60 protein-coding genes are annotated in these 56,244 nt (G+C 55.2%); 35 read left to right on the forward strand and 25 right to left on the reverse strand.

Going from position 1 to position 56,244, the window contains the following annotated elements:
- Window positions 1-271: 271 nt before the first annotated feature.
- The gene (locus C7964_RS16830; RefSeq protein ID WP_110280816.1) at window positions 272-523 is read left to right on the forward strand and encodes a hypothetical protein; all 252 of its coding nucleotides are present in this window, start codon (window positions 272-274) and stop codon (window positions 521-523) included.
- A gap of 124 nt (window positions 524-647) precedes the next feature.
- Window positions 648-905: a helix-turn-helix domain-containing protein gene (locus C7964_RS16835; RefSeq protein ID WP_017470289.1), complete on the forward strand. Its 258-nt coding sequence runs from the start codon at window positions 648-650 to the stop codon at window positions 903-905.
- A 533-nt stretch (window positions 906-1,438) separates the two neighbouring features.
- Here the strand turns inward: C7964_RS16835 and C7964_RS16845 are convergent.
- Window positions 1,439-2,104, reverse strand: coding sequence for an ArsR/SmtB family transcription factor (locus tag C7964_RS16845; protein ID WP_110280818.1), 666 nt, complete (start codon window positions 2,102-2,104; stop codon window positions 1,439-1,441).
- 87 nt (window positions 2,105-2,191) lie between these two features.
- Here C7964_RS16845 and C7964_RS16850 point away from each other — a divergent pair, with 87 nt between their 5' ends.
- The gene (locus C7964_RS16850) at window positions 2,192-3,061 is read left to right on the forward strand and encodes a sterol desaturase family protein (RefSeq protein WP_110280853.1); all 870 of its coding nucleotides are present in this window, start codon (window positions 2,192-2,194) and stop codon (window positions 3,059-3,061) included.
- Window positions 3,062-3,080: 19 nt separating this feature from the next.
- Here the strand turns inward: C7964_RS16850 and C7964_RS16855 are convergent, their stop codons facing one another.
- Window positions 3,081-3,497 (reverse strand): MerR family transcriptional regulator, encoded by a 417-nt coding sequence (locus tag C7964_RS16855; RefSeq protein ID WP_110280819.1) that lies wholly within the window; start codon window positions 3,495-3,497, stop codon window positions 3,081-3,083.
- Window positions 3,498-3,567: 70 nt separating this feature from the next.
- Here C7964_RS16855 and C7964_RS16860 point away from each other — a divergent pair, with 70 nt between their 5' ends.
- Genes C7964_RS16860 through C7964_RS16870 form a run of 3 tightly spaced genes read left to right on the forward strand, consistent with a single transcriptional unit; the run spans window position 3,568 to window position 5,524 of the window.
- On the forward strand, window positions 3,568-4,338 hold the full coding sequence (locus tag C7964_RS16860; protein ID WP_110280820.1) for a transglutaminase-like domain-containing protein: 771 nt from the start codon (window positions 3,568-3,570) through the stop codon (window positions 4,336-4,338).
- Window positions 4,338-4,976 carry a cation efflux transmembrane domain-containing protein gene (locus C7964_RS16865; RefSeq protein ID WP_110280821.1) on the forward strand — a complete coding sequence of 213 codons (639 nt, stop codon included), beginning with the start codon at window positions 4,338-4,340 and terminating at the stop codon, window positions 4,974-4,976. Before C7964_RS16860 ends, C7964_RS16865 begins: the two co-directional genes overlap by 1 nt.
- A complete protein-coding gene (locus C7964_RS16870; RefSeq protein ID WP_110280822.1) occupies window positions 4,976-5,524 on the forward strand; it encodes a methyltransferase family protein in 549 nt (182 codons plus the stop codon). Before C7964_RS16865 ends, C7964_RS16870 begins: the two co-directional genes overlap by 1 nt.
- A 107-nt stretch (window positions 5,525-5,631) precedes the next feature.
- Here C7964_RS16870 and C7964_RS16875 read toward each other — a convergent pair whose 3' ends face one another.
- A complete protein-coding gene (locus C7964_RS16875) occupies window positions 5,632-6,969 on the reverse strand; it encodes an MFS transporter (RefSeq protein WP_110280823.1) in 1,338 nt (445 codons plus the stop codon).
- A gap of 9 nt (window positions 6,970-6,978) precedes the next feature.
- Complete coding sequence (locus tag C7964_RS16880; protein WP_110280824.1) at window positions 6,979-7,251, reverse strand: metal-sensing transcriptional repressor; 273 nt, start codon at window positions 7,249-7,251, stop codon at window positions 6,979-6,981.
- A gap of 514 nt (window positions 7,252-7,765) precedes the next feature.
- Between C7964_RS16880 and C7964_RS16885 the strand changes: the two genes are divergently transcribed.
- On the forward strand, window positions 7,766-8,455 hold the full coding sequence (locus C7964_RS16885; RefSeq protein ID WP_181417232.1) for a HupE/UreJ family protein: 690 nt from the start codon (window positions 7,766-7,768) through the stop codon (window positions 8,453-8,455).
- Window positions 8,456-8,539: 84 nt separating this feature from the next.
- A complete protein-coding gene (locus C7964_RS16890; RefSeq protein WP_181417230.1) occupies window positions 8,540-9,304 on the forward strand; it encodes a hypothetical protein in 765 nt (254 codons plus the stop codon).
- Window positions 9,305-9,537: 233 nt separating this feature from the next.
- Here C7964_RS16890 and C7964_RS16895 read toward each other — a convergent pair whose 3' ends face one another.
- The 7 genes from C7964_RS16895 to C7964_RS16925 all read right to left on the reverse strand — a co-directional run bounded on the left by C7964_RS16895 (window position 9,538) and on the right by C7964_RS16925 (window position 14,446).
- Window positions 9,538-10,233 (reverse strand): hypothetical protein, encoded by a 696-nt coding sequence (locus C7964_RS16895; protein WP_286164023.1) that lies wholly within the window; start codon window positions 10,231-10,233, stop codon window positions 9,538-9,540.
- Window positions 10,234-10,358: 125 nt separating this feature from the next.
- Window positions 10,359-10,883 (reverse strand): L,D-transpeptidase, encoded by a 525-nt coding sequence (locus C7964_RS16900; RefSeq protein ID WP_502693576.1) that lies wholly within the window; start codon window positions 10,881-10,883, stop codon window positions 10,359-10,361.
- Window positions 10,884-11,023: 140 nt separating this feature from the next.
- Window positions 11,024-11,581 carry a methyltransferase family protein gene (locus tag C7964_RS16905; RefSeq protein ID WP_055296284.1) on the reverse strand — a complete coding sequence of 186 codons (558 nt, stop codon included), beginning with the start codon at window positions 11,579-11,581 and terminating at the stop codon, window positions 11,024-11,026.
- Window positions 11,578-12,495 carry a cation diffusion facilitator family transporter gene (locus C7964_RS16910; protein ID WP_055296285.1) on the reverse strand — a complete coding sequence of 306 codons (918 nt, stop codon included), beginning with the start codon at window positions 12,493-12,495 and terminating at the stop codon, window positions 11,578-11,580. Before C7964_RS16910 ends, C7964_RS16905 begins: the two co-directional genes overlap by 4 nt.
- Window positions 12,485-13,240 carry a transglutaminase-like domain-containing protein gene (locus C7964_RS16915; protein ID WP_055296286.1) on the reverse strand — a complete coding sequence of 252 codons (756 nt, stop codon included), beginning with the start codon at window positions 13,238-13,240 and terminating at the stop codon, window positions 12,485-12,487. The genes C7964_RS16910 and C7964_RS16915 overlap by 11 nt, the downstream gene beginning before the upstream one ends.
- Window positions 13,241-13,335: 95 nt before the next feature.
- Complete coding sequence (locus C7964_RS16920) at window positions 13,336-13,914, reverse strand: cation efflux transmembrane domain-containing protein (RefSeq protein WP_055296287.1); 579 nt, start codon at window positions 13,912-13,914, stop codon at window positions 13,336-13,338.
- A 103-nt stretch (window positions 13,915-14,017) separates the two neighbouring features.
- Window positions 14,018-14,446 (reverse strand): MerR family transcriptional regulator, encoded by a 429-nt coding sequence (locus C7964_RS16925; RefSeq protein ID WP_055296288.1) that lies wholly within the window; start codon window positions 14,444-14,446, stop codon window positions 14,018-14,020.
- Window positions 14,447-14,623: 177 nt separating this feature from the next.
- Here C7964_RS16925 and C7964_RS16930 point away from each other — a divergent pair, with 177 nt between their 5' ends.
- The 11 genes from C7964_RS16930 (at window position 14,624) to C7964_RS16980 (ending at window position 23,651) form a co-directional block, all read left to right on the forward strand.
- A complete protein-coding gene (locus tag C7964_RS16930; protein WP_172796272.1) occupies window positions 14,624-15,223 on the forward strand; it encodes an SCO family protein in 600 nt (199 codons plus the stop codon).
- A gap of 5 nt (window positions 15,224-15,228) precedes the next feature.
- Window positions 15,229-15,651 carry a disulfide bond formation protein B gene (locus C7964_RS16935; protein WP_055296289.1) on the forward strand — a complete coding sequence of 141 codons (423 nt, stop codon included), beginning with the start codon at window positions 15,229-15,231 and terminating at the stop codon, window positions 15,649-15,651.
- Complete coding sequence (locus C7964_RS16940; RefSeq protein ID WP_055296290.1) at window positions 15,648-16,307, forward strand: DsbA family protein; 660 nt, start codon at window positions 15,648-15,650, stop codon at window positions 16,305-16,307. The genes C7964_RS16935 and C7964_RS16940 overlap by 4 nt, the downstream gene beginning before the upstream one ends.
- 20 nt (window positions 16,308-16,327) lie before the next feature.
- On the forward strand, window positions 16,328-16,792 hold the full coding sequence (locus C7964_RS16945) for a copper chaperone PCu(A)C (protein ID WP_055296291.1): 465 nt from the start codon (window positions 16,328-16,330) through the stop codon (window positions 16,790-16,792).
- A complete protein-coding gene (locus tag C7964_RS16950; protein ID WP_055296292.1) occupies window positions 16,792-17,418 on the forward strand; it encodes an SCO family protein in 627 nt (208 codons plus the stop codon). The genes C7964_RS16945 and C7964_RS16950 overlap by 1 nt, the downstream gene beginning before the upstream one ends.
- Complete coding sequence (locus C7964_RS16955) at window positions 17,415-18,788, forward strand: M23 family metallopeptidase (RefSeq protein ID WP_055296293.1); 1,374 nt, start codon at window positions 17,415-17,417, stop codon at window positions 18,786-18,788. Before C7964_RS16950 ends, C7964_RS16955 begins: the two co-directional genes overlap by 4 nt.
- A gap of 3 nt (window positions 18,789-18,791) precedes the next feature.
- The gene (locus tag C7964_RS16960; protein ID WP_055296294.1) at window positions 18,792-19,247 is read left to right on the forward strand and encodes a DUF411 domain-containing protein; all 456 of its coding nucleotides are present in this window, start codon (window positions 18,792-18,794) and stop codon (window positions 19,245-19,247) included.
- A gap of 12 nt (window positions 19,248-19,259) precedes the next feature.
- Window positions 19,260-20,042 carry a ZIP family metal transporter gene (locus C7964_RS16965; protein ID WP_055296295.1) on the forward strand — a complete coding sequence of 261 codons (783 nt, stop codon included), beginning with the start codon at window positions 19,260-19,262 and terminating at the stop codon, window positions 20,040-20,042.
- Window positions 20,043-20,046: 4 nt separating this feature from the next.
- The gene (gene lspA / locus C7964_RS16970; RefSeq protein ID WP_286131223.1) at window positions 20,047-20,550 is read left to right on the forward strand and encodes a signal peptidase II; all 504 of its coding nucleotides are present in this window, start codon (window positions 20,047-20,049) and stop codon (window positions 20,548-20,550) included.
- Between the two features lie 213 nt (window positions 20,551-20,763).
- Window positions 20,764-22,659 (forward strand): penicillin acylase family protein, encoded by a 1,896-nt coding sequence (locus tag C7964_RS16975; RefSeq protein ID WP_082436384.1) that lies wholly within the window; start codon window positions 20,764-20,766, stop codon window positions 22,657-22,659.
- Entirely contained in the window at window positions 22,656-23,651 is a 996-nt protein-coding gene (locus C7964_RS16980; protein ID WP_055296298.1) for a cytochrome c oxidase assembly protein, read from the forward strand. Before C7964_RS16975 ends, C7964_RS16980 begins: the two co-directional genes overlap by 4 nt.
- An 87-nt stretch (window positions 23,652-23,738) precedes the next feature.
- Here the strand turns inward: C7964_RS16980 and mntR are convergent, their stop codons facing one another.
- Window positions 23,739-24,200 (reverse strand): manganese-binding transcriptional regulator MntR, encoded by a 462-nt coding sequence (mntR, locus tag C7964_RS16985; RefSeq protein WP_055296299.1) that lies wholly within the window; start codon window positions 24,198-24,200, stop codon window positions 23,739-23,741.
- An 81-nt stretch (window positions 24,201-24,281) separates the two neighbouring features.
- Between mntR and C7964_RS16990 the strand changes: the two genes are divergently transcribed.
- Genes C7964_RS16990 through phnE form a run of 4 tightly spaced genes read left to right on the forward strand, consistent with a single transcriptional unit; the run spans window position 24,282 to window position 28,586 of the window.
- On the forward strand, window positions 24,282-26,174 hold the full coding sequence (locus tag C7964_RS16990; protein ID WP_286131222.1) for a cytochrome c peroxidase: 1,893 nt from the start codon (window positions 24,282-24,284) through the stop codon (window positions 26,172-26,174).
- Window positions 26,174-27,049, forward strand: a complete 876-nt coding sequence (locus C7964_RS16995) for a phosphate/phosphite/phosphonate ABC transporter substrate-binding protein (protein WP_055296300.1) — start codon at window positions 26,174-26,176, stop codon at window positions 27,047-27,049. Before C7964_RS16990 ends, C7964_RS16995 begins: the two co-directional genes overlap by 1 nt.
- Complete coding sequence (locus tag C7964_RS17000; RefSeq protein WP_055296301.1) at window positions 27,046-27,828, forward strand: phosphonate ABC transporter ATP-binding protein; 783 nt, start codon at window positions 27,046-27,048, stop codon at window positions 27,826-27,828. Before C7964_RS16995 ends, C7964_RS17000 begins: the two co-directional genes overlap by 4 nt.
- Complete coding sequence (gene phnE / locus C7964_RS17005) at window positions 27,828-28,586, forward strand: phosphonate ABC transporter, permease protein PhnE (RefSeq protein ID WP_055296302.1); 759 nt, start codon at window positions 27,828-27,830, stop codon at window positions 28,584-28,586. The genes C7964_RS17000 and phnE overlap by 1 nt, the downstream gene beginning before the upstream one ends.
- Window positions 28,587-28,650: 64 nt before the next feature.
- Here phnE and C7964_RS17010 read toward each other — a convergent pair whose 3' ends face one another.
- Together C7964_RS17010 and C7964_RS17015 are read right to left on the reverse strand one after the other, a co-directional pair.
- Window positions 28,651-29,193, reverse strand: coding sequence for a L,D-transpeptidase family protein (locus C7964_RS17010; protein ID WP_082436386.1), 543 nt, complete (start codon window positions 29,191-29,193; stop codon window positions 28,651-28,653).
- 33 nt (window positions 29,194-29,226) lie between these two features.
- On the reverse strand, window positions 29,227-31,587 hold the full coding sequence (locus C7964_RS17015) for a heavy metal translocating P-type ATPase (protein ID WP_083480490.1): 2,361 nt from the start codon (window positions 31,585-31,587) through the stop codon (window positions 29,227-29,229).
- A 165-nt stretch (window positions 31,588-31,752) separates the two neighbouring features.
- Here C7964_RS17015 and C7964_RS17020 point away from each other — a divergent pair, with 165 nt between their 5' ends.
- Entirely contained in the window at window positions 31,753-32,022 is a 270-nt protein-coding gene (locus tag C7964_RS17020) for a hypothetical protein (protein WP_055687648.1), read from the forward strand.
- Window positions 32,023-32,046: 24 nt separating this feature from the next.
- On the opposite strand, the gene C7964_RS17025 is transcribed toward C7964_RS17020, so the two are convergent.
- From C7964_RS17025 to C7964_RS17045, 5 genes are all read right to left on the reverse strand, one after another.
- Entirely contained in the window at window positions 32,047-32,727 is a 681-nt protein-coding gene (locus C7964_RS17025) for a L,D-transpeptidase (RefSeq protein ID WP_055687667.1), read from the reverse strand.
- 343 nt (window positions 32,728-33,070) lie between these two features.
- Window positions 33,071-34,228 (reverse strand): c-type cytochrome biogenesis protein CcmI, encoded by a 1,158-nt coding sequence (gene ccmI / locus C7964_RS17030; RefSeq protein ID WP_055296304.1) that lies wholly within the window; start codon window positions 34,226-34,228, stop codon window positions 33,071-33,073.
- A complete protein-coding gene (locus tag C7964_RS17035; protein WP_055296305.1) occupies window positions 34,225-34,695 on the reverse strand; it encodes a cytochrome c-type biogenesis protein in 471 nt (156 codons plus the stop codon). The genes ccmI and C7964_RS17035 overlap by 4 nt, the downstream gene beginning before the upstream one ends.
- Window positions 34,692-35,258 carry a DsbE family thiol:disulfide interchange protein gene (locus tag C7964_RS17040; protein WP_110280827.1) on the reverse strand — a complete coding sequence of 189 codons (567 nt, stop codon included), beginning with the start codon at window positions 35,256-35,258 and terminating at the stop codon, window positions 34,692-34,694. Before C7964_RS17040 ends, C7964_RS17035 begins: the two co-directional genes overlap by 4 nt.
- A gap of 2 nt (window positions 35,259-35,260) precedes the next feature.
- Window positions 35,261-37,273: a heme lyase CcmF/NrfE family subunit gene (locus C7964_RS17045; protein ID WP_110280828.1), complete on the reverse strand. Its 2,013-nt coding sequence runs from the start codon at window positions 37,271-37,273 to the stop codon at window positions 35,261-35,263.
- Window positions 37,274-37,475: 202 nt separating this feature from the next.
- Between C7964_RS17045 and C7964_RS17050 the strand changes: the two genes are divergently transcribed.
- From C7964_RS17050 to mrdA, 8 genes are all read left to right on the forward strand, one after another.
- Window positions 37,476-38,054 (forward strand): EF-hand domain-containing protein, encoded by a 579-nt coding sequence (locus C7964_RS17050; RefSeq protein ID WP_110280829.1) that lies wholly within the window; start codon window positions 37,476-37,478, stop codon window positions 38,052-38,054.
- Window positions 38,055-38,069: 15 nt separating this feature from the next.
- Window positions 38,070-38,537 (forward strand): rhodanese-like domain-containing protein, encoded by a 468-nt coding sequence (locus C7964_RS17055; protein ID WP_110280830.1) that lies wholly within the window; start codon window positions 38,070-38,072, stop codon window positions 38,535-38,537.
- Window positions 38,425-39,987: a multicopper oxidase domain-containing protein gene (locus C7964_RS17060; protein WP_286164024.1), complete on the forward strand. Its 1,563-nt coding sequence runs from the start codon at window positions 38,425-38,427 to the stop codon at window positions 39,985-39,987. Before C7964_RS17055 ends, C7964_RS17060 begins: the two co-directional genes overlap by 113 nt.
- A 70-nt stretch (window positions 39,988-40,057) precedes the next feature.
- The gene (locus C7964_RS17065) at window positions 40,058-40,462 is read left to right on the forward strand and encodes a DUF6010 family protein (protein ID WP_110280832.1); all 405 of its coding nucleotides are present in this window, start codon (window positions 40,058-40,060) and stop codon (window positions 40,460-40,462) included.
- On the forward strand, window positions 40,452-41,126 hold the full coding sequence (locus C7964_RS17070) for a TVP38/TMEM64 family protein (RefSeq protein ID WP_083484425.1): 675 nt from the start codon (window positions 40,452-40,454) through the stop codon (window positions 41,124-41,126). Before C7964_RS17065 ends, C7964_RS17070 begins: the two co-directional genes overlap by 11 nt.
- Window positions 41,127-41,215: 89 nt before the next feature.
- Window positions 41,216-41,779 (forward strand): ubiquinol-cytochrome c reductase iron-sulfur subunit, encoded by a 564-nt coding sequence (gene petA / locus C7964_RS17075; RefSeq protein WP_083484426.1) that lies wholly within the window; start codon window positions 41,216-41,218, stop codon window positions 41,777-41,779.
- 137 nt (window positions 41,780-41,916) lie between these two features.
- Window positions 41,917-44,274: a heavy metal translocating P-type ATPase gene (locus C7964_RS17080; RefSeq protein WP_110280833.1), complete on the forward strand. Its 2,358-nt coding sequence runs from the start codon at window positions 41,917-41,919 to the stop codon at window positions 44,272-44,274.
- Window positions 44,275-44,298: 24 nt separating this feature from the next.
- Window positions 44,299-46,236, forward strand: a complete 1,938-nt coding sequence (mrdA, locus tag C7964_RS17085; protein ID WP_110280834.1) for a penicillin-binding protein 2 — start codon at window positions 44,299-44,301, stop codon at window positions 46,234-46,236.
- A 51-nt stretch (window positions 46,237-46,287) separates the two neighbouring features.
- On the opposite strand, the gene lgt is transcribed toward mrdA, so the two are convergent.
- The 4 genes from lgt to C7964_RS17105 form a co-directional block, all read right to left on the reverse strand.
- On the reverse strand, window positions 46,288-47,202 hold the full coding sequence (lgt, locus tag C7964_RS17090; protein WP_110280835.1) for a prolipoprotein diacylglyceryl transferase: 915 nt from the start codon (window positions 47,200-47,202) through the stop codon (window positions 46,288-46,290).
- Window positions 47,203-47,265: 63 nt separating this feature from the next.
- Window positions 47,266-47,970, reverse strand: coding sequence for a DUF2182 domain-containing protein (locus C7964_RS17095; RefSeq protein WP_286164026.1), 705 nt, complete (start codon window positions 47,968-47,970; stop codon window positions 47,266-47,268).
- A gap of 45 nt (window positions 47,971-48,015) precedes the next feature.
- Complete coding sequence (locus C7964_RS17100; RefSeq protein WP_110280836.1) at window positions 48,016-48,507, reverse strand: disulfide bond formation protein B; 492 nt, start codon at window positions 48,505-48,507, stop codon at window positions 48,016-48,018.
- Window positions 48,508-48,614: 107 nt separating this feature from the next.
- A complete protein-coding gene (locus tag C7964_RS17105; RefSeq protein ID WP_110280837.1) occupies window positions 48,615-49,943 on the reverse strand; it encodes an APC family permease in 1,329 nt (442 codons plus the stop codon).
- Window positions 49,944-50,113: 170 nt separating this feature from the next.
- Between C7964_RS17105 and C7964_RS17110 the strand changes: the two genes are divergently transcribed.
- Together C7964_RS17110 and C7964_RS17115 are read left to right on the forward strand one after the other, a co-directional pair.
- Entirely contained in the window at window positions 50,114-50,899 is a 786-nt protein-coding gene (locus tag C7964_RS17110; protein ID WP_110280838.1) for a DsbA family protein, read from the forward strand.
- Between the two features lie 60 nt (window positions 50,900-50,959).
- Window positions 50,960-51,193, forward strand: coding sequence for an anti-sigma factor family protein (locus C7964_RS17115; RefSeq protein ID WP_056037180.1), 234 nt, complete (start codon window positions 50,960-50,962; stop codon window positions 51,191-51,193).
- An 18-nt stretch (window positions 51,194-51,211) separates the two neighbouring features.
- On the opposite strand, the gene C7964_RS17120 is transcribed toward C7964_RS17115, so the two are convergent.
- Entirely contained in the window at window positions 51,212-52,498 is a 1,287-nt protein-coding gene (locus C7964_RS17120) for a multicopper oxidase family protein (protein ID WP_110280840.1), read from the reverse strand.
- Between the two features lie 214 nt (window positions 52,499-52,712).
- Here C7964_RS17120 and C7964_RS17125 point away from each other — a divergent pair, with 214 nt between their 5' ends.
- Complete coding sequence (locus tag C7964_RS17125) at window positions 52,713-54,719, forward strand: protein-disulfide reductase DsbD family protein (protein ID WP_083484428.1); 2,007 nt, start codon at window positions 52,713-52,715, stop codon at window positions 54,717-54,719.
- 75 nt (window positions 54,720-54,794) lie between these two features.
- Here C7964_RS17125 and C7964_RS17130 read toward each other — a convergent pair whose 3' ends face one another.
- Window positions 54,795-56,204, reverse strand: coding sequence for a fused MFS/spermidine synthase (locus C7964_RS17130; protein WP_110280841.1), 1,410 nt, complete (start codon window positions 56,202-56,204; stop codon window positions 54,795-54,797).
- Between the last annotated feature and the right edge of the window lie 40 nt (window positions 56,205-56,244).

Below are 56,244 nucleotides of genomic sequence, written 5' to 3' on the forward strand. Positions count from 1 at the left end.
CCACGAGTTCGCGGAACCTGGCTTCCGTAACCACATTTGGTGCTTCGATGTCCCAGTTCATGGCCCGGCTCACGCTTTCTCCAATGGCGCGACCCCAGGCATTCCCACTTGAAGCCCAGAGTTACGATAGTATACTATCAACCGCAAGATGTAATATCGTGCTTTAGCTGTAGTTTGGTCACGCAAACACTAGTCACGGCCAGTGTCTGCGATCAAGGAGATAACAGGTTTGAGAAACCCAAGGTTGACAGGCCTGCTCCCATTGCAAGCTATGGTCCTTCTGATCTGCGTTCCCGGGCCGGTTTTGGCGGAATCCTGCTTCGCCCCGGCCCGTCCTTTCCTGCCAAGCGATTCGCAGGCCGCGCGGGACTATGTGGATATCATCCGCGGCGACTTCGAAGATTACATTCAGGATATCCAGAGCTACTTCCGTTGCCTCGACGGTGAACGGGCCCGTGCCTTCGAGGAAGCGAGGGAGGTCAGTGAGGACTACGGCCGATTTCTGCAATTGGTAGGGGATTGATGGCCAACCTCGGGAGCATCAGACTTGCAGCCCATGGAAACCAGACGCCGATAACACCCTCAAATATCTACTTTTTAGATAACAGATTTCATCCGCTAGCGACGTCACAAAAGGTATGTGACGCGTGGCGAAAACAATCAGAAGCAAGGGACAAGTGGCACTCTGTCAGGCGTTGGTTGACGCCCGTGTCAAAGCGGGCCTTGGTCAGAAAGACCTGGCAGACAGGCTCAGATGCCACCAGTCCCTTATTGCCCGCCTTGAGAGCGGCCAGCGCCGGGTCGACGTTGTCGAGCTGGTCGTCCTGGCGCGCGCCATCGGCTTTGACCCGTTCGAGGTTCTGGCGATCGTTGAAGCCGCCACGGAGCCCGACCACAGGATTTGAAGCCAATGAATTGTTGAGAACACGGGAACCCATTTTCTCGGTCTGATGATCAGTCCCTCATCGAGGACCAGGTAGCCAAAATCAACGAAGTCCGGCGCGCGGTCGTAGTGAACGCTCTGCAACCCCACGCCGCAATTTGCAGCGCCACAGTGCAGGAAGTTAGTAAACAGTGAACGATGATAGGGGTGAGGGCGTCGCGATCGCAAATTTGATCGGGAAGGACGAGCATAGTGTTGTTGGCTGGGTATATCGTTGGAATACGGGCGCGTTGGCGGTGATGTGGGATGTCAACGGCCCGCGGCGCGTCTCAAGCGTTCAGCCAGACCTCGGTGATGCGGAGAAGCGTGAAATTGACTTCGATGGCTTGAAGAGAATTCGGCTTCGCGGCAGCGGGTAGGGTTAGCCACAGCGATGTCGAAGCGGACATTGAAACCGTCTGCGGCGAATGGCTCGAAAGAGCCCAAACTTCACAATGCTGCGCTCTGTTCAAAGGTCCGCTAGCAAGAATGCGCACTAACAAACGCCTTACCGCTTCAGGTCACGCCAATTTGGACGTCCCGACCTTCGGCTCTCCATTCGGGCAATCCCCCTTCTAGGTGATGCGCTTGAAAACCTTGTTTGCGCAGGGCTGCGACCGCCTGATGTGCGTAGATGCAGTAGGGGCCGCGGCAATAGGCGACGATGTCAACATCTGTCGCAAGAGCGGGGAGTAGCTGGTCCAGATCTGATAGCGTTGTGTTGAGAGCGTTGGGAATATGGGCTGCAGCGTATTCGTCGGCAGGCCGCACGTCGAGCACGATGACCGACCCTTCGGCAAGGCGCTCGGCAAGCTCTGCGCGACTGACGGGTACTGGGGCATCTTCCCCGTTCCAAAGGTCGCGCAAAATCCGGTCGACTTGCGCCAAGTTACGCTCGGCGACGACACGCAGCAGGTCCATCAGCTCAAGTGTTTTCGCATCAGTCAGCCGATAGATCATGGCTTTTCCGTCGCGGCGGCTGGTGACCAACGCTGCGCGACGTAGTTGCTGCAAATGCTGTGAGCAGTTCGCGATAGTGAGCTCTGTTTTTTCTGCAAGCGCCTCTACGCCACTTTCCTGCTGTGCGAGTTGTTCGAGGAGCATAAGCCGCGCCGGTGCAGAAAGAGCGCGTGCGACGAGCACATATTCTTCAAGGAGGGCCATTTTTGCGCTGGTTGACATCTGATCATCCGTAAATCTATTATTCAAGTGATTGATTGAATGATAGCGATTCCAGCGCGGCTGACAACACTGAAGGCGAGCAAGGCCATGATCGAGGCAATTCTGAATGCAGAACCGACCCTGCGCCTTGCTGCCTTCCTTGGCATTCTGGTCATCATGGCGCTTTGGGAAGTCGCAGCACCACGCAGACGACGTGACATCCCGAGGGTCACACGTTGGACCAACAACATTGCCCTCGTTGTCCTTGATACCGCGATCCTGCGGTTGACCTTTCCCATTCTTGCGGTCGGTCTTGCCGTGATGGCCGAAGAACAAGGCTGGGGTCTTTTCAATATCGTTGATGTCCCAATCTGGGTGTCCATCGTCGCCTCAATGCTGCTACTCGATCTTGCGATCTACCTGCAGCACGTGATGTTCCACGCGGTGCCGGGGCTCTGGCGACTGCACCGCATGCACCACGCCGATCTCGACTTCGACGCGACGACTGGACTGCGGTTTCATCCAATCGAAATTCTGATTTCCATGGGGGTCAAACTGGCCGTGGTCGCGGCCCTTGGCCCACCCGCCGTTGCCGTCTTGTTGTTTGAGGTGCTGCTGAACGCCACAGCGCTCTTCAATCACGCGAACATTAACTTGCCGCGCCGTCTGGACCGCGTTCTTCGGCTGGTGGTCGTCACCCCTGACATGCACCGCGTCCATCATTCCGTCGATCCGCGCGAAACCAATTCCAACTACGGGTTCAACCTGCCGTGGTGGGACCGATTGCTCGGCACATATGTCGCCCAGCCCGCGAAAGGCCATGAAGGCATGCAGATCGGAATTGAACAGTTCCGCACACGTCGTGACCTGTGGCTTGATCGAATGTTGATACAGCCACTGCGCGGCCCCGCGTCGGGCCATGCGCTTGATGTGCCGTTAGTCTCACAGGCCGCGACCACATCCGATAAGGATCATTGAAGCTGGGAAGCCGGAGCGCTCAGTGTTCCCGATCACACAGACCATGGTCGGACAAGGACGCCAGAACGTAGCAATCTTCGGATACACCGCTGCCGTCACAGCCCTTCGATATCCGAACCAGTTCCTTTTCCAAGGCTTTCAGTTGTTTGATCTTTGCACGCACGCTCACCAACTGCGATGTCGCAATACTGTTCGCTGCCTCGCACGAGCGGTCCGGATGATCCTGCAATTCAATCAACGATAAGATTGCTTCGATAGAAAAGCCCAGATCACGGGCGTGGCGGATGAAGCTCAACCGCTCTAATCCATCCTTGTCGTATCGCCTTTGGTTACCTGCCGTGCGTTCAGCCTCAGCTAGTAGCCCCATTTCCTCATAATAGCGGATGGTCGGGACTTTGACCTTTGTTCGCTTGGAAAGCTCACCGATGGAAAACATGAAAAAACCTCTTGAACCTCTAGTCACTAGAGATCGTATATGACTTGGGACACAGACAAAAGGCTTTCCCATGTCCCACGATTATCTCTCCGAAACGCCACTTTTGGACTATCGCGTACCCGCAATTCAAGAGCTGATCGCACAGCGCGGCTGGACGCGATTATCATACGAAGATCGCATTGGTGCTGCCTATGAATTCGTGCGGAATGACATCCTCTTTGGCTACAACGCCGATGACGCACTACCTGCCTCTTGTGTGCTGGCAGATGGCTATGGGCAGTGCAATACCAAGGGGACCCTACTCATGGCACTCCTACGTGCCCTAGAGATACCTTGCCGGTTTCACGGATTCACAATCGACAAGGGATTACAGCGGGGAGTGGTGCCAGAACTGATCTATCCGCTTGTACCACGCAGCATCATCCATTCTTGGATCGAGGTGCAGCAGGACGGCACTTGGTTGGACCTCGAAGGCTTCATTTTGGACCAAGGGGTTCTTACGGCTCTTCAGGCGGCGTTTCCCGAACGCGACACACTTTGCGCCTATGGGGCCGGAACGGATTGCCTGCAGAAGCCTGATGTCGCATGGGCTGGCCAAAGCACCTACATCCAGAAAACCGGGATCAATCGCGATTTTGGCGTTTTTGATAACCCCGACGCATTCTATGCCACTCACCGTCAACTCACCGGACTACGCGGCCTAATCTATCGGCACATCATACGACATTGGATGAACCGGCGGGTCGGACAAATGCGCGAAGGCGTCATTCCTGTAATTCCTGGAGGGGAGACACACCTTGTTCCGGGGATAGCGCACCCTCACACGAAGGAGGCTGTATAATGTCGGGTTGTTGCGGACATGACGCCAAATTTGACGGCGTTTCAGACGACTACAAACGACGGCTTTGGATCGTCATTGCGCTCAACGCGACGATGTTCGTGGTCGAGATGACGGCGGGCCACTTGGCCAAATCACAAGCCTTGCAAGCCGATGCCCTCGATTTTGCAGGCGACGCGCTGACCTATGGCATTTCGCTTGCGGTGATTGGGGCCTCGATAACCGCGCGGACGAATGCCGCGCTGTTTAAGGGCCTCAGCCTCCTCTTGATGGGTCTCTGGGTTTTCGGATCGACCGTCTATCGCGTGTTCTATGTCGGCGTTCCCACAGCAGAAATTATGGGTGTTGTCGGCTTCCTCGCCCTGCTGACAAACTTGGCCAGTGTGTTTCTTTTGGTCCGCTACAAGGATGGCGATGCAAACGTGCGGTCGGTTTGGCTGTGTTCACGCAATGACGCTATCGGCAACGTGGCGGTGATGTTCGCCGCACTAGGTGTCTGGGGCACTGCCAGCGGTTGGCCCGATTTGATCGTTGCGGCGATTATGGCTGGGCTGTTCCTGTCATCTGCGTTCCAGATTGTCAGACAGGCACTCGCAGAAAAGAGAGAGATGATGAACCACGAACACGCGGACGCGGGATAATGCAGGTATTGTTGGTTATCTTAGGGCTGAGCATCGCAGGCGCGGCACTGGCGGCATTCATTTGGTCGATCGCCTATCCAACTCGGCGCATTTGGCCACCAAACCGCTACACTGCGGTCACGCCTATTCTGGTCTGGGTTCCAACCTTTGCGCTGTTCGGTAGTTTGTTTGTTCTTGGTATCTGGGGCTGGGGCTCTTTGGACTTGCCTAATTGGCTGCGCTTTGGAGTCGGGATACCGTTCATCTTAGCGGGCAACATTGTTGTTTGGTCAGAGGTTTCACACTTTGGCGTGCCCCAAACCGGAGGGGCTATAGGTTCACTGCGCACCGCAGGCATGTATCGATACTCGCGCAACCCTCAATACATGGCCGATATCGCCATTGTCAGCGGCTGGATGGTCCTTTCAGCGGCACCTTGGACTCTCGTAGTTGCTATCGCTGCTATCGTCGTTCTTGTTGCAGCCCCATTCGCAGAAGAACCATGGCTTGAGGAACAATACGGCCAAGCGTTCGATGCGTACCGCGCCCGTGTTAGGCGGTTCTTGTAAGTTCTTCCGCGCATGCAAGGCTGGGGTCGAAAAAGAGGGGCATCAATCGAGGTAGTTTAGGCATGCGTCAAAAAGGAGGGTTTTAAATAAATAAATCCTAGCAAAAATTACCGACCAGTTTCCCGTTGTGACATCCTTGGCCAATGCGGATGATAGTCGTCTATGACAATAGGGTGACTGTGGGTTCGTCCATCCTGCACATGCGGGTGACCACTTGGGAGATCTGCATGTGAGTGGCGCAATGACCCGCTATCCTTCTTTGGCCATAAGGCAACTCCACTGATCAATCCAACTCCCGCGAGCAATGCCAGGATTGCAAAGGCCATCGCGGGACCGGCAGCTGTGATCAGCCAGCCTGCAAGGGGATACGTGATCAGCCAGCAAGCATGTGACAAGGCGAACTGTGCGGCATAGACGGCAGGCCGATCCTCGGCATGGGCTGATCGCTTGAGCAATCGACCCGATGGGGTCAGCACAACAGAATAACCGATTCCGATAATGAACCACCCTGCAAGAAGCGGGACCCATTGAACCTGATATACCAGTGACATGAGGGACAGGCCCAGTAGCGCTGCAACCAGCACTGTCGCACCGACGATCATTACGGGGCGGTCGGGACGGTGATCTAACAATCGGGGCAACAGGAGTGCTGCCAGCATTGACCCACCGCCAAAGGCCCCCAGTGCTATTGCAACATGCGTTTCACCTAGGTCTAAATCTGAGCGGACCAGAACCACTGTATTCACCAGCACCATCGCGCCCGCCGCCGCTGCGGCAAGGTTGAGCGACAAAAGCCCCCGTAGGCGCGGTGTGGCGAGGTAAATCCGCATGCCCCGAGTAGTACGATCATAGATGCCGCGTGTAGCCGCAGGCTGCGGACTGGGCAGCAGAACAGACACCACAAGTAAGGCCGAGCCCACGAACCCGATCACTGTGCCAAAAAAAAGTGCCTGATAACTGACCAAGGTCAGTAGGATCGCAGCCAGCATCGGGCTGATGATGTTCTCAAGGTCGTAGGCCAGCCGCGACAGTGACAAGGCGCGGGTGTAACGCTCTTCTTCGGGCAGGATGTCCGGGATCGTGGCTTGAAACGTGGGCGTGAACGCGGCGGAGGCGGATTGCAGCACGAAGATCAGGATGTAGACCTGCCAAACCTCAGACACGAAAGGTAGGCAAAGTGCTACTGCTGCACGGATGAGATCAAGGCTGACCAGCATCTTTCGTCGCGGCCAGCGGTTGGCAAAGGCCCCCGCTATCGGCGCGATCCCCACATAGGCCACCATCTTGATCGTAAAAATAGCGCCCAGAATAAGACCCGCTCTTTCGCCAGACAGATCATAGGCCAACAGGCCGAGTGCGATGGTCGCAAGACCGGTGCCAAGCAGCGCGACGATCTGAGCCAGAAATAAATGGCGATACGTGCGGTCGGCGAGAACAGAGAGCATATTGATCCCTCAAAGGTATTTGGTAATGGCCTTAAAATCCGCCACGGTGGACGCGTTACCCGTTCCTGTAACTGCCTCGTCAAGACAATGATCTATGTGGTCTTGGATCAAGGTGCGTTTGGCTTGCAGAATGGCTTTCTCAACAGCGTGGAGTTGTTGAGCGATATCAGTGCAGGGTCTATTGCCTTCGATCATTGCGATGACGCTCTGAAGGTGGCCATTGGCACGTTTCAGCCGCTTTACGATATCAGGGTGGGTTGCATGAATGTGGTGTTCTGTCATAAGAAATTCGTAACCCCCCTAGGGGGATATGACAAGTGGGCATAGATCCATAGAAATAGGCGCAATGACACAGCGAATTGGACCGATATTTAGACTTATGCTAACCGTCATTCTGACGGTCGGACTGGTGCTGTCGTCCACCGCGCGTATTGCGTCCCATAATCCCGTCAGTCCCGTTGAAATGGCTTCTAAACAGCATTCAGAGACAGAAACGCACGGTCATGCTCACGATAAGGATGTGCAGGCACATCACGGGCATGCGCACGATGTGTTGGACCACGATCATTCTTCTGCCCTCCTGCCGCCGCGCAGAAGCGTCGCTGTTTTCGTGCCAACGCGTTCTGATTGGGTGACAGCCCACAGCAGTTTACCGGGACGCGGCGAATTTGATCTGGATCGACCTCCGCGAGGGTAGCAATGCGCCTTTGAGCGCTTTCCCCTCACACTTCAACAAAGCGGAAATTTGAAAATGATACACAATCGATCCAATAGGTCGGGGGTGATGTCGCATCATATGCGGCACACCTTGATCTTTATGACACTGGTCTTGCTGGGGGTCCTTGCGTCAGCGACCACAGCGGTGGCCCATGCCGTCACACTTGGCGATCAGGGCTATATCCAAGAAATCACCGGGGTGAACATCATCCCGTTCATCTACCTCGGTGCAAAACATATGGTCACGGGATATGACCACATCCTGTTTCTCATGGGTGTGATCTTCTTTCTCTACGGCATGAAAGAAATCGGCATCTACGTCACTTTGTTTGCTGTGGGCCACTCGACCACAATGCTCGCAGGCGTCTGGTTCAACTTTGGCATCAACAGCTACATAATTGACGCGATCATCGGGTTTTCAGTGGCGTACAAAGCGCTGGATAATCTGGGTGCATTCCAGAAATGGTTCGGCGTCCAGCCCAACACCAAAATGGCAACGCTGATCTTCGGGTTCCTGCATGGCTTTGGTCTGGCATCCAAGATCATCGACTATGATATTTCGCCAGACGGGCTTTTGCCGAACCTTATCGCCTTCAATGTTGGCGTTGAAATCGGCCAGCTTCTCGCGCTTGCAGCCATTTTGGTCGTGATGACCCGTTGGCGGGCAACCCCTTCGTTCGTGCGCCAAGCCTACGGTGCCAATGTTCTCATGATGGTCGCTGGCTTCACCCTGATGGGGTTTCAGATTGCTGGCTACATCGTCACTTAATACTCGGAGATACCAATGAACAAAAATTTTGACATCGGTAGGGCACCAGTCCCACCCCTTCGCGCTGAGCCACGCTCCAGCAAAATGCCATCACAAGACGGACATATCCGCGGTATTCCGTCCTCCTCGGGTGGTTTGATCCGTGCGACGATTGGATCAGCCATAGCGGCTGGCGCAATTTTGACCCTGTTTTGGCTTCCTGCCGAATACGGGATTGATGCGACGGGTTTGGGCCGTGTTATGGGCCTCACCCAAATGGGCGAGATCAAGCAACAGCTTTATGCCGAAGCGGCAGCAGATGACGCAGCTGCTGCGCAACCCTCACCCGTTATAATTGGATCGTCGACTACGACTGCAACAGACCAACAGGTCCTTGAACGACTTGCAGGCATCGAAGCTCAGATTGCGGCCATCGCGGCGGTGGTCGGCACGGTGCCTGCTTCGCCCCTGGTAGCTTCCCAACAAAATGTGACGTCTCCAGATGTCGTTGCTGTGGCCCCAGAGCCAGCCACACCAGTAGCAGCGGTTGATACAGGTTGGCGCGATGAGGTCAGCTACACGCTGGAGCCCACAGAAGGCGTGGAAGTTAAGCTGGTGATGGAAGAAGGTGCTGTCGCCGTGTTTGAGTGGACCGCCAATGGAGCAGTTGTGAACTATGATACCCATGCTGACGGGGGTGGGCAGGGCACAGTGTCTTACGAACAAGGCCGAGGTGTCGCAGACCAAACGGGCGAGCTTGTCGCTGCTTTTACGGGAAATCATGGGTGGTTTTGGCGCAATCGCACCGATGCTCCAGTATTGCTCACACTGCGGACACGCGGGGATTACAGTGAGATGAAGTTGCCTTGAAAGAACAATGGCCCCGGCAGCATCGTGGGGGCCATTCGAAATATTAGCGAAAACCAAACAAAAAAGATCGTTTTGAACGGTTCACCGAAAGCTGCAATTGGTGCATATGCAGCGAACTCACACTTCGTCCGACTCTTCGGACCTTGCCACCGACAGAGACGAACGGCCGGTATTTCAGTAACACAGCAGGCTCAAATCTCTGCTGTTTGATGGCAACGCTGCCTTTGTCAGCGCTAGTAGTTCACCTGTTCGAAGCCGTAGTTGCCCTCATAGTCACGCCAGTCGACGAAGACAGATCGGTGATAAATACCCGGGCAATTCTGGCCCCAACGTTCAAGTCCCAGATGGGCCTCGGGCAGGGCAGTTATGGAAGATCGGTGCCATGAAAAATCGCCTTGGGTCCCGTAGGTGCCGAGGACCACGGTCGCGCTTCGGTTGCAATCCCCATCGCGCCCGGACTCGTGCTGTCGTGCATACCGTACATCGAAGACGCGGATGGACCGCACGAAATTGAACTCTGGCCCGCTGATATCGATGTCCGCGCGGTCCTGAACAAGCCGCAGCGTGAAGTCTGTGGGAACGAGATTATCTACTGGCAAGGACTGAAACGGTCGACGGCTGTCGGTCCGGTACAAGGCTTCAAAGATGCGGCCAGCGTTGTTTGATAGCCGATCGCTCTCATAGGAGGCGCCCATGGGACAGCGCCAGATTTGCAGCGGCGGTTCCACTGGCCAGGGCGTGATCCGCCTGATAAATTCGGCGCGAGCCCGTGCGCACGGGACGGATGCAGGCCAGCCGCCAGACAGGCACAAGAGGATCGCGCAGTCGATCGGGTATGTCTGCGCGCGGGCGGGTGCCGGCAGCGAAAAGCTTGTCACAGTCAAAGCGACAGCGACCGAGGGGAGAAGCTTCTTGATTAGACGGTGCATGCTGCGAAACCTCCGGTAGAGGAGTTCAGCATACATACGATAATATACTATCGCAATACTAAGTATAACTACGCATAATGAAGTTTATGTTAAAAATAGAAGAATTAGCCAGCTTTCCTTGGCTTTCAGAAAATCCTGACCTGGGTTCCCACTTCTGCCAGAGCAAAAAGTTCAGCAATGTGCTCGTTGTAGAGTCCAATACAGCCGTTTGATGATTGCCGACCGATTTTGCGCGTGTCACCGGTTCCGTGCACCCGGTAATACTGCCACGACAGATAAAGTGCGTGTGTTCCAAGCGGGTTGTCAGGACCCGGCGGCCAATAGTCAGGCCATTCGGGGTTACGCTCTTTCATTGATGGAGTGGGCCGCCAACTCGGCCCCTCCACCTTCCTTATAACCTTTGTATATCCTCGGCGGGTCAACTCTTCCGAGGCAGGGACACTCGACGGGTAGAGTTTGTAGACACTTTCGTCTTCCGACCAATACTGGACTGCACGCGAGTCGATGTCGCACAAAATTGCACCGTGCTGAAGGTTATCGAAGTGGTCTTGCCAGGAATCCGCACTAAAGGACGAAATATTTCTGCGTACCGCCGAGGGCTCCTGCTCCTGAGCACGGAGAAGGGAAGGTGTTGCCAGAAGTCCGATCATAGTTGTCGAGACGAACTGGCGTCGTGTTTTCAGTGTCTTTGTCATATGCCTTGCCTCACTCTTTTGTTGGCTGACGGATACGACCTTTAGTAGCTAGAGGTTCAACTGAAAAACGATGACGTTCTCGTGAGGCAGCGAGTTTACAAGTATCGACGCGTTTCAGCGCAATAATCGCGATACTTGGAGCCGTATTGTTCATGCAGCCATGGCTCTTCCGCGAGCGGGGCAAGGGCCAGCGCGGCAACTCCAACGATGACGATAGGCCAAACCCAAGATGAGGCGAAGAAAAGACCAAAACCTATCAGGATGGACATGTCAGCAAGGTATTGCGGATGCCGCAAGAAACGGTAGAGACCCGAAGTGATCAACTCGTCTTTCGCACCGCTAGTGGCTTTCAGTCCAATGCTGAATGCTCCCCACCAGACAATCAGATTTCCGGTTGCGATCAAGAACGGCCCGACCGCCCAACGGAGCGCGTTGGTCATAGAAGCGGATTTCCAATCCAAAATGCCCAAACCGATCACCGCCCCAAACACGGCCAATGTGAGTCCCCATGCAATGTTTGGTATGACTGAATGCTCTCTGTTTGGAGGCCAGATGCGCTCGGACGGGCGGGCGATCGACCAAAGGAGCGCACCAATCAAAACCAGACCGGACAGCAGGCCAATGACCACTAGTATGCCTTGGGCACTCGTCATGGGCGGTGCCCGAATACCTGCGCCTCCTGATGCGCATTGTCGCTCGCTTCGAATTCAAGCGTGGAATGCTCGATTGAGAAACGTTCATGCAGCACCGATTTGACGTTTTCTTTAATCTTGTCGGCCTCACCCATCCTTTCGCGTTCGACGACTATATGGCAGTCCAATGCCGCAGCGTGCTCCTGCATTTGCCACAGGTGGACATGATGCACGTCCACAACGCCATCGACACTCTGGATCGCTCTGACTACGTCATTTCCATCAATATCTGGTGGGCTCCCAAGCATCAGGGTTCGAATTGGGCCCCCTATTTCGGTGAAGGACAAATACAGGATGTAGAGCGCGATGCCGATGGTGATGGCCGGATCAACCCAACGCATTTCATAGAGTATGATGAGCGTCCCGCCGACTATGACGGCCACTGAAGCCAACGCATCCGAAAGGTTGTGGAGAAAAAGCGCACGGATGTTCACGCTCCCCTTCTGCATCGAATAGGTCAGCATTGCGGTCAGCGTGTCGACCACAAGCGCGATTCCACCGAGAATGACGACGGTCCACCCCATGACTTCGGGTGGATCAATCATGCGCATGCCACCTTCGTAGATCAGATAGAAGCCGATCACGATGAGGGTGGTGTAGTTGATCAGGGCTGCGACGATTTCGACCCGGCCATATCCGAAGGTCATGCGCTCATCAGCCGGGCGGCGCGCGATCCTGCGCGCGGCAAAGGCAATGACAAGCGAAGCCATATCGGAAAAGTTGTGCAGCGCATCGGCGATCAGTGCCAGACTACCCGAGAATATGCCCCCGACGATCTGCGCAACGGTAAGAAGCCCGTTCGCCCAGATGGCGATGGCAACCCGCCGGTCCCCAGAATTCGGATCGATATGCGCGTGCCCGTGGTCATGTAGCATTGGCAGGCTCCGCGTGCGCGTGTGTCGCGCGTCGGTCAGTCTTCAGGCGGCCGCTGCGGAAACCACGTACGCGCGCATTCATCCAGTGGCGTATTATATGACGGTAAAGGGCGCCACGCAGCCATCCAAAGGATTGCTCATGGGACAAATAGAAGGCGTCCGGCGTATCGTACACGCCAAAATCTTGCACAATGCCGGTTTTCTGAATGTAGGTATCTTCTCCGTTCCAGGCGACGGGAGGCGCGCCAAGGCAATCCGTGCCCGCGCCATAACCGCAGAGACTTTCTGTGTCCGAGAATGACGTTTGCAGGACATCGAGGAAAGCGTCATCCAGGATGAAGCCTTCAAGGTTGATCCAGGCACCTTGAAATTCGATCTCGACCCATGAGTGGAGAATTTCCTGCGGAGCAAGCGGATACACCAGCTCAGGGACAACACCGCGCTGCAAGCCTTTGTGGATCGTAAACCCATGTAAACGACAGCGAATACCAACACCGCGTAGCAATGCCATCAAGAGCGTGCCTTTGGTATTGCACTGCCCGTAGCCGTCAGAAAGCACCTCGGATGCGGGGATATCGTCAGCTCGATTGTATCCGAACGCGATTTCATTCCGAACGAAATCATAGGCGGCTCCGATCCGATCGTATTCGGATAAGCCGCGCCAGCTGCGGTTCTCAATTAGATGCGCAAGAGGCGCGGCCTCAAAATCCAGTAGTTTGGTGGGTACAAGTAGGGGGTCGGTCATATGTAACGGGTCGCTCCTCGAATCGTCTTAGAACAAGACTAATTGCTATAGTCACTGTAGCTTCAATCCTTTCTTTTAGAAAAAATCTCCCGCAACTATTTGCCCGTATGAACTGCTTTGTGGTGTTCGCCGTGTGCGTCGCGCAGAATGTCGATACCTCCCCAGGCCGCGATCCCGGCGACAATCACGCCGACGACGAGGTCCGGCCAGTTGGTTCCCAGCCAGGCGACGAGGCCGCCAGCCACGACGATTCCGAGGTTCGCGGCGAAATCGTTGTAACTGAAGGTGTTGGCCGCGCGGATGTTGACATCCGGATCTTTGAGCTTAGCGAGCAGCCAGACGCAGACTGCGTTGATAGCCGCCGCGATCAGGGCCATGGCGATCATGATCGTCCCGAGCGGATCTGACCCGCCGATGTAGCGGCGCCATGCATCGTAAAGGATACCAGCGGCGAACAGGATCAGCAGCCCGCCGGAAACGTTCGCCGCCCCGCGTTTCCATTTGGCGGATCGGGACAAAGCGAAAAGGCTGATCGCGTAGACGAAGCTGTCGGAAAGGTTATCGAGCCCGTTGGCTATCAGGGCACTTGAGTCGCCGAAGGCGCCTGTTGCGAAAAAGGCCACGGCCAAACCGATATTGAGCGCCAGAACGATCAAAAGTGTCCGTCTCTCCATTGAATCTTGTCTAGCGGCCATGTTGTGGTTCCAGTTTGTGTTGTACGACACAATAACTTCCGCGGCTGATTTGCGTTCCAGCCGGGATGTTGGCTGACTTCCTTCAGGCCCCGATTTCCTCGTGCTCGGTCAAGCATTCAGAATGGTCCCGCAAGACTTCCAAAACACGGCAATCGGAGGATTTTCCACCGCTGCACTCATGCACCATCCGCTTGAGCTCTTTTTGAAGCGCTTCTAGCCTGGCCATTCTTTGCTCGACCTGAATGAGCTGGCGCCGCGCGATGGCGTCTGCCTCATGGCAGGGCCGGTTCGGATCATCGGAAAGATCCAAAAGCTCACGAATGGCATCCAGTGAAAAGCCGAGCTGACGGGCATGCCGGACAAACGACAAGCGGTCGAGTTGCGTTTCATCATAACGTCGCTGACCGCCTGCGGTTCTTCCGGGCTGTGGCATCAGACCAATTTCCTCGTAATAACGAATGGTCTGCACCTTTGTACCAGTCTTTTTGCCGAGTGTTCCGATCGTGAGCATATACAAGCCTCTTGAATGTGAAGCGACTGTAGGTTTACTGGGTGGGACTTGCAAGGAGCAGCCCTTACTCACAAGCGCGTGATTCAGCGACATACAAGGAAAAAGAGGATTGAACCTCTAGTTGCTGGAGGATGTAGACGCACACGAAATGAAAGAATCACGGGCGGGCAGATAGCATTGAAACTGACGGCATTTCAGAAAGCACTATGGGGTCTGACGGGCATTGCAACGCTGGCTTTTGCTTGGCTACTGTTTTGGTCAGACTTTAGGGCAGATTTATCTGGTGATGGTGAATCAGCATTTCGAGCCGCTTTCGAGCTGACCGACCATCGCGGTATGGTCCAAACAGAAGATGATTTCTCGGGGCGCTGGATGCTTGTGTTCTTCGGCTTTACAAATTGTCCTGACATTTGCCCAACTACGCTGTCTGAGGTAGCGGCCGTGATGGATGGTCTCGGGAACGAGGCGGGTAAGGTTCAGCCCATTTTTGTTACCATCGATCCCGAACGCGACACGCCCAGTGTCCTCGCAGAATACGTGCAACTGTTCGACGCGGGGATCATTGGCCTTACCGGCACTTCGCAACAAATCGCGGAGACATCCGAATCTTTCCCAATCTTCTTTGAACGTATCGAAGAAGCGTCTGCGCCGGGTGGCTACACGATGGGGCACACGTCGCATCTTTTCCTTTTTGACCCTGAAGCAGGTTTTGCGGATTCTTGGTCTTATGGGACCCCAGCAGAAGAAATCCTTGCCGATCTGAAAGCGAGGATCTAACAAGCATGCCTTACAAGACAGGAGAAACGGCGCTTGGCCTGGCGTGGTCCATTGCGTTAGTCGCATCGCTCGCCGTTTTGTTTATCGGAGAGGTGTTGGGGCAGACACCCTGTGTGCTCTGCTGGTTCCAGCGCGCTTTCATGTTCCCTCTCGCAATAATACTGGGCCTTGGTCTGTGGTGGCAAGACCGCAAAGTTGGTCGCTACGGCATCGCCCTAGCCCTTGGTGGCGCGGCGGTCGCCCTCTGGCATATGGGTCTTTATGTCGGCGTAATCCCTGAGCGGATTCAACCCTGCACCGCGACAGGCCCATCCTGCACAGATGACAATCAATTGATCTTCGGCATTCCGATCCCGCTTATGGCGCTCGCCGCCTTCACACTTATCGCCGCGCTGTCGGCCCTTTCCTTGAAGGAGACACAAGAATGAACAGACGCGGTCTGATCCTATCCGTTCTCGCGCTTGGCACTGCTGGGTTTGGCGGTGCGGCGTGGTACGCAACCCGCCCTGACGCGCTCGCAGAGTCCGTACCCGTTGCACCCGAATTGGCGGAGGCGTTGATGCGGCCCCACTCGCCGATCCTCGGACCAGAGAATGCGCCCGTGACGATTGTTGAGTTTTTCGACCCGGCCTGCGAAGCCTGCCGCGCGTTTCACCCGATCGTCAAAGACATCATGGCCGAACACGGCGACGCAGTCCGGGTCATCATCCGGTATACGCCGTTTCATGGGGAAGGGTCAGAAACGGCGATAAGGGTGCTGGAAGCCGCTCGGATGCAAGATGTTTATCTTCCAGTTTTTGAAGCGATTTTGGAAGCGCAGCCGCGTTGGGCGTCCCACGGCGGTATTCGACCTGAGCTTATCTTAGCGATTGCGGCCAGTGCCGGACTGGATGAAGAGGCAGCGCGTACCCAGATGATGGCCCCGCAAACCATCGGGATACTGAATCAAGACCGCGCAGACGTTGAAACGATGGGTGTACGCCAAACGCCGACGTTCTTCGTGAACGGAAAACCCCTCGATCCATTCGGAGAAGCAGAGTTGCGGCGCTTCGTGGCTGCCGAGGTTGCAGCCACGCAAAGCTAACAAAGAAAGAGCAAAACTCTATGAATGTAGTATTGAAAATTTTGGCTGCGACCGCCTTGTCCATCCTAGGGTTTGTGGGGGCCGCCATGGCCGAGGAGCAATCCGTGGTCGTTGAAGATGCTTGGTCCCGTGCGTCAATTGGCGTGAACCGGCCCGGTGCAGCCTATATGACGGTCCGCAATATTGGCGAAGATACAGTAATCTTGACTGGTCTGCGCACTGACCTTGCGAAGATGCCAGAAATCCACCTCACATCCACCAATGACCAGGGTGTGAGTTCTATGACACCAGCCGGTGATATCGAAATCGCTCCCGGCGAAGCAGCAGAACTTGAGCCCGGCGGGCTGCATGCCATGCTGATGCGGTTATCGCGACCAATGGTGGAAGGGGAAGCGTTCGCGCTGACGCTCATCTTTGCCGACGGCGATGAAATCACCGTCGATGTGCCAATTCTGCGTGTTGCCGCGCGTGGGCCCGAGAGCTGATGCAACGGCGCAGACTTCTAGGCTTGAGTACAGCGGCCGTGGCGCTCGCTGGCGGCACACTGTTTGCTGGTTGGTGGCAGGTAGACGGGCCAGGTGCGACCGAGGTCATTGGGCAACGTCCTCTGCCGCTTTCGCAGATGGAATTTGAGCTGACCAACCACAAGGGCGATGCAGTGGGTCCTGAGACCCTCATTGGGCGTCCCAGCATGGTGTTCTTCGGTTTTACATATTGCCCGGATGTTTGCCCGACGACCCTTTCGGATATCTCGGGTTGGCTCGACGATATGGGCAAGGAAGCCGCCGATATGAACGTAGTGTTTATCACCGTTGATCCAGAGCGCGACACGGTTGCGGCGATGGCAGACTATGTCAGCTATTTTCACCCTGCCGTGCGCGGGTGGACGGGTGCCGAAGATGAGATTACACGCGCGGCAGAAGGATTTCGGGCTACTTATACAAAAGTGCCGACCGATGACGGTGAATACACCATGAACCACACAGCAAGCGTTTTCCTGTTTGATGCCGGGGGACGCTTTGTAAGCACAATCGACTATCACGAGCCGCGGGAATTCGCGGTGCCGAAACTCCGGCGCGCGATGCAGGGCAATACTGAGGAAAAGACATGAAATTAAGGTACTGGGCAATGGGATTTGTCTTGGCAGGCAGCGTTTCGGGCCTGGCCGGCGCATTATCAGACGTTTGGGATGTGAGCCCCGTGCCGGAGGCGCTGGCGAAAGTCGGCGAATGGGCACCACGTGATCTGCAAGAACCGGCTGTACCGGTAGAGCGTTTACATACCATAGCATCATCCGACAGCTGGGTGCCGCCAGTTGTTCTGCAACCGTTGGTCCCCGATCTGGCATCGGCAGCCGACATTTTGCCAGAAGTTCATGCGCCAATGACGACGTGGTCGCGCAAGATCGCGTCCGGTGAGACCCTGGATACCCTTCTCAGAGAAGCTGGGCTGGATGCGCCCGTCCGAGCAGAAGTGGCTCTCGCTCTCGGGGCGGAGTACGACCTGCGGCGATTGCGTCCGGGTCATGAGTTGACCGTTGTGAAATCGTTCAGCGACACCTTGCAAAATGTGACACTCGGCGTTGATGACGGTGTGATCGTTGAAGCGATCTTTGGGGATCGTACGGTGACCCGCACCCTTAACCCCAATCCTGAGACACTTATGCTCGCGGGGGAAACTGCCATAGACAGTTCGCTCTTCACCGCCTTGGAAGAGGCCGCTATCCCCGCGCGCTTTGCTGTCGATCTGGCGCAGATGCTGGGAGGGACGGTCGATTTTCGCAGGGAATTAAAAGGCGGAGAAACGCTCCAAGTGTTGTGGCGTGAAGCGCGCGTTGGTGACGAACGGATTGGACAGCCCGAAATAACTTTTGCAGCTCTCAATGTCGGCGATGCGCTTTACGAGGTTGTTTGGCCCGAAGACGGAACAGGTCGCGCAACAATCTACGTCGACGGTGAAGTGTTACGTGTCTTTGCGCAACCCGTCGATGGAGCGCGGCTCAGTTCCGTGTTTGGGCAACGCCGCCACCCGGTTTACGGGAATGTCAGAATGCATACTGGCGTCGATTTTGCTGCGGCGAAGGGGACGCCCGTCAATGCAACAGCCCCCGGCCGAATAACCTTTGTTGGTTGGCGCGGCGGGTACGGACGGGTTGTCGAGATTGCGCATGGCACGGACACAAAAACACGATACGCCCATCTGAGCGCGGTTCCCGATGAGATGTCTGTGGGCCAACGGGTAATGGCCGGGGACATCATTGGCAATGTCGGTGCGACGGGCACTGCGACCGGACCTAATTTACATTATGAAGTGCTCGTTGATGGTCGTCCAACCGACCCTCTCTCTGATGACCGGCTGGCTGCCGCGACCGCCAATAACGCACAAGAGGCATTGGCGGCTGCCCGATTGGAAGAGGCCCGAAAGCGTTTTGAAGCGCATTTGGCGACTTTGTTTGCAACCGACCAAAACGAAAGGCTTTAGTCCATGAAATCCCACCTTCTCGCTATCACACTTGTGTTCAGCGCGCTTACCGCAGCTCCGGCGTTTGCAGTGGCGACCTCAATCGACGTCAAGAAAACCAATGGGTGTGGATGCTGTCGTAGCTGGATGAACCATCTGGAAGAGAACGGCTTTGCCCCAACCGGTGAGGATTTGAATGGAGGACTGCTTGTCCGCCTCAAGCTAGACAGTGGTGTGCCGCAACGCATGGCTTCCTGCCATACTGCCTTCGTCGACGGCTACGTGATCGAAGGCCATGTTCCGGCTGCTGACATTCGCCATCTCCTTGATGAGCGCCCTGATGCGATTGGTCTGGCGGTGCCGGGAATGCCATATGGCTCGCCGGGCATGGGTCCGGAAGACGACCGCGAGGCATATGATGTGTTTCTGATCAATGATGACGGATCGACTGAGGTCTTTTCGTCTTACACCAAAAACTAGATAGAATATAATTTGGAATTTCTTTCTCCTATCGCACTAGGGTTCTTTGGCAGCCTGGCCGCTGGCCTGATGACAGCTTTTGGAGCCTTTCCGATCCTTTTCGGTCGTGTCCCGTCGCAAGCGACCCGCGATCTATCTTTGGGATTTGCCGCCGGCGTGATGCTTGCGGCTTCGTTCTTCTCGCTGATCATCCCTGCCCTCGATGCAGCCGAACCAATGTTCGCGAACGAAGCAGCCCCCGCCGCTATCGTCTGCATCGCGATCTTGTTGGGGATGGGTGCTGTGGCATTGATGAACGAGAAGCTGCCACACGAACACTTCAAGACAGGACGAGAAGGACCTGAATCAGCATCACTGCGCCGCGTCTGGCTTTTCATCATCGCAATCACCATCCACAATTTCCCCGAGGGTTTGGCCGTCGGTGTGGGCTTTGGATCTGGCGGTGTTGAGGGTGGGATGCCGCTTGCCATTGGGATTGGACTTCAGAATGCCCCTGAGGGACTTGCCGTTGCTGTAGCACTCCTTGGTGAAGGGTATTCGAAATTCCGCGCATGGGGCATCGCGGCCCTGACCGGTTTGGTGGAACCCGTGGGCGGTTTACTGGGTGCTGGTATCATCACGCTGTCTGAGCCGCTTTTGCCTTGGGGCTTGGCCTTTGCGGCTGGCGCGATGCTTTACGTCATTAGCCACGAGATCATTCCCGAAACGCACCGCAGCGGTCACCAGAACAAGGCAACGCTAGGTCTGGCGATTGGCCTTGTGATTATGCTGTTTCTCGACGTTTGGCTGGGGTGACTGTATGAAACCGCCAAAAAGTCCAAAAATCATCGGTTTAATTGCGATGATCTCGGCCATCGTTATCGATCAAGCGACAAAGGCGTGGGTTGTTGCAAATGCAGACATGCTCAGTTCCGGACTTGCGGTTTTTCCAGGGTTCAACCTCGTCTTTGGGCGCAACGACGGTGTGTCGTTTGGATTGTTGGGAGGCGTGCCTTGGTGGAGCCTCGTAGTCTTGGCTCTCGTTATCTGCGCTTGGATGCTTGGCTTGATGATGCGTGCAGAACATCGAATTGAAGCCTTAGCATATGGGTTGGTCGTCGGCGGAGCGCTCGGAAATGTCGTGGATCGAGTGCGCTATGGCGCAGTGACAGACTTTCTCGACCTGTATGTCGGTTCAATGCATTGGCCGGCCTTTAACCTGGCCGATGCATTGCTAGTCAGTGGCTTTGTGATTTTGTTGCTGGCAAGTCACTTGCGCCGATACTTCGCTGCTGCCGAACAGAAGAAGGAACAGAACACATGATCATAGCTATAGCTGGTATTGGTGGCGCCATCTGGGGCGTCCTTTTGGCCAAGAAACGAGGTGGGAATCGCCTAGACATGGTACAGCATGCGGCGAGCTGCGCCATCGCGTCTGGGTTATTGGGTTTGTTTGCCTCAATCGCCCTTGCCCGTATTTTTGGCTAGCGCGTATGCGATCAGAAACACAAAGATGAGGGCAATATTCCGGTTTCTGATGCGGGCATTTCTGGCGGTCACCGCCATCGCTGGGTTGATGGCTGGGTCAGCAATTTATTTGTTGGTCGCGTCAATTCCGGATTACTCCGAAGAGTTCAGCGTCACCGGTCTCAGTGGTGAAGTCGAAATTCTCAGGGATACGTCCGCAGTTCCGCACATTTCCGGGACTTCTGAGGACGATATCTACTTTGCCCTGGGTTTCGTGCACGCCCAAGATAGGCTCGGCCAACTGCTTCGGAAGCGGCGCGCATCTGGAGGGCTCAGGACTCAATCGATGCAAGCGGCACTGCCCATGGAGGTTGAGGCAGCCCTGGTGGCCTATTCGAACGGTGTCAACGCCTGGATCAGCGAAATCTCCCAAGGCGGACGGGGACGAGGAGCACCGGAGTCGCTCCTTTCGCGGTCATCTATCGCTCCGTGGACGCCGTCCGACAGTCTTGCAATCGCAAAGAACTTTCTTATCGGTGTGCAAGAAAACTCGAGTGCACCTGTCTGGCGCGAAGAAGTGAGACGCCAGATCCCCACGGGCAGGCCCGACGTACCAGAACTGTATGGTGCCTCCGTCGGACCATATCTGCGGGCATGGGGGATTCCGGCAGCGCGCACAGTGTCAGGTCAACCTATCATTCTTGCCGATATTGCGGGGCCTCTGAGCCTGCCGTCGCAATGGTATCTTGCTGATCTCAGGCTCCCGAGCGGGCCAGTAATTGGCGCTACTCTTCCTGGTCTGCCAATGGTAATTGTTGGACGTTCCGACAGGCTTGTCTGGGGCGTTCAAAGTAGTGGTTTGGCCACCACCACGATCCTTGATGCCAATGAGTTTGGTACCTCTGGGGAGTTTCTGAGCGTCCTTGACCGTCTTATGAAGGCTGATGATGCAGTTCAGGCGATGCGCAGGTTGGACAAGTTTTCCATACCAACCTTCAGATTTGTGATCGCAGATCGTGAGATCTTGCTCGAATGGCCGACGACACAACGCCAGCCCGAGTCTCCCGAGGATTTCCAGAGGCTTCGCCGCGACAGGCTCGCCATGCGCCAGCCGATCTTCTCTCTGGATGGGGCAGTGGCCGCGCAATTGGATACCGTGAGCGAAGCGGCCCGTACCCTTCTGCCGTTAATGGCGCGGGAATTCTGGTTCAATGATCCTTCATTGTCTGGGATGTCTTCGGACACACGCGTGCTGCGCGAACAGGTCTTGGCCCGTCTGGCGCGCTGGAATGGCGATATGAATCGACTGTCACCCGAACCGCTGATCTATTGGACTTGGGTTCGCGCCTTGCAGCGCAGAGTTTTCGAAGACGAATTTCCGTCCATGGAGGTATTGTGGGCCACTCCCAATCCAAATCTGTTATATGCTGTTCTGAGCAATCGCGACGGCGCTGCGGCCTGGTGCGATATTTTGCCGTCCGAACGGCTCGAAACCTGTCAAGACGCGGTCGGACTGGCGCTGAATGACGCATTGAACTGGATCACGGAACGATACGGTGATGATCCGACCACCTGGTACTGGGGAGCGGAGCACACGCTCGTCATGGAGTGGTCCGCAATCCGTAACGTAGGCTTGGTGGGAAGCCTCGTCAGCCTCGCTGCGCCGATCTCTGGCGGACCCGACACCCAGAGGGCCTCTTTCTTTGACTCAAGCGCCAGTTGGCCGTTTGAAACCCGGCGCGGGTCAAATTTTCAAGCGGTGATGTCCTTGGCAAATGCGAACAGCTCACGTTACATCATTCCAGCAGGCCAGTCCGGGCATCCGCTGTCACGGTTCTATGACAACTTTCTTTTACTTTGGACGCAGGGCGAATACCTCACCATGACAACGGATATCGCGGTTGTCAGCGGTGCAGCCGCCGGTGTGACGCGCCTGATTCCATCTACGCCAGCCATTGCACAGTGATTGAGCGACTCCTTACCAGTGATCCATTTGGGCCAGCGGTTTCGCCGATATTTGTTCTTTTTCTTTTGACGACACTGGGCCTGTACCTCCGGGGTCTGTCACGACTGGCCCGATTGCGTCGGCCTGTTAGTAAGTTGCAATCAGGGTTCTTTGTGGCAGGTCTTGGCAGCATCGCGCTGGCAAGCAATGCGCCATTGGCTCCTCTTGGTCACAGTCTTTTTTCGGCTCATCAGGCCGAACATCTGCTGCTCAGACTGCTTGGTCCGCTCTTAGTTACCATGTCATATCCGTGGCGTCTGATACATGTTGCCCTACCCCGTCGCTGGCGTCGCAGATTAGGTTTGTACGGGAAAAAGCGTCTCATACGAAGTTTCGCACACCCCGCCGTTTCCACAGCAATGCTGATTGCCGGACTTTTTGTGTGGCAAATCCCACCTGCCTACGGGCTTGCTCAAAGAATTCCAGCCGTGGAAACGTTTGCTCACATTCTAATGATGGCGACGGGACTATGGTACTTTGCGATGTTGCTTGATCCGCGCGACCCGCCCGAGGGCCATGCACGTGGAGCGCGACTGATGTCAGGCTTCGTCCTAATTGTCTCAAACATCCTTCTCGGATCGCTCACAACGCTAAAAGCGACGGTGATTTATTCTGAATACCATAGTCTTGTTCGGAGCGGCACCTTGAGCCCGATGGCCGACGAAACAATCGGTGGATTTACGATCTGGGTGCCGTCATCGATGGTCATGATACTGTCTATCATTCTTGTGCTGAATGAATGGAATCGTGCAGAAGAACAGAGATGGGCCATGCGATTTACACACCGGTGTTCCAACTCCGCTGCTCTGGAATTCCCCGAAACCGCCGCTGAATTGCAGTTGAAGGTCGCGGACCCTAATCGGCAGGTGGGTCGATCGTTGGCTTTGGGTGCCTTGGCCATGTTCTGCCTCGTTATGGTGACAGCAATCAGCGTACTCTCTATGGCCCGCTGACCTCAGTATTGCCGGGCGGTACTGCGATTGCGACCTGGCGTGAGATCGGTTGCATGTCATGATCGGCGGGTTGACTCAAAATCCGCGTTACCCGCGTTCTTGGAGATGGCGTTCGAACGCCTGTAGAGTTGCTTCACTGACATGATGCTCGATGCCTTCTGCGTCTCGCTCGGCTGTCTCCTCGTCGATCCCGAGGCCGCGGAGAAACGCCACTACGACCCGGTGCCGCCGCTTGCAGGTCTCGGCCAGCACCCTCCCCTCTTCTGTAAGAAAAATCGCCCGATATGGTTCTCGGCGAACCAACCCAGCGGCCTTGAGCCGTGAGATATTCTTGGTGACGGTAGGTGGTTTGACCCCAAGGCGTCCAGCGATCTCGACTGGGCGTGCTTCTCCTCGCGTCTCAATGAGCTCGGCGATCAGCTCGACGTAGTCTTCTGCCATTTCGGTTTCATGGGCCTGACGCACTGTTGCAAAGCCCTCAGCCTGGATCTCAGGGGCTCGTTGGTCAGCGTCAAAGGTGTTACGACTAAGGGATTGCGATTTGGTCATGATCAGACTTTGAATTGAAACGAAAGCATTGACAACTAGTTTGCTTTGGGTAGATAAATTAGACACGGCTAACTTTTGGCGTTGGAGGCGATTTTTATCCGAGATTTTCTAAAGCTTCTATTCATCGCGTGGATCGGTGCGGTTGTCTTTCCGGGATCAGTTTCGGCCACACCGGCAAAAGAGGCATCATGGCTCCCCGAGGCAGCAGCCTATCGTCTGACGCTCTTCCTAGGAAATCTTGAACCATTGCCTTGGGGCCAAGTTTCAATCGCTTGGTCTGAGCCTTACCGCGGGTCGAAATATTCCGTGGGAGCGTTAGACTGGCTCGATGCCAAAAGCGAAATTAACGTGACACGGTTGCTAGAGGCAATTGATCAACAGGATCGACAGGCGCTTTTTACAGAGGCGACCCGCCTGATTGCATTCAGAATCGAGGAAGAACTGGATCGGTTACTTATCGCCGAAAACCCGACTGCCACTCGGCAGGCAGTGCAGACGGGCCGTGAACTCTATCGCGCATTTGCCGATGGTGTAACAGCCGCCGATCCCGAGGCGGCGCGAAACGTCGGGATCGCATGGTTGGATTTGAATAGCAGTGCCGGGTCATCGGGCGTGCTGGGTGCAGGCGCGATATCCTCTGACCGAGAGACCATGGGCGTCGCTGTCGCGGTTATCTCAGATTACCTTAAGCAGAACTACCTTGTGGACGACTTCGCGCCGCGCAGAAGGCTGAGCGCGCTACCGGAGACCGCAGTGCTCAACGGACGCACCATTGACGTACCACCGAGCCTGCCGCCCGGTTCCGACATTTTCGACCAGAGTCCACTTCCGCGGCTCGTTCTCAACTTTGAGGAACAAGGAATTGACGAGGCGGACCTTCCGCTTGTCGCCTATGGCGACATGCTGTTTGACAGCGCGCAGATCTTCGGCGGTCCGGCGCGCGATCTTGGCATTGCTTGCTCCGCCTGCCACAACCGCTCGGATGTGAACCAACGCCTGTTCATTCCAGGCGCCAGTCACCAGCCCGGCGCAATCGACGTGGATGGCGCGTTTTTCAATCCAATCTTCAACGATCGGCGCGACGACCCGATCGACATCCCAAGCCTTCGCGGCCTGCGCTTTACTGGACCCTATGGTCGCGACGGGCGCTTCGCGTCGTTGCGGGACTTCACTCGCAACGTGGTCGTCAATGAGTTTGGGGGCGTTGAACCGACGCCATTCATGCTGGACGCACTGGTCGCCTACATGCTCGAATTCGACTTCCTGCCGAACTCGATGCTGGCGCATGATGGCAGGTTGACCGACGCCGCCCCAGTCGCCGCCCGGCGCGGCGAAGCGATATTCAACCGTCCCTTAGCAGGGCTTGGTGAGCGTTCCTGCGCGAGTTGCCACGTGCCGCAAAGCAACTTCCTCGATCGGCAAGCGTATGACATCGGCTCGGCCACGTCGCCATACGCTGGCGCGCGCGCGGGCGCGTTCGACACGCCAACGCTTCTGGGCACGGTTTACACGGCCCCCTATTTCCATGACGGATCCCTGCCTAGCCTGAGCGCGGTCGTGGATTGGTTCGATGAGACGAAATCTCTTGGTCTGACAGGAACAGAACGCTCTGACCTCACGGCCTACCTTGAAACCATCGGCGCGGCGGATGAGCCCTACGAAGCCTTCGACGACGAGAACACCGCCTTCCGGCTGGCTTTCTCGGAACTGACGACCTTCGCGTCGACCCTTAATACGCTGTTGCCAAGGCGGGACGCCGAGCACATCCTGCTTTTGACCGACACCGTCGCAGCAGACCTCTCTGCAGACGCCAGCACAATGTCTAACCTTGCCGCCCGGCCCGAGGTTTACGCGCTGGCTGACCGTCTTGACGAGGTTGGAGCAGCCGTGCGCGCCGGGGAATGGGTAGCAGCAGAGACAAGCTGGGCGGCATTTCAGAGGCAAGCCGCAAGTCTCGACCAGAGTGCGTTCTGATGGTAACCCTTTTGAACCGCAGATCGGCGCTAATTCTTTCCGGTGCGAGTGTCCTGGCACTCTCCACCCCCCTCGTCGCTCAGGACCGGCGCTTGCGCCTTGCGTTCATTCCGCAGGAGAACCCCGAGAAACTGCTTGGGGACATCGCAGTGGTGACCGCTTGGCTGGCCGATGAAATCGGGGTGGCGGTCGAAGGATTTGTTACAATCGATCATGCCGCCGCCGTCGAGGCGCTGCGGAACGGCGACGCGGATATCTCCTTCATGGGGGCGCTTCCCTTTGTGCTTGCCGAAGCTCAAATCGGCGCGGTACCACTTCTGTCCGAGGTTTATCGCGGCGCGCCAAGCTACACAGGCCGCATCTTCGTGCGCCGCGATAGTGGTATTAAGACACTCTCTGACTTACGGGACCGTGACATCGCGTTCGCCGACCCGATCTCGGAGTCGGGATACCTCTATCCGCTTGCAGAGTTCGAGAGGGTGGGGCTGATAGAGGGCCCCGGCGCAGCCGAGGCCTTCTTTGGCCGCATCTTCTTTGCCGGCGGTTATCAGCAGGCGATGCAGGCCATGGCTGAGGGCCTGGTCGAGGCCGCGGGCGCGAGCCAATACGCCGACTTACTTCTTACACCCGATCAGCAGGCCGAGGTGACCTGGATTGCGGAAAGCGATAAGATCCCGAGCCATGTCGTTATCGCGCGTCCCGGGCTGGACGCGGATATTCAAGCAAGGTTCGTCGAAGCCATGTTGACACTCAATCAACCTGCGAACCGCGACATGCTGCGTTATCTCTACGGACCCGACGGCTATGTTGTTTCTGCCCCCGGCGTCTTCGACGGGGTGCGAGATATCGCGCGTCACTACGGATTGCTGCGATGACTGCTGCCGCGCAAATCGACGATGTAAGCTTCGCGCACTCTGGAGCCGACACTTCCGCTTTGGAGCATGTGTCGCTTTCACTTCCGGTGGGTGAGATAGTTGCGCTTTTTGGACCATCGGGTGCTGGAAAGACGACTTTACTGACGCTGCTGGACGGCAGGCTTCGGCATTGGTGCGGGCGCGTCTCCATCCTAGGTGCGTCACTCGATCCGGATCATCCACCGTTGCGCGCCTGTCGCGCGGACACTGGCTTTGTGTTTCAGGAATTTGCCCTGGTCGAGCGTTCGAACGTGCTGCGCAACGTGCTGAATGGCCGTCTTGGGCGCATGTCTCCGATTCGAGCTTTCTTTGGAACGCCCAGGGAACGTGACCTTCAAGTTGCAAAAACTGCGCTCGCCGATTGTGGCATTGCCGATCTTGAAGATCGTAGAGTCGACAGTCTGAGCGGCGGACAAAGACAGCGCGTTTCCATTGCACGTTGTCTCGCACAGGAACCACGATTGATCCTCGCGGACGAGCCAGTGAGCAGTCTTGATCCGACGCGTGCGGCCGAGGTCTTGACTCTGTTGACAGAGGCGGCGCTCGTGCGAGGCGCAACGGTTGTATTCTCATCGCATCAGCCGGATCTCGCGCGGCGCTTTGCGCAGCGAATTGTCGGCATGCGAGACGGGCGCGTCGCTTTCGATTTGCCGACATCCGAGTTGTCCGAAGCTGCAATGGCGGATCTCTACCGGGACGCCGCACAAATGCCTGCAATTAGTCTTAGGGTAGCCAGCTAATGCGGGCCCGTGGATTTGCCAGTTTCACGGCTGCAGTACTGTTTGCTGGCGCTGTTCTCTGGTCACTCGCCACGACAGATGTTGAGCTGAGGCGACTTGTGTCGTCTGGCCCGCGGATCGCGGATTTCCTTGGCCGCATGTTCCCGCCTGACCCTACGGTCATGGAAGAGATTGTGAGCGGTAGTGCCGAAACACTAAGAATAGCGATCCTGGGAACGCTTGGCGCAGTGCTTCTCTCCGTCCCGTTGGGGCTTTTGGCGTCCGAGACAATGTCCCCCCCTGCGGTCTACCGTCCGGTCCGGATTCTGCTGGCGCTCATTCGGGCAATCCCGCTGATCCTTGTGGCGATGTTGATGGTGGGCGCGGTCGGGCTCGGTCCCCTGCCCGGTATCATCGCTGTCGCCTTTCATGCCACAGGCATGCTTGCCAAATTTTATTCTGAAGCTATCGACGGCGTAGCGCGCGCGCCGATTGCCGCGCTGGAAAGTGCGGGCGCCGGGCCGCTTGCGCGGCTGAGGTACGCAATTTGGCCTCAGATGGCACCTGTCGTGGCGCGTGACACGATCTTCCGGTTTGAATTGAACCTGCGAGAATCCTTGATCCTTGGAGTTGTCGGTGCGGGCGGGATCGGGTTCTACATCCAGACGTATGTGCGTTCTTTCCAGTATGACAAGGCCGCGAGCGTCACCATAGCCGTGGTTGTCATGGTGGTGGCGATCGAAGCTTTCAACGGCGCTTTGCGTCGCCGTTTCTCTTGATCAAACTCATTGCCGTTGGTTCAAGATTTGCTACCAATCGTTCCTTGAAACGAATTGGTGAATATCATGCATAGATGTCGATGGGCGTTCCGTCCCTCACCATGGCGTAGATTTCTTCAATCTGGCTATCAGTCACTGCAATGCATCCAGCTGTCCAGTCCCGCACATCAGTCGGATCAATACCGGGCCTTGGACCGCCGTGAATGAAGATATCGCTACCGGGCGGTTTCCCTTGAGCAGCAGCAAAGGCCCTGTCTGCTTCATTTGGATATGAAATCCCAATCGAGAGGTGGAATAGACTTGCAGGGTTTCGGCGATCTATCAGATATGACCCCTCAGGCGTTCTTCCGTCGCCCTCAAATTGCTTGTGGCCAGTTGGCGCAAAGCCAAGACCAACTGGATAAGTGCGCAAGGGTTCCGACACACCATCAAGAACCAGCATGCGTTGCGATTTGTACAAGCGCAAACGGGCAACTTCCGGTCCGTTGTAAGTTTGGGGTTTGTTCGCACACCCAGACAGAACGGCGGCACTCAGGCCTCCAAGCACTGCCTTGCGTCGCGTAGTTGAAAGTGATCTCACTGCTCTTGCACCCTTTTTTAGTGCCATTTTCATCCAGACTACCGACTTGGTCTGATCCGATCAATGCCCCTTTAGCAAAGCGCCTTTTGCCAACTGCTCACCCACACCATCTCCGCCGGATAGATCGATCCGGGCTTCTCTTGCTTGGAGAAGACGCAGGGCATTGGCGACAACCAACAGTGACACACCTACATCGGCGGCAATCGCCCCCCACATCGTTGCCATTCCAAAGGCTGTCAAGCCCACGAAGACAGCTTTGGTGGCCAGCGAGATGCCGATGTTCTGCCGGATGATCGACATCGTCCTGCGCGAGTGACCGATCAGCCAAGGCACTTTACTGATATCGTCGGTCATCAATGCAATATCTGCCGTTTCAATGGCCGCATCTGAACCAACAGCCCCCATGGCAATGCCGTAATGTGCGCGCGCCATGGCAGGCGCATCATTAACCCCATCACCGATCATCGCGACCATGTCGTACTGTGATACCAACTCTTCGATGGCCGTTACCTTGTCTTGGGGTAAAAGCTCGGCACGCACCTCGTCGATGCCCACTTCGGCGGCCACAGCCAGGGCAGTCCTTTCGTTGTCACCGGTTAGCATGATTATCTTTTTCACGCCCTGCGCGTGCAACTGTGCGATAACACCTTTGGCGTCGGGGCGAATACGGTCACGCAGTTCAAGAAGACCGGTCACGCCAGTTTCATCACCAACTGCGACCAGTGTGTTGCCCGCCTCTTCTATTCGATCCCGAAGATCTAAGGGGAGAGTGCTGCCAAACCCCTTTTCCTCCGCGAACCGATCAGACCCCAGCCAGACAATTCGTCCACCAACGCGGCCTTCAAGCCCGCGCCCCGGCACGGTCCGGGTATCCTCGGCAGCTTTGACGGCGACCCCGTCACGTTCAGCCTTACCGATAATGGCGCGCGCAAGAGGATGTGAGGACCGCGCCTCTAAAGCACCCGCAAGGGTCAAAAGGTCAACTTCGGACGTGTCACCCAGTGGATAGACAGCCGCCACTTCCGGCTCTCCCATGGTGATTGTGCCCGTTTTGTCCATGGCAAGAGCCGTGGTGCGACCGGGGGCTTCGACATAGGCACCACCTTTGATCAGCACACCGGCCCTGGCAGATGCCGCAAGGGCAGCAACGATAGATACCGGGGTCGAAATAACCAGCGCGCAGGGGCAAGCGATGACAAGCAGGACCAGCGCGTTATAGAACCAGTAATTCCACGCACCACCCAAAAAGAGAGGCGGTAAGACAGCAATCGCAACCGCGAGTGCCATAACGATGGGCGTATAAATCCGGGCGAATTTTGCGACCCATTGCTCGACCTCGGCGCGTTTGGAATGTGCGTCGCCAACCATGCGGATGATTTTCGACAGAACCGTATCGCTGGCAGCTTTTGTTGCGCGGACCGTAAGCGTGCCCTCACCGTTGATGGTCCCCGCGTAAACATCGTCCCCCGTTTCCTTTGGGACAAGCGCACTTTCGCCCGTGATGGGGGCCTGATCGACGGCACCAGTTCCATCTGTCACCTCACCGTCAAGCGGGATCCGGTCGCCGCCTCGGACAATGAACTGTGTCCCAACCGCAACCTCGGCCGCTGGTACATCGGCTTCTGATCCATCATCATTTAGAACACGCGCCGTCGGCGGTGCCAAATCAAGAAGCGCGGAAACAGCGTTCCGGGCGCGCCCCACGCTCCAGCTCTCCAGATAGAGCGATAGCGAGAAAAAGAACGCAACGGTCGCCGCCTCGAAGTATTCGCCAAGCCCAATTGCACCCACCACAGCAACCACCATGAGAAGGTTCATATCGGGAGACAGGCGGCGTGCAGACGACCACGCCTTTGGTGCGACCAGCCATACCCCAAAAAGGATTGCGAAACCAAATAATGCGACCTCTGGGATTGGCATCGCGGCCTCGCCATGCCCTGAGAACAGGCCAAGTGCGCCACTCAGTCCGGTCTCCACGATATGGTATCCAAAACCCGCGGCCCAAAACCCACCACTCAGAAAAGTAAACCACTTCTGCTTGGCAAGATGCGCCGCCTGATCGGCGCTGGCGTTGTCAGCGTTCCATGGACGGGCCGTCATGCCTGTGCTGGCAACCAATTCTGTGATTTGACTATCTGAAATCTGTTTAGCGCTGTCCAAGACCGTCATGCGCCCATTGATCACATCAAACGCAAGATGTTCAGCCCCACCGAGTTTCGGGCCAACGACTTTGGAGAGGATTGAAACCTCTTCAGCGCAGTCTAAGCCGCTGACCTGAAAGCTACGTCCGTGTTCGGGAGGAGGGGCGGACGGAATGCCGGTCACCTGTTCTGCGCCACAGCACGCAGATCCATCAGACAGGTGATCTGAGTGGTCGTGGGCGTGATCGCCATCTTCGTGCGCAGTTTTGGAATTCACCATTCGATCTCTCCGGAATCATTCTATACACTACGTGTAATGTCTACAGTGGCTTTAGGTTCAAGAGGTTTTTCGCTGGAAGATCTGCGCCTGACGAAATAGTGAAGAAGCAGACACGGTTGATAAACGAAAATTTGCGCAACTGAAAATGAACAAGGTGGACGCTGAATGATAAAAACACTGACACTTGCCATCGTCGGCGTCGTTACGTTATCCGCTTGCGCGGGTGCGCCAGTTGAAGACACCGGTGCCAATACCGACGTAGTCATCCCACCCGAATTGGTGAACTTGGCCGCGCCAAACCAAGATATCTCAACTGCACGGATGTTACCGGAAGACCGGTGCTATTGGTATGAACATCGCGGACGGGTCGAAACCACGCTTCTGCCCGTTATGACACGAAATGGTCGTCGCATCTGTCTCCCCGCACAAACCTAGGCTGTTTGTCTGTTACACTTGGATTTACCAGAGCGCTCCGACACTGGGGGTGGCAACGCTGTCTTCTGCAGAATAAAGATGCGCCGTCGATCCTATTTTAACGAGCGAATATAGATCATTTATATGGGGCATGACCATACGCACACAACCGGAACTGGCGCGGCTTCCGATACTTCTGGGCAGTGGTGTCCCGTGTATCCGCAGATATGTATCCCGATCACCGACGTAGAGGTAGAGCGCCCGTGAACCCAACGCGTTTTGAGGCCCGGGCTCCACCCCGCCCTCGAATTGTGCATAGGTTTCAGGCTCACGTTCAATCATGTTTTGGGTCGGGGTCCAGTGCGGCCACTCGACCTTTCGCTTAATTGTGTAGATGCCCGGCTCATACAGATCGCCCCGTCCGATCGCCACGCCGTAACGCATCGCCGTTCCGCCCTCTTCTATGTGATAGAGATAACGCGCAACCGCATCGACATGGATATCACCAGGTATCAAACCGTCATTCCGCGCTACGCGTTGGGGTAAAAACCGAGGTTCCAACCCCCAGGGGTTAGATGTTGCGGGATCATATCCCGCCGGGGTCACCTGCATATCCCATAAAGCCTTCTCCGCAGCAGTGGGCCAGCTCTTTGCAAACGCAGGGCTGGCAAATGGAGCAGAAAACATGGCTACGCTCGTTGCGATGAAATGACGTCTTGTTAACATAAATCGTACTCCGGCTATTACTTTGCACATGCTAGTTTTTTGTCAGCATGAAATGAATCCACTCCTTACAACCTCAAGCAACTTTAGGTTCAATACCCTACCTTGGTTCGTTCGTCACATTTCCTTGAGCTTAACGGGCTTTCCAGTAGTCAAAGTTGGGTTATTTTCAAACAAAGTTGACACCTCTATCAACAAATACAAGGAGATGCAGCATCGCTGGCCGCCTACCCAAACACAGCACCGACGCATTTGCGGATCGCTAGGAAAGACAGTCTGGACTTCGATCCGCGTGGTTCCGAATATTTGTCGCCTTCGGCAGTTTCATCGCATTGCCCAGTCTGCATCACGGCCGCAGCCTCGAAAGAGCGTCGTCGATAGCTTGAGTTCTAGGGTCCTCTGCCCCGGCATTCGCAGTAAGCGCCTCCGCCCGTTCATACGCAGCAATTGCAGCCCCTGTTTGCCCAAGAACTGAATAGGCATTCCCCAATCGCATCCAACCATCAAGATCGCCCGGTTCCTCTTCCAGACGGTTCGCCAGACGCGCCACCATCGAAAGAATGAACGCTTGCCTGTCATCATCAGACATCTCTTGTGCGTTCGCGACATCTTCAGTGGTGGGGCCGGGAGCATTCACCATTGGCGCGAAGTCAGCCAGTGAAAGCTGTGGCTTCCCAATCTCGGCGCCAATGCGGTTAGCTTCTACCAAGAGGCTTTCCATCCAAGGATAGAACCCATCTGCTGTATTCAGGCGTGCGATAAGCAATTCATACCCACGCGAGGACTCGCCCTTTTGCGACAGTGCCAAAGCCTTGTAGTAGACGCTCGCGGGATTGTCTGGGTTTATTGACATTGCGCGATCAATTGCTGCTTCGGCAGCTGGTGTGACCACACCTTGCTCTGCATAGATGAGTGCTTCTGCCAACATGGAAAACACGCCTGAATCTGCTTCTGGCCGCTCGGATACGACCTTAAAAGCTGCAGCGGCATCCTCAAACCGGCCCATCCTTGAATAGGTCTGACCCAAAAGCATCCAGCCTTCACTTGGTCCACCATCCGGATCACTGATAAGCCGGTCATAGAGTTGGGAGGATAAATCAGCGATCTGGGCCGCCTCTTGCCGTTCTGACGCGCGGTCGGCAAAGGCCAGACCCTCAATCTCGGGTGATCCCATCGTCATGTAATAGCCAACCGCAAAGAGTGGCACAAAGACAGCACCCAAGATCACACCAACACGACCGCCGGTATTGGTTGTAGTGCTGCGTGAGCTTGACTTGCGTGCCTGCATCAAGATGCGCCGCTTGATCTCCTGCTCGGCGGCTTTCGCTTCGACTTCAGAGATAATGTTACGTTCCAGATCGCGTTTCACCTCCTTCAACTGATCCAAAAGCACTGCTGGCGTCGTGTCTTCAGGAACGGCGGAGGGTTGCAATTTGGTGCGAAGCGGCAGCACCATGAGCGACAGAGCCATTAGGGAAAGAAGTACGAAAAACAGCCAGATCATGTTTCTTTGCTCACTTTATTCTGCTCAATAAAGCGCGCCACTTCGTCTTCTTCGGCAGCAGAAAGGCCGGCTGCAGTCTTTCGTCGTCGGCTCGCCGATAACACGCTCCATCCAATCAGGAGAGCGGACAAGGCAAGGACAAAAGGTGCAAGCCACAGTGCTGCTGTCGAAAGATTGAACGGAGGGCGCATCAAAACGTAGTCACCATAGCGTGAATGGACATAGTTGATCACTTCCTCGTCGCTGTCTCCGGCGACCAGACGCTCTCTGACCAGAATGCGCAGATCACGCGCAACGCCAGCATTTGAGCTGTCGATGTCCTGATTTTGGCAGACAACACAGCGCAGTTCCTTTGATATTTCTCGTGCGCGCTGCTCCAGCACGGAATCTTGCAATATCTCATCAGGCTCGACCGCAAAAACGGCCATGGGCAGAATGAGGAATATTAGTAATATCAGATGTCTCATCCGCCTGCCTCGATTTCCATCGCGCCGGCCTGATCCAGCGCTTCTCTGAACTTTTTGACTGCGTCATCTCCCACGACCGGGCCAACATAACGGTATAGAACAGTGCCGTCTGACCCGACGATGAATGTTTCAGGCACACCGGAAATGCCCCACTCGATCCCAGCCCTGCCCGTGCTGTCCGCGCCGATCATTTCGTATGGGTTCCCAAGTTCGGTCAGCCAGCGAACAGCGTCCTCGGGCTTGTCTTTGTAGTTGATCCCGAAAAGCCGCTGACCTTCACGTTCGACGAGCTGGGTCAGCACAGCATGTTCGGCACGGCATGGCACACACCAAGAGGCAAAGACATTCACGATCACGGGGCCCTGATTGCCAACAAGATCGGTCCGCGCAAAGCTTGGTGTCGCTAATCCCTCGACGTCCATGAGCGTGAACTCTGGCGCCTGTTGGGAAATCAAGACCGAGGGGATATCATTCGGATCCCGGTCTGGATTGAGACCCCACAAGAAGAAACCGCCAAAGACAACCGCGATCAGCAGCGGAATAAGAGCAAGAGCACGTGTCATCTTTATTCCGCCGGAATCTTTGCCGAATTTGATATCTTTTTGACTGAACCACGACGCGGCGCACCAACGCGCAACCGCCGGTCCGAGAGAGATAGCCCACCGCCCAAAACAAGCATGGCTGATCCAATCCAGATGAAATTGACCAAAGGCTCGTAAAGAATGCGCAGTGTCAACGCGCCCCCTGCCCCGGCTTCTTCTGATGCTGGTCTGGCGATAGAAGCGTAAAGGTCACCAGCCATCGTCGAGCGAATAGCGCTTTCAGTCGTGTTGCTCTCCGCCACTGGGTAGTAGCGGCTTTCAGGAAAAAGCTCTGTTACAAAAACCCCGTCTTGTCTAACGGTTAGTTTGCCGCGATCGGCGACATAGTTTGGTCCACGAACCCGTTCAAGGCCCTCGAATGTGACATCAAATCCTGCAATTTCGATCTGGCTGCCCGGCTGAACAAAGACAATCTCCTCAGTCTTCCAAACGCTTGAGCCGATGAAGCCAAACATAGCGACGGCTAGTCCGGTATGTGCGAGTGTCATTCCATAGACTGATCTAGGAAGGTTGGCGGCACGCCTGCGCGACTCTGTGAACGGCACCTCAAACAGTTTAATCCGCACTGTCCACTCTTTGAGGGTCGCCATGAAAAGCCAAATGGCGAGAAGGATGGATAAATAGCCAAGCACCGGACCGCCGCGCACGATGTACCAGACCGCGAGTGTCGCCAGAACTGTCAGAACCGCGACAATCCGCAGCCTTTGAAGTACACCCGGTAGGTCTGCACGTTTCCAAGACAGGAACGGCCCGATGCCCATGACGAAAACCAACGGCAGCATAATCGGTATGAAGGCTGCATTGAAAAATGGCGGCCCGACAGACAGCTTTTGGCCGTCCGTCAACGCTTCATAAAACAGCGGATAAAGTGTTCCAAACAGGACGATGCCTGTCGCTGTCGCAAGGATCAGGTTGTTGATGAGCAAACCTGCCTCTCGGCTGATCGGTTTGAAGATGCCACCTGGTTCCATGACGGGTGCACGCCACGCAAAGAGTGCTAAAGAGCCACCGATCGACACCGCCAGAAGACCCAGAATGTATAAGCCACGTTCAGGATCGACTGCAAAAGCATGAACAGAAGTCAGCAGACCTGACCGAACAATAAATGTACCAAGTAGCGAGAGCGAAAATGTCAGGATCGCAAGGAGGATTGTCCAGCTTTTGAAGGCATCCCGCTTCTCTGTAACGATTGCAGAATGAAGAAGGGCTGTGCCCATGAGCCAAGGCATGAAGCTGACGTTCTCGACCGGGTCCCAGAACCACCAGCCGCCCCAGCCCAGTTCGTAATATGCCCACCAAGACCCCAATGCGATGCCAGCGGTCAGGCTTAGCCAAGCGGCGAGTGTCCAGGGGCGGACCCATCTGGCCCAGGCCGCATCTACACGCCCTTCGATCAAGGCCGCGACGGCAAAGGAAAATACAATCGAAAACCCAACATACCCAATGTAAAGAAGTGGCGGGTGCATTGCCAAACCGACGTCCTGAAGCAATGGGTTCAGATCTTGACCATCTATCGGGGGCGGAAAGACGCGGTCAAAAGGGTTTGATGTGAACAGCATAAACGTGATGAAACCAACGCTGATCCACGCTTGCACCGAGAGGGTCCGCGCTTTCAAGCTATCAGGAATGTTGGCGCCAAATACCGAAACGGCGGCACCAAAAACTGTCAGGATCAACACCCAAAGCAAAAGCGACCCTTCGTGACTGCCCCAGGTGCCTGCGATCTTGAACAGCATGGGTTTGAGCGAATGCGAGTTTTCAACGACATTTTTGACGGTGAAGTCGCTCGTGACGAAGGCCTGAAGCAGGGCGAAGAACGCGATAGATGTGAAAAAAACCTGGCCCAGTGATGACCACTTTGCAGATTGCATCCATAGAATATTACCGCGCGCAGCACCCAGTATTGGCAGCACACTCTGAACAATCGCCATGGCAAGTGCAAGCGCCAGCGCGAAGTGACCGATCTCTGGTGTCATGTGAAGCTTACCCTTGGCTAGGTGTTTGCGCGAATGCGAGATGCCTAGAATTTATCAAGTGATGCCGCAGGCTGTTAGGGGTGCGTTTGTCACCTTTTGTAACCAAAATCCGCGACATAACATTACAAAACACCGATGCGTCAGACCTTTACCCGGATGAAGACGATCCCGATATTTGTTGTACAAATGGAAAGGAAAGAAGATGTCGATTAAACGTGTTTTGGTACTCGCTGCGTTGGTTTCAGCCGGAATGTCGCAGATAGTTTATGCTGATGAAGATCCTGGAGACACCTTAGATGCAGATACGGATATGATGTCAGAAATGGATAACGGTAGCGGTATGGGCATGGGTGGCGACGTGTCACAAATGGGAATGATGAACGGCAATATGATGCCCATGATGATGCAGATGCATGAGAACATGATGGGCAGTAGCGGCCAGATGGGTATGATGAATGGTGCCAACCGGATGGCTATGATGGACCGCGATATCATGGGCATGATGATGCCTGACGGTGATCCTAAAAATATGGCACCGCATATGGCGGTCAAGATGCAGGAGTTTGATGCAGACTCTGATGGCGCCTTGACGCTCGAGGAATTTGAAGCACTGCACACCAACGCGGTACGTGACCGGATGGTGGATCGCTTCCAGCATCTTGATGCGGATGCAGATGGTGCAGTCACGCAAGAAGAGATGCAAGCGGCGGGGACGCGGATTGGTGCCATGGGTAACATGTCCGATGACGGTGCCGCAGACCATCATGGTGATGACAATTAAATCAGGAGGCCCGTAATGGCACACTTTCTCACCCGCCGTAAGGTAGTGACGACGTTGGTTGCAACCGCAGTTGCGCCATCGCTCGGGTTAGCGCAGTCATCTGAGATTTGGTCGGTAGGCCAAGCATATGAGGCGCTTAAGGCTGACCAGATCCGTTTGATTGACGTGCGTTCACGCGCGGAGTGGGACGAGACTGGCGTGGCAGAAGGCGCATGGACGATTAGTTTGCACGAAGACCGGTTTCCTGACCGCCTCTTTGCCGCGCGAGAACTGGCAGATGGGCGACCCGTTGCCCTGACTTGCGCGACTGGCGGGCGATCAGGCAGCGTGATGCGCAGTCTGAGACAGGCTGGATATACGGGGTTCATTGATGTTTCCGAAGGCATGCTGGGGTCATCATTGGGACCAGGTTGGATCGCGGCTGGTCTTCCCATTGTTGATGTTGAAACGGCACTGGCAGCGTTGCCAGCCGGCCTTGTGTGAGCAGGTGATGCTGAACCGAAGACAAGCTTTGCTTTGTGGCGCCAGTTTCGGTGCTGTGGCTGCACTTCCTGTACAACTTGCCGCTCAGACGCGTGAGCACCTCACTTATCCACCGCTTTTGGATGCGACCAGATCACAGCGGTTTCGATTGCGGGCGCAAGCTGGAAAAACACGTTTCAACGGTGGCGCGACCACTGACACGCTCGGTTACAATCAAGACTATCTGGGGCCAACACTGCGGTTGATGACTGGCGCAGACACGCAAGCCGAGGTCGAAAATCAGCTGCGCGCACCGGTGTCAGCTCACTGGCATGGATTGCTTGTTCCGGGCGACGTTGACGGCGGGCCACATCAAGCGATCGCGCCCGGACAGAGTTGGCGTCCTGTTTTATCCTTGGATCAGCCTCCAGCTACGGCATGGTATCATAGTCACGTCCATGGGACGACGGCGGAACAGGTGATGTTCGGACTTGCCGGTGTGTTACATGTCACCGACGGACAGGACGACAGACGCGGACTGCCATCTGCTTACGGGATCGACGATCTGACCCTTGTTTTGCAAGACCGCCAGTTCAACCGGCGCGGGCGTATGACATATAACAGCGGCATGCATGACGCCATGAATGGCTTTCTGGGCGATACGATGCTGGTGAATGGACAAGTAGGTGCCACTGCCGTCGTGCCAAAGGGGATTGTGCGGTGTCGTCTTGTCAATGGCTCCAACGCGCGGATTTATAGGCTTTCACTTTCGGACAACCGGCCCATGCATCTGATCGCCACTGATGGCGGCTATCTCGACCGCCCCGTCGCACTCAATGCCTTTGTCCTTGCTCCTGGTGAGCGCGCAGAGGTCCTTGTCGATTTCACAAGTGGTACCAATTGCTCACTTGTTTCCGAAAACATTGCAAATTCTGCAATGGGTGGGATGATGGGTGGGCGTTCTGGCGGCCAGTTTGTGGTTCTGCCATTCGCCATCGATACCACGCTTCCTACACGGATCGACGGCCTGCCCGATAGCCTTGATGGTGCTTTGCCAAACCTGGATATTACTGGCGCATCAGTCAGGGGGTTTTCGCTCGATATGTCCATGGGAATGGGCATGATGATGACACGATCCAACGAGCAGTTTTCAATCAACAATGCTGCTTTTGATGAATCAGCGCTCAACTTCGCCGTGGCACATAACAGTCTCGAACGCTGGATCGTTCAAGGGGACCTGATGATGCATCCATTCCACATTCACGGCGTTCGTTTTCAAGTGCTTTCGGAAAACGGACAGCGGCCAAGGCCGGAGAACCGTGGGTGGAAAGATACCGTATTGGTCAATGGTCAAGTGGAGTTAGCCGTAAGGTTTGAAAAACTGGCCTCACGATCCGCGCCGTATATGTACCACTGTCACATTCTGGAACACGAAGATGGCGGGATGATGGGCCAATTTAGCGTCAGTTAGGCATTTCGTCCTTGACCCTCCCCTGACTGGAACCCGCAAAGGTGATTCCAGAATTTAATGAGAATGCACAATGGAATCAGAATTTCACGTCCGCCGCCCGGCCCTTCTTGGTGGTTTGCTTTTTATCGTCTCGGCACCGGTGCACTTTGTCGTCACGCAAGATGTTTCGATTGCGATTGCGGCAGTCACGTTGGGCATGATTGGAGGTGCCTACATCGGTTTTGGAGCACAGGCAAGCGACAGCAAAACACTAGCGTTGGAGCTTCTGGTGGCTGTCCTTTTTGGCATGGCTGCACTGGCAGGTCTATTGTGGCATTGGATCGCGATCCCGCTCGGCTTGGCCCTGCATGCGATTTGGGATTTACTGCATCATAAACCAATTGTCGGGGCCCGCGTCCCGCGTTGGTACATTCCGTTCTGTGTGATTTACGACCTCTCAGCAGCCTTTTTTCTGGTGATGCTCTATGCCTTCTAAGAATGAGAATTTTCGCCGGATGGGTTTCTGGCTCTTCGTTGTTGCGGTTGCTGCCGCTATTGGCGCATGGGTCCTAGGGTATATGCCCCAGATTGACCGTGAGACCATTGAAGGCTGGATCGCTCTCGCTGGGCCGTGGGGCCCTGTTCTAATCATTGTTTTGATGATGGCCGCAGTTGTGGCAAGCCCGATCCCCAGCGCGCCAATTGCATTGGTCAGTGGTGCTGCATACGGCCATGTGGCCGGTGCCATCTATGTAGCCATTGGGTCAGAGCTGGGAGCTTTAGTTGCCTTCCTGATCGCACGCTACTTCGCACGCGATCAAGTTGAGCGCTGGCTTGGTGACAAAGCAACTTATGGCCTGCTTGGCTCGCAAAACTGGTTGATGCTGACGGTCTTTGGTTCCCGCCTATTGCCGTTCATTTCGTTCGACGCGATGAGCTATGCGGCTGGGCTCAGTCGGTTGCATTTGTGGCGCTTTCTGGTCGCAACACTGGCAGGCATTTTGCCTGCCAGCTTCCTTCTCGCGCACTTTGGCGCAGAGGCGATGTCGGGCGATTTCGGCACGTCCGAATGGATTGTTCTGGGCTTGGGACTTATGACTGCTGCTCCGTTCATATTGGGTGCTCTTTGGCACCGCAACAGTCGGGCAAAAACGCAGTGAAGCGCACAGTGTTTCGCCTGCTCCAGTCTGAGGACTGTCTTCGCCGATAGCATTGACCTTCCTGTGGGGGAACGATGTAGCATCGAATCATGGAAAGTGATTTAGACGCCAGCCCCGCACGACGTGATTTTCTTTATTATGCGACTGCCGGTGCAGGCACCGTTGCCGCTGGCGCGGCCATATGGCCCTTAGTCAATCAGATGAACCCATCGGCGGATGTCCTCGCTTTGTCGAGTATTAGGGTTGATGTGTCCAGTGTTGAACCCGGTACCCAACTTACGATCATGCTGTCTGGAAAGCCCGTATTCATTCGCCATCGGACCGAGGAGGAAGTCAATCAGGCGCGTGCGGAGGACCTCAGCGACTTGCCGGATACAAGCGCTAGAAACCCCAACCTGATTGGCGAGGATACTGCTTCGGATGCCAATAGGGTTGTGCCCGGACATGACGCTTTTTTGGTCATGATCGGTGTATGTACGCACCTTGGCTGCGTGCCGCTTGGCAACAGGGCCGGAGACTTTGGCGGCTGGTTCTGCCCCTGCCACGGATCTCACTACGATACTGCCGGTCGCATACGAAAAGGGCCAGCACCAGAAAACCTGCATATTCCAGTTATGTCAGTTTCAGACGATCTGGTTTTGACTTTGGGTTGACCCGTCTCTGTCTGGAAATCGCGAGTAGCGGTGTCGCCGTTACGAAATGATACAATTGGAGAAGACCACCCGCCTTGACCTTCCTGTTGCTGGAATGAGTAACTTCGTGAGTGTCAAGCACGTGAAGGACTATGATAATGGCTAATGATCACCAACACGAACAGGGACACGATCACGGGCATCTCCAAGCCCAAGTGCCCAAAAGCGCCAAGACAGATACCGATCCGGTCTGTGGCATGACTGTCGAAGTGAATGAAAGCACCCGACACGCTGATTATGACAGAGAGCGCTTCCATTTTTGTTCTGAAAACTGCGAAACCAAGTTTGCTGCAGATCCCTATTTCTATGCATCTGGAAATGCTCGTAATACACAGATGGTCGATGAGACAGGCACGCAATGGACGTGTCCCATGCACCCGGAGATCCTGAAGGATGCTCCAGGCGCCTGCCCCATTTGTGGGATGGCACTTGAGCCAATGGTGCCTTCAGATGAACCCTCCGAGGAATTGACTGACTTTACCAGACGCATGTGGATCAGTGCAGTCGCTGCCGTACCGTTGGTCATATTGACGATGGGTGAGCTTGTCGGCTTGCAGGTACGTGATTGGATTGGCCATCAAACAGCCATCTACATCGAATTTCTACTGGCCACGCCAATCATACTCTGGGCCGCACTTCCCTTTTTCAGAAGGGGTATAGACTCGATCAAGAACGTGTCGCCAAACATGTGGACGTTAATCGCGCTCGGCGTTGGTGCGGCGTATCTCTATTCGCTGGCGGCGACTTTCCTTCCCGGAATATTCCCCGATGAATATCGCACGGGCGAGAGCGTAGGCACCTACTACGAAGCAGCGGTCGTCATCGTTACATTGATCTTTGTTGGCCAAGTGCTTGAACTTCGTGCGCGGGAACGGACCGGAGACGCAATTCGAGCCTTGCTTGATCTAGCTCCCAAGACGGCGCGTCGCATCCTGCCCGATGGCACGGAATATGACGCACCATTAGAACATATCATTGAGGGGGATATGTTGCGGGTCCGTCCAGGCGATAGCATTCCCGTGGATGCCGAAGTAATTGAAGGACGCTCTTCAATCGATGAAAGCATGATCACGGGTGAACCTTTGCCCGTTGAAAAAGGTGAAGGTGATCGCGTCACGGGCGGGACATTGAATAAGAACGGCACCTTGGCAATTCGCGCGACGCAAGTTGGGGCGGACACGGTTCTTTCGCAGATTGTGGATATGGTTGCGGGGGCGAAACGGTCGCGCGCACCTATTCAGGGATTGGCCGACCGCGTCTCATCGGTTTTTGTCCCAACCGTTGTACTGATCGCTATTGTTTCGTTCTTCGTTTGGCTCACGTTCGGGCCTGATCCGGCGTTGGCCTTTGCGGTGACGGCCGCCGTTTCAGTCCTAATCATCGCCTGCCCTTGCGCATTAGGTTTGGCCACGCCGATCTCAATCACCACAGCGGCTGGCCGGGGGGCGCAAGCCGGTGTTCTCATCAAAGATGCCGAGGCGCTCGAACGGATAGCACGGGTTGATACCGTTATCGTCGACAAGACTGGCACGCTGACCCGAGGACGTCCAAAGCTAACGGATGTTGTGGTGACTGGTGATCAGTCAGAAAGCGATGTGCTCGCCCTCGCCGCGGCACTGGAGCGCGGATCAGAACACCCCTTAGCTGAAGCTATTGTTGAAGGGGCACGCGAGCGCGGCTTATCGTTAGGAAACGCAACAGAATTTGAAGCCGTCACCGGTAAAGGGGTGCAAGGTCGGGTGCGAGACCATGACGTTGCGTTGGGGAACCCAGCCATGATGCACGAAATCGGTGTAGATCATACACTTGCGGAGAATACCGCAGATGATCTTCGAGCGGCGGGGAAGACGGCAATGTTTGTCGCGGTTGATGGAAAATTCGCAGGAATCGTGGCCGTGGCCGATCCGATCAAGGAAACCGCAGCAGGCGCGATCGAAGATCTTCATCGTCTTGGGCTTCGGGTCATTATGGCCACGGGGGACAACCAGAAAACAGCTGATGCGGTCGCGAAAAAGCTGGGGATTGATGAAGTTTACGCTGGCGTTCTGCCAGAGGATAAGAAGGATCTGGTCGATAAGCTCCGAAAGAGCGGTGCACAAGTCGCGATGGCGGGCGACGGCGTCAACGATGCCCCTGCCCTTGCGGCCGCTGATGTTGGGATTGCCATGGGTACAGGTGCCGATGTCGCGGTGGAAAGCGCTGGTATCACGCTGCTTGGTGGCGATTTGGTTGGTCTTGTGCGTGCGCGGAAACTGGCGAGAGCAACAGTACGCAACATCAAGCAGAACCTGTTTTTTGCATTTGCCTACAACACCGCTGGTGTCCCGGTTGCCGCAGGTATTCTTTACCCGTTTTTTGGATTGCTGCTGTCTCCAATGATTGCGGCGGCAGCAATGAGCCTGTCATCAGTGTCTGTGATTGCGAACGCTTTGCGTTTGCGACGTGTCAAGCTTTAGGAGCCGAATGCGTGGTAAGGTTCCATGGTCCGCAGTACTAAAGATCAAATCCAGCAGTTCAGAGGTGTCTCAAGGCGCGCGCTCATTGTTGGGATGGGTCAGATCGGCGTGCTGGGCATTATCGGATGGCGCATGCGTTCACTCCAGATCGAGAACGCAGATCAGTACCGGCTTCTGGCCGAAGAAAACCGTATCAACGTTCAACTCATTCCTCCATCGCGTGGCCTGATCTTTGATCGCAACGGCATCCTGCTTGCCGAGAACGAACAGAACTATCGTTTGGTCATCACACGCGAAGAGGCTGGTGACCCGGTTGAAGCAATTGCAAGGCTGGCGAACGCGATCGAACTCGATCCCGACGACATCGCGCGCGCCCTTTCTGAGATGGAACAGAAGGCACCATTCATCCCTGTCACACTGAAGGAACGTTTGTCTTGGGACGAAGTCGCTTTCATTAACATCAATGCACCGGCACTGCCCGGCGTACGTTCAGAGGTGGGACTTTCCCGTCTATATCCTCTTGGGGCCGATCTGGCCCATGTCGTCGGCTATGTGGGCCCGGTAAGTGACTACGATCTTGGCCGAACAAATGACCCCGATCCACTTTTGCGGATACCAAGGTATCAGATTGGCAAAACAGGCGTAGAAAACAAGCTCGACCGATCCTTAAGAGGTGTTGCTGGAACACGCCAAGTCGAGGTAAATGCGAATGGGCGAGTCATACGTGAACTCGGCCAAATTGACAGCACGGCTGGTCCAGATGTGCAGCTTACGATCGACACATCCTTGCAAAGTTTCGCACAGGCGCGCCTTGCGGGCGAAAGCGCGAGCGCCGTGGTCATGGACATCGAGACCGGAGAACTGCGATGCATTGCATCTGCTCCAACCTTTGACCCAAATCAGTTTGTCCGGGGGATTTCGGTAGAGAATTGGACCGCCCTGAACGAGGATCCATACCGCCCTTTGGCAGCCAAAGCCTTTCAAGGGACCTATCCGCCAGGATCAACTTACAAGATGATCGTTGCCCTTGCAGCTCTTGAGGCGGGTGTCGTGGCACCAGAAGAGACTATCTATTGCCCCGGATTTGTGGATGTAGGTGAAACACGTTTCCATTGTTGGAAGCGTGGCGGGCATGGGAACATGAACCTACACGAAAGCCTGAAGCAGTCGTGTGACAGTTATTACTATGAGATCAGCCAACGCGTCGGGATTGACGCGATATCGCAGATGGCGGCCCGGTTTGGTATCGGCGTGCGTCCTGACTTGCCGCTGTCAGCGGTAGCCGAAGGCCTCAATCCGACGCGCACGTGGAAACGAAGCGTGCGCGATGAAACGTGGAGGGTGGGTGACACTGTCAACGCATCAATCGGTCAGGGATATGTTTTGGCCTCTCCGCTACAACTCGCGATCATGACGGCGCGCCTTGCGTCGGGGAAGGACATCACACCGCGATTGGTGAAATCGTTACTTTGGACTGAGCCGCCGCCCGAAGCAGAAAGACTTCCGATCAATGAAAATGCCCTAAGACGCTGCCGCGCCGCAATGGCGGATGTTGTTAATCACAACCGAGGTACCGCCTACGGTTCACGCGTGCTTTCGACAGGATACGATCTAGCAGGCAAGACTGGGACGAGCCAAGTGCGCCGGATCACGGCAGAGGAGCGCGCGCTTGGCATTATTCGGAACGAAGACTTGGCTTGGGAACGAAGGGATCATGCGTTGTTCGTTGGGTTCGCGCCTATCGAGAACCCCAAGTACAGCATCGCCGTGGTAATTGAACATGGCGGAAGCGGATCAGGTGCGGCTGCACCAATCGCGCGGGATATCATGCTGCAAGCGCTTTATGATGGTCGACCGCCGCTTGAAGCCTATCCCGAGAGACAGAGGCCATACATTTTAGAACAGCAAGAGCGGGTGCGCGGGCGGGTCATGATGGAAGGTGAAATAAGCGACCGTACATGACGGTTCACTCCTCTACAGATGAGTATCATTGAAGAAATGGTCGGCGCCGCGCTAGGGTTGGTTCGCTAGCCCTGCCTTCCTTTGTCCAAGAACAGGCCACAGGATCAATACAACACCAATCAAGATCATTGGAATGGAGAGGCTCTGCCCCATCGTGATGCCCCAGTTTCCCCAGAGCAGTGCATAGCCGATCGGATTGTCTGGCGTGACAAACTGCATGTCGGGTTGTCGGAAAAACTCGACGAAAACGCGAGAACTTCCATAACCTAGCAGAAACACTCCGGTAAGCCGACCGGGGGTACGCAACCAACCGCGCAGCCAAGCCAGAAATAGGAGCAATGCTCCGAGGATCAAACCTTCAAGAATTGCTTCGTAAAGTTGAGACGGGTGCCGTGCGCAAACACCAACAACCCCGGGACAGGCCTGCGCCACCTCGCCGGGGAATGCTACACCCCATGGCAGATCGGTCGGCCGCCCCCACAGCTCGTTGTTGGTGAAGTTCGCTACCCGCCCCAGGAAAAGACCGGGTGGTGTGGCGATTGCCAAAAGATCTGCTGTCGGCAGGACAGCGACACCTTGCCGATGACAGAAGATTAGCGTTGAGAGAACGACGCCGAGAAATCCCCCGTGAAATGACATGCCACCTTGCCATACCATCAGGATTTCCAGTGGGTTCTGCAGATAGTATTCTGGCTGGTAAAACAGAACAAATCCCAGCCGCCCCCCGATAATTACGCCCGCGACGATCCAGGTGAACAAATCTTCCAATTGCCGCTTCAAAAACGGTGGTCCAGCCTTTGCCCAGAAATCGGCACGGCTGATAGTCCGTGCACAAATGCGCCAACCAACAAAGAGCCCAACGATGTAAGCAAGCGCATACCAGCGCAGTGCCAGTCGAAATCCACCCAGCTCAAGCGCAAATATCTCGGTCCCAATATCAGGAAATGGAAGATAGCCGATCATCATTGGTCCTTCGTTTCTTAAAGATTGAGGCGCGGGCATGGCCGACTTGCTGGCCCGTGATGCCCCTCATTGAATGAGGGTGAAGATGCTCCAAGAGATCAGGCCCACGCCGAGTGGCCGCGTCAGGTATCTACCCACCTGAGGGAGCTTTTCCAAAGTCATCAAAAGCGTCGCACCCCCCATCCAAAGCAAGTCCATGACGCCGCCAACAAAACCAATGACCATCAAACCCCAGCAACAGGCGACGCAATAGGCGCCATGATGCAATCCCATGTAGGCTCCGCCAGAGAAACCTGTCCGCCAGTGTGCGAGAAATTGGAATGTCGGCGACCTGCAGTGATCCAAGCATCGATCCTTCAGTGCGGTAAACTGGTAGACACCGGCGGAAAGCAGGAGGGCCGCAGAGAAATACTTCGATACGGACTGTCCCATAGCCGTTAGCACGCCAACTTCGATCAGCCGATACTGCGCGAATGCGATCAACCCCGCGAAACCGACCCAAACAACAAAGAAGCCCAGGACCACGCCGACTGAACCTGATCTGCTCCCATCGGCCGATGTAATCAGGTCTTCATATGCGCGCATGGTTGGCACAAATGTTGGGCCCATCATCGCCGCCATCATGATCGCCCACATTGAGAAGAGACCCAGATACTTGCTAGGCATCATCGACATTGGCGCGATTGTCATGCTGAACATGACCCACCAAGCCCACAGCACAATTGCAAAGAACCCCAACCAAAATGTGTTTCGAAGTATTATTTGCTGCACAAGCCGTGTCCGTTTGTTAGGGGGTCAATTGCGCGGAACTGCGCCTCAGACAGATGCACGCGAACGGTAAGCCAATACTGCAGCGATAACCCAGAAGACCGCGATCATCAGGCTAAAAATCGCATTCCAACTTGCCATCGAAAGGCTAAGAAACTCCCAGACGACTTCATCGCATAGGACCATGTTCAAGGGCTCCGCAGTCGATAGCAATTGATCTGCAGTCATGCTGGACATGTCTGAACCTGACCCTGTGCAGGTACTTGGCCCTTCCCACCAGTTGCGTTCGACACCTGTGTGATAAAGCCCTAGGCCAGCGGTCGTTGCCGCTGCAAGTGCGCCAAATACATACACTCCGATGTGTCGTAGACCGAAGAGGACCAACAGACCCAAGAGAATGGCAATTGCATGCGGATACCGCTGCCAAATGCACATGGCGCAAGGCGCGTATCCAAGCGCTTGGAAGATCCAAGCGCCCGTGAGCAAGAATAGTGAGCCTGCAGATGCCAGCAGTGCAATGTGGTGCGATTTGTAAGTCATGAAAAACTGCTCAGGTGAATTTGATCAGGCGCGAAGATGGTTTAGAAATGAGCTATCGTCCATGCCTCGAACTCTTTGAACACAGAGAGTTTTGTAACGATTTGTAATCATCGATGCGCACTTTCTTGTGCCGGTGCGATCCAGCGGGACAGATAGATCCTTTGAAGCGCAAATACTGTCATGATTGAAACGATGGCGATGACCACAATGGCGGGGTCTGATCTCAGCTTCATTATTGTGAATGCCGCCAGCACAACCGCATCAAGAGCCAATGCAGTAAGGATGACTAGCCCGTTTGCCTTGATCTCGTGACGCATAAATCGCCACACGCCCCAATGTACGATCATGTCCATCACAAGATAGAAAAATGCACCTAGCGACGCAATACGGGACAAGTCAAAAAACACCGCCAAAAATGAAGCCACGACGACCGTATAGACCAGCATATGACCTTGGATCGGCCCCGACATGCCAAAATGCCGATGTGGGATCATTTTCATGTCTGTCAGCATCGTGAGCATGCGAGACACTGCAAACACGCTGGCCAAGACGCCAGAGGCGGTTGCTATTGCTGCCAAAACCACTGTGAAGTAGAATCCGGTCTGTCCCAAAACAGGTGCCGCGGCCTCGGCGAGCGAATAGTCCTTTGCAGCGATGATTTCATCAATGGTTAGGCTCGAACCGACAGCAAATGCCACGAGCAAGTATACGACAACGCATATGGCAATAGAGATCATGATCGTCCGGCCAACGTTGCGATGCGGATCCACGATCTCTCCACCGCTGTTGGTAATCGTCGTGAAACCCTTGAAGGCGAGAATGGCAAGAGCGACGGATGCGACAAAACCGATTACATCACCTTCGAATGTTGCTTCGGTTTCGGCTGCGAAGGAAAATCCACCCGCCCACAGCGCCGCAATGCCGAACAGGGCGATACCCCCTATCTTCAAAAATGCCATCACGAGAGACAGTGCACCGACCGATCTACTCCCAAATTTGTTCACAATGAAGGCAAAGACGATGACGCCTACCGCGAGCACCGGTATGAGAGGTCCGTCAGAGATTCCAAATGGCCTCAAAACATAAGTCGCAAACGTACGTGCGACCAAGCTCTCTGCGATCACCATAGATATCGCCATCAGGAGTGCCGCGGCCGCAGCAATGGCCCCGGACCCATAAGCCTTTTGCAGTATCATCGCGATACCACCTGATGAAGGCCAAGCGTTTGACATCTTGATATAGCTGTAGGCGCTGAAACTGGTCACAATTGCGCCGGCAATGAATGCCAAAGGAAAAATCGGTCCGGCGAGCTGCGCAATTTGGCCCGTAAGCGCAAAGATACCCGCGCCAATCATGACGCCTGTTCCCATCGCAACAGCACTGCTGAGGGTTATGCGATCATCACTTTGCGGCTTGTTCGAATGATCATGGTCCATCTGGCGTCACTCGCTCTGGGTCTCGGTTGCTAAGAAGCACTATCCTAGAAGCCGGGGCAACGCGGCGTAACCCAGTCGAACCGACTGTTTTGTATCGATATGTAAAGTTGATCAAATGACCTTCACAAGCCTATAGAAAACGGGCTTATTTTTCTAAAACGAGGCGCAGTGTGGACGAGAAAAAGCGCAGCACTCTGATCACGCTATCAGCGGTTGTGGCGGGTTATGCTGCGCTCAGGTACGGCCCAAACCTAATACCGCAAGAGCTTCAATTGGTGGACTTAGATCGGCCGATTGGATTTCGTAAATTCGTTGCGGGTGAGACAAGTGGCGGTTCTTTCGACCCCTTTGCAGGAATGGGCGATAGCGATTCTGTAGCCATAAATGAAGCGAAACTACGGGCAGATGCGCGGGTCGGTGAAAACGTCTGTCGGGCATTATATGGTGAACTTGACCTCACGACAGGGCAAGTTCCCGTTGCGTCTTTTTCAGACTATTATTGCCCGTTTTGCAGAATCCAAACAAAGCGCCTTGCAGATATCGTCAAGTCCAAAGGTAATGAAATATCTGTCGCATGGCATGAGCTTCCTTTACTCGGAGAAGGGTCCAGCCTTGCAGCAAAAGCAGCTTTGGCTGCCAAGCGACAAGGTGCATATGTCGCGTTTCATGAAAGGCTGATGAAAACGCCATTTGTCGCAAACCCAGAATACTTGGCCCGATTATCCCAAGATCTAGAAATCGATGAGGAACAATTGCTCGCAGACATCGATAGCACAGCGGTTTCTCAGGAATTGGAAAACAGCGCCGCATTGTCGCGTGCGTTGGCACTAGTGGGAACGCCTGCCCTCGTGATTGGGCGCACGGTTGTTCAGGGTCAAGTCAGCGATTCAATGATTATGAGGATCATAGCGTTGGAGCGTGAAGAAGGGTGGGCTGAGCAGTGCAATTATGCGTGACATGTCACCAGAAATACCGACGCAGGACCAAGCCGGAACGCTAATTACGGGGGTATTGAATTGACGCGAAACAGCGAACAACTTAGCGCCTTTCTCGATGGTGAGTTGACCGAAGCAGAGACTGAAATGCTCGAAAAAGCCTTGCTGATAGACACTCATCTGCGCGCAGAACTGCAACAGCTGTGTGAGGCGAATGCGGTAGCGCGCAGCGAATTTGCCGCCATGCTCGACGAGCCAGTTTCTGCTCGGCTTATCAGCACAATTTGGCAAACGCCTATCGCCGCTAAAGACTAGCCGCACATCATCCTGAGGCTACGCGACCAGCAACCAGGTGGCCATGCCGTCTTCTTGATGGCTCAACATATGACAATGAATCAACCATGCGCCGGGATTGTCGAGGACACAGAGTATCTCTCGGCTTTCTCCTGCTTCAACAAGCGTCGTGTCGCGCAGGACCGTCGGCGCTTGGCTTTCGTCGGTTTCCCAAAAATGATGACCATGTAGATGAATACCGTGCGGAAAAGCCGTATCATTGCGCAGTCGAATAAGGACTGTTTCACCACGCCCTGCCGATATGATCGGCTGCCGCGGCAGGCCACTTACATCGTTCAAGGCCCAACTGCCAAAGCCGCCATGTGGTTTTCCCCCTGCCCCGCCTTGCATCACAAGATCAACGCTTTGCGTGATACGGCCGGGCTGCGGCAGGCGGTTTGGTGGCAATGGTGCGAATGCCGTCTGTCTTTCGTCGCGGGAACCGGATGGGCTGATCTTGGTCAGCAACAATGGTTTGGATGCTGATTGCTCAAGAACATGAACATCTGCTTCAACATCTCCAATCACATCGACGCGTTGCCCCGGCGCTAAGACCAGTTCGCTCAGTAGCTGCGGTTCCGCCAGTGGCATGCCGTCAAGTGCGACGACCACGCCGGACAACCCTTGGAGTGCGATCTTGAACACCCGATCAACTGACGGATTGATCAACCGCAGGCGCAATCGCTCACCAACACGCGTCTGAGATGATGATGAAAAGGCCGTCATGACATCACCAAGCCGCCCCTCTGTCGTGTAGTGAGCTGGATGAAACGCACGGTCGAAATTGCCTTCTGCGTCGGTGAGAATATCTAAAAGCTGGATCGTGATGTCTTGATCGACGTCAGGTGGGTTACGCTCTTCAACAATCAAAGGTCCAAACATGCCGCGGCTGACTTGGTCGAGGGAAAGATAATGTGAGTGATACCAGAATGTCCCTGCATCCGGCACGGCGAAACGGTAGTCAAAACTGCCGCCCGGTATGACCGCGTCCTGCGTGAGGACGTTTACGCCATCCATCGTATTGGGAAGCCTGATACCGTGCCAATGGATCATGGTCCCCTCCTCAAGCGTGTTCTCAAGGCGGGCCGATAGGGTGTCGTTTTGAGGCAGCCTGATTTCTGGACCAGGGACAGAGTTGTTGAAACCCAGCATCTCGATCATGCGCCCGTTGACCGACAACCCCACTCTTGTAGGACGTAAGATAACGCTGCTTTCTGCCGCCAGTATTGGCTGGGGCAGCGCTGCCGCACTTAATCCAATAAGCAACTGCCGTCGATTGATGTTCATCATCTACCTTTTGGGTTCGATCAGCACCTAAAAAGCATAGATAGAGCCCTGCCGAAAGGCCGCATCAGTCAGACATTTTGATACATTTCTGAACTCTTCATTGAAGGACGACAGGTATATCACTGGGACTGATCACATCACCTGAGCGAGCACATCAATGCTGTCTGCCAGCCGAAATTTCTTATTCACGGTTCTGAGTATCCTCTGGGCATCCATGGTAGTGGCTGAGGTCTCGGAACCCTACACCAACCCTGCTATAACCGCGCGGTTGATTTCGGTGGAGAATGCGGTTCCTCCCAATGCGACGACGCTTTCCCTTGGATTGGACCTCAAACTTGAGGAAGGTTGGAAAGCATACTGGCGCTCACCGGGCGAGGTTGGTTTGCCACCACAAATTTCTTGGGATGGGTCGCAGAACCTTGCCAGTGCAGAAATTCTATGGCCTGCCCCCGAGAGGTTCACCGCGTTTGGCATCGAAAATTTCGGCTATCACGACCGGGTTGTCCTGCCTGTTCAGATTCATTTGCAAGAAGCCGGTGAGCCGGCGCTGTTAAACGCGAGCGTAACCTTGCTGACATGCTCCGAAATCTGTGTTCCACATGATTTCACCTTAAGCCTTTCACTGCCCGCTGGAGTCGGGATCGACCTGAATGCGGGTGATCTGATTACTGAGTACGCGCGCAAGGTTCCCTTGGACCCTGCTGCAAGCGACATCGTTGTCGAAACAGCAGTCATCACCGATGATGCGCTTTATGTGACTGCCAGTTCCGAGAACCGCTTTGTTGCGCCGGATGTTTTTCCTGAAATGGGTCCTAGCTTCACCTTTGGTAAGCCTGATATCAGAACCAATAGTTCTGGAACGGAAGTATGGGCAAAGCTGCCCCTTTACGCCCGCGATGCTGTTGTTCCACTGGTACAGGTAACGCTGACAGATGGCTCACGTTCTGTCACGGCAAACCCAGCTTGGTCGCAAGATGTACCGCAGGCACCTTTCACACTGACAGAGGGTCGGCCCGACCTGTCTCAGATCATGACAATCGCCATGTTTGCGCTGCTGGGTGGATTGATACTAAACGTCATGCCCTGCGTGCTGCCTGTTCTTTCCATCAAGCTGACGTCAGTGCTGAACCAAGCTGACAAACCTGCGCAACAAGTCCGCTACGGCTTCCTGATGTCAGCTCTTGGCGTCTTGGCCTTCATGTGGGTCCTCTCAGCTACAATTCTGGCACTGCAATCCGTTGGGGTCACCGTGGGCTGGGGTGTGCAGTTTCAAAGTCCTGTATTCCTGACGATCATGTTTTTGGTGCTCGCAGTTTTTGCGGCAAATCTGTTCGGCGTATTCGAGATCTCATTGCCATCCGGATTGCAAACGCGGCTAGCGCGATCTAGCGGGCGCGAAGGATATGGCGGGGACTTTGCCACAGGTGCTTTCGCAGCCGTATTGGCCACACCGTGCTCTGCACCCTTCCTTGGCACAGCTGTTGCCTTTGCCCTGACAGGGCAGCCAGTTGATGTGATTGTAGTGTTTACGGCGTTGGGTCTTGGGCTCGCCCTGCCTTATCTCCTTTTTGCATGGAAGCCCGGCTTGATCAGACTGATGCCAAAGCCTGGACGCTGGATGGTTGTTATCAAATGGGTTCTGGGCTTGCTTCTAGCGGCAACGGCGGCTTGGTTATTGTGGGTCCTAAGCGGCGTAGCGGGGGTGCAGGCCGCAGCATTTTTGCTTGGCTTGGCGACCCTTTTCGTGGCGATTGCAGCTATTCCAAAGATTGGTAGCTTGACCCGAGTTGTCTCACTCACCGTCATCGCGATTTTCGGTCTTGCCATGACCGGTAGCGTGACCTCGCCAGCAGAGGCGAAACAGGTTGATCAGGATTGGGTCGTCTTCGACCGTGGCGAGATCCCCCGCCTTGTGTCCCAAGGCAAGACGGTTTTCGTCGATGTTACCGCAGACTGGTGTCTGACCTGTAAGGCAAACAAGGCATTGGTCCTAGATCGCGCACCTATTTTTGACCGGCTTCAAGGTAACGATGTCATCGCTATGCAAGCTGATTGGACACGTTCCGACCCCGCCATTTCGCGATATCTGGAGTCTCATGACCGTTTTGGGATTCCGTTCAATATTGTGTATGGGCCAAATGCGCCTGATGGGATCATTCTATCAGAGGTGTTATCAACGGCCGCCGTGATGGCAGTCCTGGACGAGGCTGCTTTGCGCTGAGCACATGCTCTCTTCTAATACATGATGATGCGGTAAAGGTTGTCGGAGGTGCGACAGAAGGCGTGTTCGTTAAACCTAGCGATGCCCGATCCAGCCACGATTGTCTGTAAATGGGCGGCTTGGTGTGATTGTTGTATCCATGTACTCACTCGGCATTCCGTCAAGTGGCGGAAGCGGTACAGGAGACGCTATCAGGATAGTATTGGCGTAGCCGCGCGCACTAACGGGTCCCATGACTGCGGATACGTGCGGATAAAGCTGCGAAAGGATGGCAAAAGTGCCTCGGGCCAGCCGTCCGTCTGGCTTGTCGATTAGGTTCACATAGACTGGTCCGGCGACAATCTCGCGCAGTCGCTGATAGGTCTCCAGCGTCACCAGATGGGCGGGGACAGATCCGGATGAAAACGCATCCATAACAACCGCATCAAACTGGCGTTCTGTTTCATTGATAAACCTTCGCCCATCCGCATGAACGATCTCGAGCCGTCTGTTATTTCGGATTACAGAGCCGGCCCAAGGGAGGTTTTCCTTCGCCACTGCAGTTATAAGCGGGTCTATCTCGACCGCTACGGCTCGTGCTAGTGGGCGCATACTCAACAACTGACTTGGCAACGTATACCCGCCGCCACCCACAAAGAGTACGTTTGCATCTGTAGGCAGATCAAGCGACATGCGCGCCCATAGCATTTGCGTATAACGCAGAACCAATGCGCCCTCTTGCGATCGAGCACCGTTAGAATTTATCCGCTCAGCCGCTTGCGTAATGCGGTCTGAAAATAGGCGAACTTCACCGTTGCGCTGACCGACGTCGATGCAGGATAAGCCCGATTCATATCGACAGACCGGCCCATTCGTAAGTCCTAATGCTATGATCAATCCAGCAGGTGCGATCACTCCGAGTATAGACTGCGGACCGCCACGCACGAAAAGGACGCATAACAGAGCTATAGCACCGCATCCTGCAAAGGTCAGTGCCGAACCCAAGAGCGGTAATGCCACAAATCCTGCCAAAATCGCCCCTACGATGGCGCCCAATGAACCAGCCGCTAGTACGATGCCCAACGATGATCCCTCTCGTCCTGGCCGCGCCTCAACAGCCAGCTTCGCCAAATAGGGAGAGGGAAAGCTGACAAGCACTGACGCGGGAAAGAACGCTACGATAACCGACAGGATCATCCCACCCGTATTACGCGCTCCTAGCCCATACAGTATCGAAAGGATTGTCGGTGACAACGCCATCAGCAATGCAGTAGCTATCAGAGCTCTCCTGACGATCTGCGCCGCGACATCTCGCTCGCGTTCTGCAATCAACCCGCCGAGTGCGCTACCCAACGAAAACCCTGCTAAGACCGTCGCGATTACAGTGGTCCAAGTGACCAGCGACGTCCCAAAAAACGGGGCCAATACGCGGCCAGCCGCAATTTCATAAGTAAGTCCAACCGCGGACAGCACCAGAATAAGGCCGACCGTCTCCCAAAACCGCATGACAGCCCCCTATTTCGTGCACACGGCCTGATACATTGTC

Source organism: Loktanella sp. PT4BL, from assembly GCF_003201935.1.
Lineage (GTDB): Bacteria > Pseudomonadota > Alphaproteobacteria > Rhodobacterales > Rhodobacteraceae > Yoonia.

Excerpts from the sequence above, each read along its gene's own strand:
- C7964_RS16830 (WP_110280816.1), top strand. The coding sequence starts at position 272 with ATGGTCCTTCTGATCTGCGTTCCCGGGCCGGTTTTGGCGGAATCCTGC.
- C7964_RS16845 (WP_110280818.1), bottom strand. The coding sequence starts at position 2,104 with ATGTCAACCAGCGCAAAAATGGCCCTCCTTGAAGAATATGTGCTCGTC.
- C7964_RS16850 (WP_110280853.1), top strand. The coding sequence starts at position 2,192 with ATGATCGAGGCAATTCTGAATGCAGAACCGACCCTGCGCCTTGCTGCC.
- C7964_RS16855 (WP_110280819.1), bottom strand. The coding sequence starts at position 3,497 with ATGTTTTCCATCGGTGAGCTTTCCAAGCGAACAAAGGTCAAAGTCCCG.
- C7964_RS16860 (WP_110280820.1), top strand. The coding sequence starts at position 3,568 with ATGTCCCACGATTATCTCTCCGAAACGCCACTTTTGGACTATCGCGTA.
- C7964_RS16865 (WP_110280821.1), top strand. The coding sequence starts at position 4,338 with ATGTCGGGTTGTTGCGGACATGACGCCAAATTTGACGGCGTTTCAGAC.
- C7964_RS16870 (WP_110280822.1), top strand. The coding sequence starts at position 4,976 with ATGCAGGTATTGTTGGTTATCTTAGGGCTGAGCATCGCAGGCGCGGCA.
- C7964_RS16875 (WP_110280823.1), bottom strand. The coding sequence starts at position 6,969 with ATGCTCTCTGTTCTCGCCGACCGCACGTATCGCCATTTATTTCTGGCT.
- C7964_RS16880 (WP_110280824.1), bottom strand. The coding sequence starts at position 7,251 with ATGACAGAACACCACATTCATGCAACCCACCCTGATATCGTAAAGCGG.
- C7964_RS16885 (WP_181417232.1), top strand. The coding sequence starts at position 7,766 with ATGCGGCACACCTTGATCTTTATGACACTGGTCTTGCTGGGGGTCCTT.
- C7964_RS16890 (WP_181417230.1), top strand. The coding sequence starts at position 8,540 with ATGCCATCACAAGACGGACATATCCGCGGTATTCCGTCCTCCTCGGGT.
- C7964_RS16895 (WP_286164023.1), bottom strand. The coding sequence starts at position 10,233 with ATGCACCGTCTAATCAAGAAGCTTCTCCCCTCGGTCGCTGTCGCTTTG.
- C7964_RS16900 (WP_502693576.1), bottom strand. The coding sequence starts at position 10,883 with ATGATCGGACTTCTGGCAACACCTTCCCTTCTCCGTGCTCAGGAGCAG.
- C7964_RS16905 (WP_055296284.1), bottom strand. The coding sequence starts at position 11,581 with ATGACGAGTGCCCAAGGCATACTAGTGGTCATTGGCCTGCTGTCCGGT.
- C7964_RS16910 (WP_055296285.1), bottom strand. The coding sequence starts at position 12,495 with ATGCTACATGACCACGGGCACGCGCATATCGATCCGAATTCTGGGGAC.
- C7964_RS16915 (WP_055296286.1), bottom strand. The coding sequence starts at position 13,240 with ATGACCGACCCCCTACTTGTACCCACCAAACTACTGGATTTTGAGGCC.
- C7964_RS16920 (WP_055296287.1), bottom strand. The coding sequence starts at position 13,914 with ATGGAGAGACGGACACTTTTGATCGTTCTGGCGCTCAATATCGGTTTG.
- C7964_RS16925 (WP_055296288.1), bottom strand. The coding sequence starts at position 14,446 with ATGCTCACGATCGGAACACTCGGCAAAAAGACTGGTACAAAGGTGCAG.
- C7964_RS16935 (WP_055296289.1), top strand. The coding sequence starts at position 15,229 with ATGCCTTACAAGACAGGAGAAACGGCGCTTGGCCTGGCGTGGTCCATT.
- C7964_RS16940 (WP_055296290.1), top strand. The coding sequence starts at position 15,648 with ATGAACAGACGCGGTCTGATCCTATCCGTTCTCGCGCTTGGCACTGCT.
- C7964_RS16945 (WP_055296291.1), top strand. The coding sequence starts at position 16,328 with ATGAATGTAGTATTGAAAATTTTGGCTGCGACCGCCTTGTCCATCCTA.
- C7964_RS16950 (WP_055296292.1), top strand. The coding sequence starts at position 16,792 with ATGCAACGGCGCAGACTTCTAGGCTTGAGTACAGCGGCCGTGGCGCTC.
- C7964_RS16955 (WP_055296293.1), top strand. The coding sequence starts at position 17,415 with ATGAAATTAAGGTACTGGGCAATGGGATTTGTCTTGGCAGGCAGCGTT.
- C7964_RS16960 (WP_055296294.1), top strand. The coding sequence starts at position 18,792 with ATGAAATCCCACCTTCTCGCTATCACACTTGTGTTCAGCGCGCTTACC.
- lspA (WP_286131223.1), top strand. The coding sequence starts at position 20,047 with ATGAAACCGCCAAAAAGTCCAAAAATCATCGGTTTAATTGCGATGATC.
- C7964_RS16975 (WP_082436384.1), top strand. The coding sequence starts at position 20,764 with ATGCGGGCATTTCTGGCGGTCACCGCCATCGCTGGGTTGATGGCTGGG.
- mntR (WP_055296299.1), bottom strand. The coding sequence starts at position 24,200 with ATGACCAAATCGCAATCCCTTAGTCGTAACACCTTTGACGCTGACCAA.
- C7964_RS16995 (WP_055296300.1), top strand. The coding sequence starts at position 26,174 with ATGGTAACCCTTTTGAACCGCAGATCGGCGCTAATTCTTTCCGGTGCG.
- C7964_RS17000 (WP_055296301.1), top strand. The coding sequence starts at position 27,046 with ATGACTGCTGCCGCGCAAATCGACGATGTAAGCTTCGCGCACTCTGGA.
- phnE (WP_055296302.1), top strand. The coding sequence starts at position 27,828 with ATGCGGGCCCGTGGATTTGCCAGTTTCACGGCTGCAGTACTGTTTGCT.
- C7964_RS17010 (WP_082436386.1), bottom strand. The coding sequence starts at position 29,193 with ATGGCACTAAAAAAGGGTGCAAGAGCAGTGAGATCACTTTCAACTACG.
- C7964_RS17015 (WP_083480490.1), bottom strand. The coding sequence starts at position 31,587 with ATGGTGAATTCCAAAACTGCGCACGAAGATGGCGATCACGCCCACGAC.
- C7964_RS17020 (WP_055687648.1), top strand. The coding sequence starts at position 31,753 with ATGATAAAAACACTGACACTTGCCATCGTCGGCGTCGTTACGTTATCC.
- C7964_RS17025 (WP_055687667.1), bottom strand. The coding sequence starts at position 32,727 with ATGTTAACAAGACGTCATTTCATCGCAACGAGCGTAGCCATGTTTTCT.
- ccmI (WP_055296304.1), bottom strand. The coding sequence starts at position 34,228 with ATGATCTGGCTGTTTTTCGTACTTCTTTCCCTAATGGCTCTGTCGCTC.
- C7964_RS17035 (WP_055296305.1), bottom strand. The coding sequence starts at position 34,695 with ATGAGACATCTGATATTACTAATATTCCTCATTCTGCCCATGGCCGTT.
- C7964_RS17040 (WP_110280827.1), bottom strand. The coding sequence starts at position 35,258 with ATGACACGTGCTCTTGCTCTTATTCCGCTGCTGATCGCGGTTGTCTTT.
- C7964_RS17045 (WP_110280828.1), bottom strand. The coding sequence starts at position 37,273 with ATGACACCAGAGATCGGTCACTTCGCGCTGGCGCTTGCACTTGCCATG.
- C7964_RS17050 (WP_110280829.1), top strand. The coding sequence starts at position 37,476 with ATGTCGATTAAACGTGTTTTGGTACTCGCTGCGTTGGTTTCAGCCGGA.
- C7964_RS17055 (WP_110280830.1), top strand. The coding sequence starts at position 38,070 with ATGGCACACTTTCTCACCCGCCGTAAGGTAGTGACGACGTTGGTTGCA.
- C7964_RS17060 (WP_286164024.1), top strand. The coding sequence starts at position 38,425 with ATGTTTCCGAAGGCATGCTGGGGTCATCATTGGGACCAGGTTGGATCG.
- C7964_RS17065 (WP_110280832.1), top strand. The coding sequence starts at position 40,058 with ATGGAATCAGAATTTCACGTCCGCCGCCCGGCCCTTCTTGGTGGTTTG.
- C7964_RS17070 (WP_083484425.1), top strand. The coding sequence starts at position 40,452 with ATGCCTTCTAAGAATGAGAATTTTCGCCGGATGGGTTTCTGGCTCTTC.
- petA (WP_083484426.1), top strand. The coding sequence starts at position 41,216 with ATGGAAAGTGATTTAGACGCCAGCCCCGCACGACGTGATTTTCTTTAT.
- C7964_RS17080 (WP_110280833.1), top strand. The coding sequence starts at position 41,917 with ATGGCTAATGATCACCAACACGAACAGGGACACGATCACGGGCATCTC.
- mrdA (WP_110280834.1), top strand. The coding sequence starts at position 44,299 with ATGGTCCGCAGTACTAAAGATCAAATCCAGCAGTTCAGAGGTGTCTCA.
- lgt (WP_110280835.1), bottom strand. The coding sequence starts at position 47,202 with ATGATGATCGGCTATCTTCCATTTCCTGATATTGGGACCGAGATATTT.
- C7964_RS17100 (WP_110280836.1), bottom strand. The coding sequence starts at position 48,507 with ATGACTTACAAATCGCACCACATTGCACTGCTGGCATCTGCAGGCTCA.
- C7964_RS17105 (WP_110280837.1), bottom strand. The coding sequence starts at position 49,943 with ATGGACCATGATCATTCGAACAAGCCGCAAAGTGATGATCGCATAACC.
- C7964_RS17120 (WP_110280840.1), bottom strand. The coding sequence starts at position 52,498 with ATGAACATCAATCGACGGCAGTTGCTTATTGGATTAAGTGCGGCAGCG.
- C7964_RS17125 (WP_083484428.1), top strand. The coding sequence starts at position 52,713 with ATGGTAGTGGCTGAGGTCTCGGAACCCTACACCAACCCTGCTATAACC.
- C7964_RS17130 (WP_110280841.1), bottom strand. The coding sequence starts at position 56,204 with ATGCGGTTTTGGGAGACGGTCGGCCTTATTCTGGTGCTGTCCGCGGTT.